We start from the raw sequence: 57,671 nt of genomic DNA, 5'->3' as shown, positions 1-57,671 counted from the left end.
AGATAACCAAGATAAAAAATTGCCTCTAGAGTATACGGATGTAACTATATCTCGAAGACTATACAGGTCAGGTGACAGTGAGTATTACATAAATAACACTCAATGCAGACTTAAAGATATTCATGAGCTTTTCATGGATACAGGTATAGGGAAAGAAGGCTATTCAATAATTGGTCAAGGAAAAATAGAAGCGGTTTTAAGCGGCAGACCAGAAGAAAGAAGAAGTCTTCTAGAAGAGGCAGCGGGCATAGTAAAGTTTAAATGGAGAAAAGAAGAGGCTCAGAAAAGGTTAGAAAATACAGAAGCTAATCTTGTTAGAATAGATGATATTTTAGGTACTTATGAAGAAAGACTTGAACCCTTACGTATTGAAAATGAAAAAGCAAAAAAGTTTGTAAAGCTTTCAGAAGAGCTTAAAGGAAAAGAGATAAATGTAGTAATTTATTCTATAAAGAATGTGCAAGAGAGCATAGATAAAATTGAAGGCTCTATTAACGCCTTAAATATAAATAATGAAGAATTAAATTGTGAGTGCAGTGAACTTAAAAATAGAATCCAACTGTTAAATAAAAATTTTGAAAATGAAAGTTTAAGAGCTGACAACTATAAAAAGCAATACTACGATAATAAATCTAGAAAGCAACAAATGCAATCAGAAACAAAGCTTTTAGGTGAGAGGTTAGAAAACTTAAATAAATTTATTTTGAAAAATTCTAAAGAGCTGGATGAAATTACTTATAAGTTAGACACAGCGTTATCAACTAAAAGCATTCAGGATAAAGAAATTAGTATTTTAAGAGAAAAGCAAAAGGAAATAAATAAACAAATAGTTACCTTTGAAGATGATATAAAAAATGCAACCTTAGATATTTCAGATAAGGATCATTTAATAAAGAATTTAAAGAATGATCAAATAGAATATCTAAGCATTATATCAAACTTAAAAAACAATATAGCTATTGTAAAAAATGATATACAGTTACTTAAGGAAAAAGCTGATAGTATAAAAAATTCCTGTGAAAGTTATGTACACTCAATTAAGATCAATTCTAGCACTAAAGATGCTTTCTTAGCACAGATTGAACATATCAAGGTTAAGATACAGGAACTTGAACATAGAATAAAGAATAACAAGCAACAGATCTGTGGTATGACAAATAATTTATCTGATAAAGAAAATCAACTGAGACAGTTAACAAATAATCAAAGTAAGTTAGAGGCAAGTCATAATATGCTTGTTAACCTAGATAAACAATATGAAGGCTACAATAGAGCCGTAAAAACTCTCATGAATGATGTGAGTAAAGGTAAAACTAATATAGATAAAGAAAGTTGTTTTGTATTAGGTGAAGTTATTCATGTGGAAAAAAATTTGGAAATAGCTATAGAAATAGCCTTAGGTGGTGCTATTTCAGATATCATAACCAGTGATGAAAATATTGCTAAAACACTTATAAAGTATTTAAAGGATAACAATATAGGTAGAGCCACTTTCCTTCCACTTACAATAGTTAAAGGTAAAAAAGCCTTAACAAGTAAAGGTATAGATAAACTAAATGGATATGTTGGTATTGCCAGTGAATTAATAGGTTATGATAAAATATTTACTAATGCAATTGAATACATACTGGGCAGAACTATAATATGCACAGATATGAACAGTGCTCTTAATATAGCTAAGTACAGTAACTATAGTCTTAAGATAGTTACATTATCAGGTGAAGTTGTGAATCCAGGAGGATCTTTAACTGGAGGAAGCTTATATAATAAAGGAACTAATATAATAGGAAGAAAAAGAGAGATTGAGGAGTTAAGTATAAAGATAAAAGACAATAGTGAAAATATAAATAACTTAAACTCCGAAATACAAAGTTATAGAAAAAATATTAAGCTTTTAGATGAAGAAAATCTGAATTTAAAAGATGAAATATATCATGAAAATATTGAAATTACAAAAATAAAAGGAAAAATAAACACTATTGATAGTGAAAGTGAGAAACTGAGAGAAACTTTAAAGATATCAAATAATGAAATAGATTTGATAAATGAAAAAGTTAATCATGGTTATAAAGATTTAAAAGAAAAAGAGGAACAGCTAGAAAAGCTTTCTAACAAACAAAAAGAGAACGATAACTTAATTGTGGAATTAGAAGATACATTAAAATATAAGAGTAATGAAATAGAAGCCATAAAAGAGAAGTTTACAGAAACAAAGATAAAGAGAGCTAAAATAGATGAAAATGTATTAAGTAAAAGCGAAGCCTTAAATAATATAAATAATACAATAGATGAGCTTAAGCAAAAACAAGCTGCTATGAGTGTAGAAAATAAAAGTTCTCAAGAAGATATATATAGATGTAAGCTTCAAATCCAGCATAATGAAGATCAGTTGATAAACATTGAAAAACTTATCTTAGATATGGAAGAAAAGATTAAAGAGCAGGATGTAGAAATAATTAAGATAAAGGAAAAAATTAAAATAGACACAGAAAGATTAGAAAGTATAAATCTAGTAATAAATAAAAAAGAAGAGCAGTTGCATAAGGAACAAGTTGCTTTAGCAAAAACTACTACAGAGAAGGAAGCATTATATACTAAGCTCAATGAAGAACTAGAAATTACTTATGCGGAAGCGCTAGAATATAAAGTAGATATACAAAATATAGATGACTATAAGAAAGATATTATAAGTTTAAAGAATAATATATCTTCTCTTGGAGTAGTAAACCTTGGAGCCATTGATGAATATAAGGATTTAATAGAAAAAGTTAACTTTATGAGTGCTCAAAGAGAAGATTTGGTAAAGGCAAAGCAAGAATTAACTGATGTGATAAACGAAATGACAGAAAAAATGAAGATAGTATTCAATGAAAACTTTAATAAGCTTAGGAAAAATTTTAATGAAACCTTCAATGAGCTTTTTAAAGGAGGAAGTGCAGATTTAATTCTGACAAATGGAGATGAGCTTACTGGCAACATAGATATAACCGTTCAACCACCAGGTAAAAAATTACAGAATATAAACTTAATGTCCGGTGGAGAAAAAGGATTATCAGCTATAGCACTGCTTTTTGCTATTTTAAAAATGAAGCCTACTCCATTTTGCATATTAGATGAAATAGAAGCAGCTTTAGATGACGCTAATGTTAGCAGATATGCAGAATTTTTAAAAAAGTTTTCTGAAAATATACAGTTTATTGTAATAACACATAGAAAAGGAACTATGGAAGCTAGTGATGCACTTTATGGCATTACCATGGAGGAAAAAGGAATATCCAAGGTAGTTTCTGTTGATTTTAGTAAAGAAGCTTCTTAGGGCATCTGAAAAAAAATAACTAGCCAATTTAACGGGTGATTTTGTGTAATACTGCGTTGGCAGAACCCGTTAATAGTCCAACTATTGACGGGACCTGCCGCCTTGTCTTACGCAAAATTCCCTCGTTAAAATTGACTTGTTATTTTTTTCAGATGCCTAAGATAAATAGATTTAAATACAGGAGGAAAACAAATGTTTGGAGGTTTTTTTAATAAACTAAAAGAAGGACTTACAAAAACAAAAGATAACTTTACAGAAAGAATAACAGATATGCTCAGTGGAGCTATGACTATAGATGAGGACTTATATGAAGAATTGGAAGAAATATTGATAACAGCAGATATAGGTGTTGATACTACCTTAGATATTATGGATAGATTAAAACAGAAGATAAGAGAGAAAAAAATAAAAGATCCTTCTTTAGTTGCTGGGTGTTTAAAAGAAGTTATTATTGATATATTAGGTGAAGATAAAGGCAGTATAAAGCCTGAAAAAACTCCTGAAGTTATTCTGATTATAGGTGTAAATGGAGTTGGAAAAACCACATCTATAGGAAAAGTCTCTTCACAACTGAAAAATCAAGGCTATAAAGTATTAATGGCTGCTGCTGACACCTTTAGAGCTGCAGCTATTGATCAGTTGGAAATTTGGAGCAATAGAGCAGGAGTAGATATTATAAAGCACCAAGAGGGATCAGACCCTGCAGCGGTAGTATTTGATGCAGTCCAGGCAGCAAAGGCTAGAAAAGTTGATGTGCTTATTTGTGATACTGCAGGAAGACTTCATAATAAAAAGAATCTTATGGATGAACTTGGTAAAATAAATAGAGTTATAGATAGGGAATATAGTGAGGCTAATAGACAAACTCTTTTAGTTCTTGATGCAACAACTGGTCAAAATGCAGTGCAACAAGCTAGACAATTCATGGAAGTATGCCCTATTGACGGTATAATATTAACAAAATTAGATGGAACAGCTAAAGGCGGAATAGTTATTTCTATTAAACATAGCTTAAATATTCCTGTTAAATTGATAGGCGTAGGAGAAGGCATAGATGATTTACAGGAATTTAATCCAAGGGAATTTGCAGAAGCTTTATTTTAAAATTAATTAGAAAGTGTTAAGTAGAAATACTTGACATCAATTCTGAAGTTTGATATTATATAACTCGTTGGGTTGAGAAATTAGATTTTCATTCAATAAGAGTTAAGGAAGTGAGATTGCAGCGTTGTGTTGCAGAATATCTTATGGAAGAAAGAGTGCAACTTTCTATATTGTTAGATTTATATGGTGAGCTTTTAACAGATAAGCAAAAAGATATTATGGATTTATATTATAATGATGATTTATCTTTAGCGGAAATATCTGAAATTACAAACACTAGTCGCCAAGCAGTACATGATATTATAAAAAGGTGTCATAAGCTGCTGATGCAATATGAAGATAGATTAGGCTTGATGGAACAAAGGTTAAAATTGGAAGAGGCTAAGGCCCATCTTTTAAAGTTAACCAATTTGATAAATGTAAGTGACAGTGAAAGCTCAAAAATACTACAACAAGTTAAGGAATATATAATAGATAATTTTTAGGAGGAATAGCATGGCTTTTGAAGGATTAGCTTCCAAGCTTCAAGAAACTTTAAAAAAGCTTAGAGGTAAAGGTAAGCTTTCAGAAAAAGATATAAAAGATGCTATGCGAGAAGTAAAACTTGCACTTCTAGAAGCAGACGTTAATTATAAGGTAGTAAAAGATTTTATAAAAAGCGTTAGTGAAAAGTGTACTGGAGAGGAAGTTCTCCAGAGTTTGACTCCTGCACAGCAGGTTATAAAAATAGTTAATGAAGAACTTAAAAATTTGATGGGAACTAGCGAAAATGGTATTCAGTATTCTTCCACAGGTATAACTATTTTAATGTTAGTTGGTCTGCAAGGTGCTGGTAAAACTACTATGGCTGGAAAGCTTGCACTGCAGCTTAGGAAGAAAAATAAGAAACCACTTTTAGCCGCTTGTGATATATATAGACCTGCAGCTATTAAGCAGTTACAGGTAGTAGGTAAGCAAATTGATGTGCCTGTTTTTACCATGGGAGATAAGGTAACAGCTGTAGATATATCAAAAGGTGCATTAGAATATGCAAAGAATAATGGATTAAATGTAGTTATAATAGATACAGCAGGTAGACTGCATATAGATGAAGAATTAATGGATGAGCTTAAAGACATCAAAGGAAGTCTTGACCCGAGTGAAATATTACTGGTGGTTGATTCTATGACTGGTCAAGATGCTGTTAATGTTGCCAACAGTTTCAATGATCAATTAGATATAACCGGTGTAATATTGACAAAGCTAGATGGTGATACAAGAGGCGGAGCAGCTCTGTCTATAAAAGCCATGACTGGTAAACCTATAAAGTTTATAGGTGTTGGGGAAAAAATGAACGATTTAGAGGTGTTTCACCCTGACAGAATGGCATCAAGAATACTAGGTATGGGTGATGTGCTTTCCCTTATTGAAAAGGCACAACAATCCATAGATGAAGAAGAAGCTAAAAAACTAGGAAGCAGAATGATGAGTCAAGAGTTTAATTTAGAAGACTTTCTTTCATCTATGCAGCAAATGAAAAAGCTTGGGCCTCTCAATAAACTCATAGAAATGATTCCTGGAGTAAATACCAAGGAATTGCAGGGAGTAGATTTAAGCGGAAGTGAGAAGGAATTAAAAAAGATAGAAGCTATTATCAGCTCTATGACTATTAAGGAAAGAAGAAATCCATCATTGGTAAGCGGATCTCCTTCTAGAAAAAAGAGAATAGCTCAAGGATCAGGAACTACTATACAGCAGATTAATAAGCTTTTAAAAGATTTTGAAAATATGAAGAAAATGATGAAACAAATGAAGGGTATGCAAAAAGGATTTAAAAAAGGAATGTTTGGAAAAATGCCTTTTTAATAATCTTTAATATATTTAATAGTTTTACAGATAAATTTATATACACAATTACTTGAAGGAGGTGATACTAATGGCAGTAAAAATCAGATTAAGAAGAATGGGTGCTAAAAAAGCTCCGTTTTATAGAATAGTTGTAGCAGATTCAAGATCTCCAAGAGATGGTAGATTCGTAGAAGAAATAGGTTACTACAATCCAACAACTGAACCAGCTACTATCAAAGTTGATGAAGAAAAAGCTGTTCAATGGATAAAGAATGGTGCTCAACCAACAGATGTTATTAAAAGACTTTTCACAAAAGCTGGATTAAACCAGAAGTAATAACTGGGGGTGTATTGAGTGAAGGAATTAGTTGAAATTATAGCTAAGTCATTAGTTGATAACCCAGATATGGTTCAGGTTAATGAAATTGCTGGAGAGCAATCTTTAATTCTCGAACTTAAAGTTGCACCAGATGATATGGGAAAAGTAATTGGAAAACAGGGAAGAATAGCTAAGGCTATAAGAACTGTTGTTAAGGCAGCAGCTACGAAAGAAAACAAAAGAGTTGTTGTGGAAATAATATAAGAGTTAGGGTTACCTAACTCTTATATTATTTATAAGGTATTAGAGGCATCTTCAAAAAATAATAAGCCAATTTAACGGGTAATTTTGTGTAATACTGCGTTGGCAGAACCCGTTAATAGTTCAACTATTGACGGGTTCTGCCGCCTTGTCTTACGCAAAATTCCCTCGTTAAAATTGACTTGTTATTTTTTTCAGATACCTTAAAATTACTAGTATCTAAAATAGTATTATTTGGCTATAATAAGACCTAAGGAAATCTATAACTAGGAGGCTATATAATATGAAGGAATTTTTAACTGTTGGACAAATAATAAATACACATGGTATTAAAGGTGAATTGAAAGTCTATCCTTTGACTGATGATATAAAAAGATTTAGAAAGCTGAAAAAAGTTTATATAGATGGCGTTGAAAAACAGGTAGTATGGTGCAAATTGCAAAATGATAAGGTTATATTAAAAATAGAAGGAATAGATTCTATAGAAGATGCTATGAAATGTAAAGAAAAGTACTTAGAGGTTTCTAGAGAAGATGCAGTAAAACTACCAGAAGGTAGATATTATGTTGCTGATATAATCGGCTGCAGAGTAGTAGATGAGGATGGACTAGATCTTGGGGAAATTTACGATGTAATTCATACACGTAATAATGATGTGTATTGGATTAAAGAAGGTAAGGAGCTTTTAATTCCTGTGCTTAAGGAGATTGTACTTGATATAGACGTAGAAAATAAGAAAATTCTAATTAAACCGGTGAAAACATGGCTTGCAGAATAGATATCTTAACCTTATTTCCTGAAATGTTTGATATATTTAATCATAGTATAATTGGAAAAGCCAAGCAAAAAGGAATTATAAATATAAATACACTTAATATAAGAGATTATACTTTAGATAGACATAAGAAAGTTGATGACTATCCCTATGGCGGTGGTGCGGGCATGGTTATGACTGCTCAGCCCATAGTAGATTCCATAAGAGCAGCAAAACAACTTAACAAAGGTAAAATTATCTTTTTAGGACCTAGAGGAAAAACCTTTAATCAAGAAATATCTAAAGAATTAGCTAAAGAAAATGAATTAATATTTCTTTGTGGACACTACGAAGGTATAGATGAAAGAGTATATAAGTACATAGATATGGAAATATCCTTAGGTGATTTTGTCCTCACTGGTGGTGAAATGGCCTGTATACCCGTTATAGATAGTATATGTAGGATTATACCAGGAGTACTTTCAAGTAGTGAAAGTTATACAGAAGAATCCTTTTATAATGGTTTATTAGAATATCCACAATATACAAGACCTGAATGCTTTGAAGGAGAAAATGTACCTAAGGTATTAGTTTCAGGACATCATGAAAATATAAGAAAGTGGAGAAGACTCCAGTCCTTAAAAATAACAAAAGAAAGAAGACCTGATTTATTTAAACAAATAAACCTTTCGAAAGAAGATAAAAAAATGTTATTTGAAGGAAGATAAAGTTTGGTAAAAGTCAAATTGTGTATTGATAAAAATATATGTATATGATACAATAAATTTTGTGCTACACAGGCGCTCCGCTGTCTGCAGAATGCTGGGCAAGAACGTCGAATAATAATTAGGAGGTAATGCACAATGTTAGAAGTAATAAGAGCAATAGAAGCTGAACAAATTAGAACTGATTTACCACAATTTAACGTGGGTGATACTGTAAAGGTTCATGTAAGAATCAAAGAAGGAAACAGAGAAAGAATTCAAGTTTTCGAAGGAACAGTATTAAAAAGACAAAATGGTGGTTTAAGAGAAACTTTCACAGTAAGAAGAGTAGCTTACAACGTTGGAGTTGAAAGAACATTCCCTGTAAACGCACCTATAATAGAAAAGATTGAAGTAGTAAGAAGAGGTAAAGTAAGAAGAGCTAAACTATTCTACCTAAGAACTAGAGTTGGTAAGGCTGCAAAAGTAAAAGAAATATTAAGATAAAAACGGGGCTTTTGTAAGTCCCTTTTTTGTATGTTAAGGCGGTGAATATATTGTTAAAAGAATTGATAGAACTTGGGAAATCTATAATTATAGCTATAATAGCTGCATTTTTAATTATAACTTTTGTGTTTGAAACTGTAAGTGTAGATGGACACTCCATGGACCCTACCCTTAATAATAAAGATAGACTTATTGTAGAGAAGGTAAGTTATTATTTTAGAGTACCTAAACCAGGTGATATAGTAGTAATTAAGTATCCTGCAGACCCAAAGGAAAAGTTTATTAAAAGAGTAGTAGCTGTAGGTGGAGATAAGGTAAAGATAATAGATAATAAGTTGTACATAAATGATAAACCTAAGGATGAACCATATATTCTTGAGCAAAATATGCGTGATTTTAGCGAGGTTACAGTACCTAAGAATACAGTTTTTGTATTAGGAGACAATAGAAATAACAGTAGAGATAGTAGATTTTTAGATGTAGGCTTTATAGACTATAAAATGGTGGTAGGAAGAGCAGCACTGAGAATATATCCATTTAGTAGGGTTGGAACCTTAAGATATATAGGTTCCTAGTTGGAAACTTAACTTACACGACCGAATATGTTGCCAAACTTCAGCACGTTAAAAACTTTTAATCAGTCTAAAGTTCGTGTTTAAGCAGAGAGCCAAAATCTGTGATTTTGTGCGAATCGGTTAAGCAGACATACAAAATCTGTGATTTTGATATGGTCGCTTACTCTGTGAGTACTCCTCTGACGGAAGGAAGAGGAGTTTCATTATAAATTTACAAGAACCTTATATAAACTCGCTGCGCTCTGTCGGACCGACTTATCAATTACCATTGATAAGTCGCTGGTGAAAAGCCATTTAGGCTTTTCACCATATATAAGGTTCTAAGGTTTTCTAAAACACTTCGCTAAGACTGATAAAAAAGTTTTTAAATGTGCTTCAGCTTTGTCAACATATTCCTACGTATAAGTTAAGTTTAGAGCTAGAAATCCTATAAATAGAAATAATTAAAATTAGTTAAAATAACCCTTTTGGCGTTAACACATAGAAAGGAAGAATTATATGGCTATTAATTGGTTTCCTGGACATATGGCGAAAACTAGAAGAGAAATTAAGGAAAACTTAAAACTGGTTGATGCTGTAATAGAAATAAGAGATGCAAGAATAGTTAGATCTAGTAAAAATCCAGATGTTGATGATATATGTGGTAATAAACCTAGAGTAATACTATTAAATAAAAGTGATTTATGTGAAGAAAAAATCACTAAAGAGTGGATAAAAAGCCTTTCAACAGAGAATATCCGAGTAATTGGAGTAAATTGCATCACTGGAGAGGGATTGAGAAATATCAAACCCTTACTAAATGATCTTCTAAAAGAAAAGCATGAAAGAATGAAAAACAAAGGGATTGTTAAAATAGTAGATAGAGTTATGGTTGTTGGCATACCTAACGTTGGGAAGTCTTCATTCATAAATAAAATGGCAAAAAGTAATATAGCAAAAACAGGTGATAAACCAGGAGTAACAAAAAGTAGACGATGGATAAAAACAAAGTTAGACATTGAACTTATGGATACACCTGGAATATTGTGGCCTAAACTGGAAAGCGAAGAAACTCAAATCAACTTAGCTTTTACAGGGGCAATTAAAGACGAAATACTAGATATAGAAGGTCTTGCACTTAGACTTATAGAAGAACTGCAAAAAAACTATGGTGACAGACTAATGACAAGATATAAGCTCCAGGAATTAAGTGAAGATCCACTGGAGAACATGAATAACATAGGAAGAAAAAGAGGGGCAGTAATCTCTGGAGGAGAAATAGATTATAATAGAGTAGCGGTTATGCTTTTAGATGAATTTAGGGGAGGAAAGTTGGGACCTATTTCATTAGAAAGACCGTAACAACATTTTATTCCATGACTAAGTTTCAGAGAGAGTAAGGCTTCCACTGAAGCAAGAATTCTATTAAGGCATCTTCAAAAAAATAACTAGCCAATTTAACGGGTAATTTTGTGTAATACTGCGTTGGCAGAACCCGTTAATAGTCCAACTATTGAGGTCACCTGCCGCCTTGTCTTACTCAAAATTCCCTGGTTAAAATTGAGTTGTTATTTTTTTCAGATGCCTAATATAACATTTAGTAAATTGGAGAACAAAATAAGTGAAAATAGATATATTAGATAAGAGCTTTTATGAAATAGAAAAACATTTGTTTGAGGATAGTAGTAAAGTTAACTTTACTACAGCGAAAACATACATATTACATCTTGAAAATAATTATTTTGAATTTGAAAATGAAAAGTTTTCTAATACTATAGAGTATTTGAAGAAAGATAGCAGAAAAAATATCCAAGGTTTAGGAGAGCATTTAGAGAAATTCCTAATAAAAAAGCAAGAGGAAATCCATAGAGTTAAATCTATGTATGATTTTGATAAAGGCTTTGGTAATCACATATATGTTGCTGGAGTAGATGAGGTTGGTAGAGGACCTTTAGCAGGTCCTATTGCTGCTGCCGCTGTTATATTAAAACTAAGATATGAAGAAGATAGAGAATTAATACTAGGAATCAAGGATTCAAAAAAGCTTTCTCAGAAAAATAGAGAAAGTTTATCTAGATTAATAAAAGAAAAAGCAGTGGATTATAATATTTCTGTTATAAATAGTTCAGAAATTGATGACAGAGGAATCGCTTGGTGTAATAATGAAGTGCTTAAAAGAGCAGTATTAGGATTAAAGATTACTCCAGACTTTGTAATATCTGATGGGTATTCTGTAAAAAACCTAAACATGGATAATGAATTTGTAATAAAAGGTGATGCTAAAAGTGCAAGTATAGCTTGTGCTTCTATAATTGCAAAGGTTTATAGAGATGATTTGATGAAAGAATATTCTAAGACTTATCCTAGTTATGGTTTTAACAACAATGCTGGATACGGTACTGAAGAGCATATTCAAGCCATAAAAAAATATGGTACTTGTAAACTACATAGATTAAGTTTTTTGAAAAACATAATATAATATGGTTTTACCAGAATGGCACTTTTTATATAAAAAGTGTCATTCTATATATATTAGTAAAGTTCAATAAATTTACAATTGAAAAGCATCTTTAATAAGCCTTATAGAGGGTATATTATTATAGTGATTTAGTATAATTTCTATGACGTCAAATCTAAAATTGAATTTAAAAAGTTTTTTACGCATAATATAGGCTTCAGCAGTCTTATAAATTTTACGGCGTTTAGAATAAGTAACAGATTCACAGGGGTTTCCATATATTGATCCATATCGTGTTTTTACTTCTATGAAGCATATATAGTCTTGGTCACGTCCTATAATATCTATTTCACCTATTTTACATCTAAAGTTTCTATCTAGAACAGTGTAACCTATTTGTCTTAAGTAAGTTTCAGCAATCTCTTCGCCCAGGGAACCTATATCCTTGTTAAAAGAATGCATAAATTCGCTCCTTTCAATATAATCTATATATTTATATGTATATTTTAACCAATTTAACTAAATATATAAAGAGTTTTACAAAATATAGTTAACTATATTTAAAACTTATATAAATTTAGTAAGGCTAGTAACAATAAATATATATATTTGCAATTATAAATAAAAGCCTTTTGGTTTCAGAATTTTTAGTTAATTATGCTTAAATAACAACTTTCTAGTTATGAATTTTAAATATACAAAATCAAATAATAAGTAGGAATGGTTTTGATGAAAATAAAGTATTGTCATGTTTTAATTTTAGCAATATTACTGGGTTTTGTAAATACGATTGATATTACTGAATATCCTTAAATTCTGCTTCATTGATATTTATAGCCTTGATTTTAAAAAACTGTATATAAGTAATTTTAATTGTCAAGAATCTAACAGAGGTGATATTATGGCAGTTAAAATTACTACAGCAGCTTTTAATGGTATAGATGGAGTAATTGTATCCGTAGAGGTAGACATAGAAAGAGGTTTGCCTTGTTTTAATATAGTAGGTCTTGCAGATACTTCAGTAAAAGAATCTAGAGATAGGGTAAGAGCAGCAATAGTGAATTCAGGCTTTGAATTTCCTATAAATAGAATAATTATTAATCTTGCTCCAGCGGATATAAGAAAGGTAGGGGCATTATTTGATTTACCTATAGCCATAGGTATTTTAATTGCTACAAATCAAATCAGCTTTGAAGATGCAGATAAGTTTTTAATTACCGGAGAGTTGTCTTTATCTGGAGAACTTAAAAAGGTTAGAGGTATGTTACCTATTTCAATAGAAGGAATAAGAAATAGCATAGATAACTTTATTGTTCCTTTAGATAATGCTGAAGAATGCTCAGCAATTAAACAAGGCAAGGTTTATCCTTTTGAAAACTTAAAAGAAGTAGTAGCATACATAAAATATAGAGATTTAATGCCTTATACATACAAAGGATGTAATAGTAATTATGAAAATACCATAGATTTTGAAGATGTAATAGGGCAAGAAAGTTGTAAAAGAGCTGTAGAAGTTGCTGCAGCAGGTAGCCATAATTTGGCCATGATTGGTCCACCAGGATCAGGTAAAACCATGATAGCACAAAGAATTCCAACCATATTACCAATGCTTCATTATGAAGAAGCTTTAGAGGTAACAAAAGTATACAGTGTATCTGGAAACTTAGATGAAAAACGAGGACTGATGTTTGAAAGGCCTTTTAGAAGTCCCCACCATACCACAACAGCAACAGCTTTAGTTGGTGGAGGAAGCAATTTAATGCCTGGAGAAGTATCTCTTGCTCATAATGGAGTTCTTTTTCTAGATGAAGTATTAGAGTTTAAAAAAAGTGTTCTAGAAGTTTTAAGACAGCCAATAGAAGATAAAATAGTTAAGGTTTGTAGAGTATCAGGTACGGTGACTTATCCTTGTAATTGTATGGTAATACTTTCAGCTAATCCGTGTTATTGTGGTTTTCTAGGGTCAAATAAGCAGTGTACCTGTAGTGATTATGAAAAAAAGCGATATATAAGTAAATTATCTGGTCCAATGTTAGATAGAATTGATCTGTTCACATTTGTAAATACTTTAGCTTATAAAGACATAAAAAATAAAACCAAAGGGGAAACCTCAAAGGATATTAGAGATAGAGTTGAAAAAGCAAGAGAAATTCAAAAGCATAGATTTTCAAAGGAAAGTATATATTGTAACTCTCAGATGGATGGAAGGCTTATAAGAAAGCACTGTAAGTTAACTGAAAAGACTAATAAAATTCTAGAGAGAATTTATGACAAGTATAATTTGAGTACCAGAGCTTATAGTAGAATACTAAAGGTTTCTAGAACTATAGCGGATTTAAATGAACATGATAGTATAGATGAAATTGATATAATTGAAGCTTTGCAATATAGAAGGTTTTTAAATGAAGAAATAATATAATTAATATAATATTTAAAAGCATGAAATTAAGCTTATTAAGCTTAGTTTAAAAAACAAGCATTATAGAAAAGCACAGCTAAGATATCTGTGCTTTTAAATATTTATACTTTTTCGTAAGTTGCTTTTAATAATAAAGCATCTTTCTCAAGAATAGGACTTTCACATATAATGCAGCCTTTTACATGAAAATCTTTCAAGGCTTTCATACAATCAATATACTTAAAATCACTTTCTCCTAGCGGTAGGTGATTTTTTTCACCTTTTTCACCGTAATTAATTCCTGATATATGCATATGTAAATTTTCTAAGGCTGCTTTTCCTAGTTCATCTGATATAAATTGTAAGGTTTCAGCAAAATCGTCATAGGATTTTAGTTTACCATTATATCTAGCGTGAACATGAGAAAAGTCAATACATAGCTTACAGGTTTTAACTTCTTTACAAAGTGAAACTAATTCTTCAATAGTTCCAAACTGAGTTCCCTTACCTGTGGTTTCTAATCTGTAATCTATTCCTAGTTGTGGTAATTTACTTAAATTTTCTTTGATTGTGTTGTAGGTTTCCTTTTTTGAATCTTTAAGATAAAAACCTGGATGAAAGACTAGACTTCTACCCTTAACTTTTAATAAACCTTCTGCTCCTTTCAAAATTCTTTCCATGGATTGTTCCTGTTTTTCATTCTCATCTGCATTTAGGTTTATATAGTAAGAACCATGGGCGGATAAGTAAAAATCATTTTCGATTTTTGCCTTTAATACCATATCTTTATTTTTATCTGTAATATTTACAGAACGTACAAAAGGAAGTTCCATTGCATCTAAACCAATAGACTTTAAATAGGGTATTGCAGAAGTATAATTAAATTTTTCATTACCATTGCCAATAGGAAGGCCAGATATACCAAATAACAATTTATCCATAAGAGTTATCTCCTTTACATGTAAATAATAAAGTTTTTACTTGTTGTGTAAATTTTTATCTTTAGTTAACAGGTAAAATAACATCTTTAATTTCTAATTTCGAAGGTTTTTTTAATTATTAATCAAGTAAATACTAATATAACATAGAAATTGAAAAAATTCAGCAAAAGTTATTAATATTCATATATAGAAATAAACAGAATTCTTGGATTTAGGGGAGAGTTAAAATATTTTTATGAATAAAAATAATGTATTGTGACAAAAATTAAAAAATAATCTATATAGAGGAGAAAAAACATGAATAAATATGATCTGTGGTTTAGTATGGTTAAGCTACCCAACAAAGTAAAACTTAAATTAGTAAAAGAATTTAAAAGCATTGAAGATATATGGTATTACTGTAATTGTAATAACAGAAAGATATTTAATGATGAAGAAGAGAGTAAAATTAAGCATGAACTAAAAAAAGCTTGGGATACTGTAAAATTAGAAGCTGCTTTAAAAAAGTCCTCTGAAGAGGGTATGAAAATTGTGAATTTTAATGACGAAAGATATCCTAAAAAGCTAAGAGCTTATGAAGATTCCCCTAGTGTATTATTTTACAAAGGGAATATAGATAAGTTAAATCATGCTGTTAGTGCGTCTATTGTAGGATCAAGAAACTGCAGTATTTATGGAAGAAATGTTGCAAGTTTGATTAGCAAAGAGCTTGCGGCTAATAGTGTAAATATAATTAGCGGTATGGCAAGAGGTATTGATGCTTATGCTCATAGTGCTTGTATTGAAAGAAAAGGATACACATGTGCAATTTTAGGTTCCGGTATTGATGTAATATATCCTAAAGAAAATAAAAAGCTATATTATAGTATTTTAGAAAATGGGTGTATAATTTCAGAGTTTTTTCCTGGTACTAGGCCTAATAATTATAATTTTCCTGTTAGAAACAGAATTATTAGTGCATTAAGTAATGTAGTTATTGTTATTGAGGCTAGTGAAAAAAGTGGCTCACTTATTACCGCAAATTTAGCAGCAGAGCAAGGAAAAGATGTAGTTGCTGTTCCTGGATCAATTTTTTCTGATCAAAGTAAAGGGACAAATAAGTTAATAAGGGATGGAGCCTATCCTTTTACTGGTTTTCAAGATTTATTTGAAATTTTGAATACTCCTTACAAAGAAAATTCTAATAAAAATATTAAAAAATTAATTGACATTGAAAAAACTTTGTGTACTATTATATCAGATACACCTATACATATAGATGACATATTTAGGAAGACTAATATTGACATAAAACGATTATATGAGGTATTATTTGAATTACAGCTTAGAAATGAAATAATTTGTCTGGCAGGTAATTATTATGCAAAAGTGGAAAGTAAACTATAATGCTAAACCAATTTAATCAAATTTAAATCAGGTATATTTATTTAAATATAGAATAGTATTTAGTAAATGTAAAAAGAATAGTAATATAGTTATATTAGTTAAATAATAAGGGGGTGCAGAAACTCTGGTTTAGGTAATGCTGGCCGGAGTACAAGATGGGACAAAAATTAGTTATAGTTGAATCACCAGCCAAAGCTAAAACTATAGGGAAGTATTTAGGTAAGAATTATGTAGTAGAAGCATCAATGGGACATGTAAGAGACCTCCCTAAGAGTCAATTGGGAGTTGATATAGATAATGAATATAATCCTAAATATATAACTATTAGAGGAAAAGGAGAATTATTAGATAAATTAAAGAAGGAAGCCAAAAAAAGTGAAAAAATTTACTTGGCAACTGACCCTGACCGAGAGGGAGAGGCAATATCCTGGCATCTAGCTCATATTCTTAAGCTAGAAGAACAAGAGAAATGTAGAATAGAATTTCATGAAATTACCAAGAATGCAATAAAGAATGCTATTAAAGAACCAAGAGAAATAAATGCAAACTTAGTTAATGCTCAGCAAGCTAGAAGAGTGTTAGACAGACTAGTTGGTTATAAAATAAGTCCTATACTTTGGAGAAAAGTAAAATGGGGTTTAAGTGCAGGAAGAGTTCAATCTGTAGCATTAAAAATGATTTGTGATAGAGAACATGAAGTTTTAGAGTTTGTTCCTAAGGAGTATTGGACTGTTGAGTGTAGTCTTTATAAGAAAAATACAAAAAAGTCTTTTGCGGTAAGACTAACAACTTATAATAAGAAAAAATTAGAAATTAATAATAAAGAAGAAGTAGATAAGATAATAGAAGATCTTAATAATGGAGAATTTAATGTAAAAAATATAAAAAAGACTGCTAAAAACAAGAATCCACTTCCACCCTTTACAACTAGTACTCTGCAGCAGGATGCATATAGAAAACTAAATTATTCTACAAAACGAACCATGTCTATAGCACAGCAACTATATGAAGGTGTAGATATTAAAGGACATGGTACCGTAGGACTTATTACATACATGAGAACAGATTCTGTGAGAATAGCAGTAGAAGCGCAGAAAGCGTGTAAAAGCTTCATTACTGATAAGTATGGGGATAACTATATTCCAAAAGAGCCAAGAAACTTTAAGGGGAAAAAGAATGCACAGGATGCTCATGAAGCTATAAGACCTACTGATGTAAGTATAACTCCTGAAATAGCTAAAGAGAATTTAAAGGATGAGCAATATAAGTTATATACTTTAATATGGAATAGATTTGTAGCTAGTCAAATGGCTTCTTGCATTATGGATGTCACATCTATAGACATAGAAAACGGAAAATATGGACTTAAAGCAAGTGGATCTATTATAAGATTTGATGGTTTTATGAAAGTATATGAATATGCTACTGAAGAGGAAAGTGATGATATAAACTTGCCTGAACTAGAGCAGGGAGAAAATCTTGTGAAAAAGTCTATAGATGGTAAGCAGCATTTTACTCAACCGCCTCCTAGATTTTCAGAAGCTACATTAGTAAAGACTCTTGAAGAAAATGGAATAGGAAGACCAAGTACCTATGCACCTATTGTATCTACGCTATTAGAAAGAAAGTATATTGAAAGAGAAAAGAAAACATTAAAGCCTACTGAGTTAGGGGATATAGTTAACAATATAGTAAGCGAATATTTTAAACAAATAGTGGATGTAGAATTTACTGCAGATATGGAAGGAAAACTAGATAATGTTGAAGACGGTAAAGAGAATTGGAATCAGGTAGTAGATGAGTTTTTTGAACCGTTGAAGGAAGCTATAGAAACTGCAGAGAAAGAAGTAGCAAAAGTAACTATTGAGGACAAAGTTACAGATATAAAGTGTGAGAATTGTGGAAAGTACATGGTTATAAAGCATGGACGATTTGGAGACTTCCTAGCATGCCCAGGTTATCCAGAATGTAAGAACACAAAAGCTATAGTAGAGGAAATTGATGTAAAATGCCCTAAATGTAGTGATGGAAAGGTATTAGTTAAAAGAAGCAAGAAGGGCAGAAAGTTTTTTGGTTGTAGTAATTATCCACAATGTGATTTTGTAAGTTGGTTTGAACCCGTTGAAGAAAAATGTACTGTTTGCAATAGCTATATGATGAAGAAGTATAGTAAAACAAAGGGAAACTATTTGCAATGTGCAAACACCGAATGTAAGCATATAGAGTATAAACCTTCCAGTAATACTGATAGCAAAAGTGAAGATAACAATGCACAATAGTAAAAAATAAATATTCACTAAATGTATTTGAAATTTTTTTAATATCTTACTTCAATTTTAATTTTAGATATCTAAAATTAAAATTGGAGTAAGATATTTTATAATTCAGCCCGTAAAATCTTGTACTCTAGTGGTGGAGGTTATAGGGGTTAAACTTGCCAAAATTTATGAAAAGATTGTTAATCTAGGAATAGATTTCTTAACCAAAGTGATTTTAAGACTTATAAATTAAAACCAAATTGTGGTTCTGAAAGTTAACTACAACAGAAACTACCGTAGTTAGGTCTGCGGAAATAGTAGCTTGTGGCATAAAAGAAGCAGGAAGCCTCATTCTTTGTTGGTATAGTGAGTTTAAATTTGCATGATTTAATTCTATATTTTAAAATAGATAAAAAAAATAATTAATATGTCGAATTTTATGAAAACGCAGTTGAAAAATAATTTTCGTTATGTTATTATATTTAATGGATAGATGATAATTCTAAATATTTCAAAAAGTCTAAATTGTTAGTAGGATGGATTAACCAATTCAACTAATGAGGTTTTAAAATTACATACAAGGCTTCAAGATGAAAAGCTGAGAGTAAGGGTTATTATTTATATAAATAAAATTGTAAGGAAAGCATAGGGAGGAATAATAATGACATCATTGTTAAATAAAACAAGAATGTTAAATAAGATATTACAAAAGTCAGGAACAGAACCAGTGGTTTTTGATGATATATGCAAATTACTAAGTGATGTTTTAACATGTAACGTATATATTATAAGTAGAAAAGGAAAAATATTAGGTCATAATTTTTCATCAGGATTTGAATGCGATATTATTAAAGATAAAGTTTTAAATGAGATGAGATTTCCAGAACAATATAACAACAAGCTTCTAGGTACTCATGAAACTCTTTCAAATTTAACTAATAAAGGCATTTGTGTTTATGATGAAGATAAAGACTGTGAATTACAAAATAAGTTAACTACTATTGTTCCTATAATAGGAAATAGAGAAAGACTAGGAACTTTATTACTTGCAAGATTTGATGAAATTTTTACAGATGAAGATTTAGTTTTAGCTGAATATAGTGCTACTATTATTGGATTGGAAATATTAAGATCAAAGCATGTTGAAATCGAAGAAGAAGCAAGAAAGAAAGCTGTTGTTCAGCTTGCTATAGGTACTTTATCTTATTCAGAACTAGAGGCAGTAGAACATATATTTAATGAACTAGATGGAACTGAAGGATTACTTGTAGCATCAAAGATAGCTGATAAAGTAGGCATAACTAGATCTGTTATAGTTAACGCACTTAGAAAATTTGAAAGTGCTGGTGTTATTGAATCAAGATCTTTAGGTATGAAAGGTACACATATAAGAATACTTAACGAAAAGTTATTGGATGAATTAAAGAAAATTAAGTAGTGTTTTTTGCGTAATATCATAAAAAATATGATGTTGATAGAAGTTTTATATAATACGTATTAAAGGTTTGGATTTATTTTTAATCTAAACCTTATTTTTATGTGTTAGTAAAATTAATAGAGATTGTTATATAGATGTATAAGCATTTATTAATGAATATAGTGTTTACTAATTGTAGTGTTTGTTAATTATAGTATCTAATTCAGTATAAAATTTATGAAACATGATAATAATATGTCTATGAAGTATTATTCTATGCCATTTTACTACTATTAATAAAAAGATAAAATTTTAGTATATAAATTTGAAAATGTTGTTGAATAGCATTAATGCTTGTGATATACTACAAAAGGTAAGAAAATACACACATTATCCAATCTATAAAATGGTGCTTGAAAAAGTATTTTATAGATATGACGATAGTGGAGGAAAAACCTAGGAGGGAAAATATTATGTCAGTTATTTCAATGAAACAATTATTAGAAGCAGGTGTTCATTTCGGACATCAAACAAGAAGATGGAACCCTAAAATGGCTCCATATATCTTTACAGAAAGAAATGGAATCTACATAATCGACTTACAAAAAACTGTTAAAAAAGTTGAAGAAGCTTATGATTTCATAAGATCAGTATCAGAAGAAGGAAAAGATGTTCTTTTTGTTGGAACTAAGAAGCAAGCACAAGAAGCTATTGAAGAAGAAGCTGTAAGATGTGGAATGCATTTTGTTAACAATAGATGGCTAGGTGGTATGATGACTAACTTTACAACTATAAAGGCAAGAATAAGCAAGTTAGCTGAATTAGACACTATGGAAGAAGATGGAACATTTGAAGTTCTTCCTAAGAAAGAAGTAATAAAGCTTAAGAATGACAAAGAAAAGTTACACAAGAACTTAGGCGGAATTAGAAACATGAATTCAGGAAACGTTGGTGCATTATTTGTAGTTGATCCAAGAAAAGAAAAGAATGCTATATCAGAAGCTAAGATTCTTGGTATTCCAGTTGTAGCCATAGTTGATACAAACTGTGATCCAGATGAAGTTGATTACGTTATACCAGGAAATGATGATGCAATAAGAGCTGTAAAATTAATAACAGCTAAAATTGCAGATGCTATTATAGAAGGAAGACAGGGAGAACAATTAGCTGAATAATTTATTGGGGTAGATGAAGAAAAAATATTTCTTCATTTACCTTTTAAATTGAGTTTTAGAGGAGGCGTTAACGATGATATCCGCACAGATGGTAAAAGAACTAAGAGAAAGAACTGGAGCAGGAATGATGGACTGCAAAAAAGCTTTAAATGAAGCTAACGGAGATCCAGAAAAAGCTGTAGAAATATTAAGAGAAAAGGGCTTAGCAGCTGCAGCTAAAAAAGCTGGAAGAGTAGCAGCAGAAGGTATAGTTAAAACTTACGTTTCAGAAGACGGAAAGAATGGTTCAATAATAGAAGTTAACTGTGAAACTGATTTCGTAGCAGTTAACGAAACATTTGTAGAATTTGCTGAGAACCTTGCTAAACAAGCAGCAACTACAGAAGCAAAAACAGTTGAAGAATTCCTTAATGAAAAGTACATAGTTGATGAAAGCAAAACAATCCAAGAAGCTGTAACAGATTTAATAGCAAAACTTGGAGAAAATATGGCTGTAAGAAGATTTGAAAGACTTGTTGTTGAGAATGGAGCAATTCAAAGCTATATTCATGGTGGCGGAAGAATTGGTGTTCTTGTAAAAGTTGAATCTCAAAATGCAAGCCCTATATTAGGAGAAGTAGCAAAAGATGTAGCTATGCAGGTTGCTGCAACTAATCCTCCATTCTTAAATAGAGACTCAGTAAATAATGAAACTTTAGAAAAAGAAAAAGAAATTTATAGAGTTCAAGCCTTAAACGAAGGAAAACCTGAAAAAATCGTTGAAAAAATGGTTGTAGGTAGAGTACAAAAATATTATAAAGAAAACTGCTTAGTTGAACAGGTTTGGGTAAAAGACCCTGATTTAACTATTGAAAAATACCTTCAGGCGAAAGCAAAAGAAACTGGTGCTCCAATAATAGTATCAGCTTTTGTAAGATTTGAAAAAGGCGAAGGAATAGAAAAGAAAGAAGAAAATTTTGCTGAAGAAGTACAAAGGCAGATACAGGGTAAATAGTAACTGAAAAGAGAACACTGCGTGTTCTCTTTTTTTAAAGTATAAATTTTGTAATATATAATTTTTTATAATTTGGAGGTATAATATATGTGCAGTGCTAAATACAAGAGGGTTATGCTGAAACTTTCAGGAGAAGCTTTAGCAGGAGAAAAGGGATACGGTATAGATTTTGAAATTACTAACACTATAGCTGCAGAAATTAAAGCTTTAGTAGATATGGGTGTAGAGGTAGGTGCTGTTGTAGGTGGCGGAAACATCTGGAGAGGTAGAAGCGGAGAAGGTATGGATAGAACTACTGCAGACTATATGGGAATGCTTGCTACCTGTATAAATGCCTTAGCACTTCAAGATTCTTTAGAAAATATAGGCATGAAAACTAGGGTTCAAACAGCTATTGAAATGAAGGAAGTTGCAGAACCATTTATAAGAAGAAGAGCAATGAGACACTTAGAAAAGAATAGAGTTGTTATATTTGCAGCTGGTACAGGTAATCCATATTTTTCTACTGATACCACAGCAGCTTTAAGAGCAGCGGAAATAGAAGCGGAAGTTATACTTTTAGCTAAAAAAGTTGACGGAGTTTATGATAAAGATCCTCACAAATACAACGATGCTAAGAAATTTGACAAATTAAACTATATAGAAGTTCTAGAGAAAGGACTTCAAGTTATGGATTCTACTGCAACATCTTTATGTATGGATAACGATATACCTATATTAGTATTTGGATTAGACAATCCAGGAAACATAAGAAAGGCAGTTTTAGGAGAAGAAATTGGGACATTAGTATCTAAAGAAAAATAATAATAGAGTTAAAAAACAAGTAATAAGGAGGTATTTTTATGATTAAAGACATTTTAAACAAAGCAGATGAAAAAATGACTAAAACTATAGCAGTATTAAAAAAGGAATTAGCTTCAATGAAAGCTGGAAGAGCTAATCCTGCTATGTTAGATAGAATAGAAGCTGAGTACTATGGTGCTACGACTCCACTTAATCAATTAGGAAATATAAGTGTGCCAGAACCAAGAATACTTATGATTCAACCTTGGGATAAGAGCTCTATTAAGGCTATTGAAAAAGCAATATTAAAGTCAGACTTGGGTTTAAATCCATCTAATGACGGAGAAGTAATAAGGCTTATTATACCAGAGTTAACTGAAGAAACAAGAAAAAATATAGTAAAGAATGTAAAAAAAGCAGGAGAAGATTCTAAAGTTGCAATTAGAGGAATAAGAAGAGATTGTAATGATAAAATAAAGGCATTAAAGAAAGATAGCGAAGTATCAGAAGATGAAATTAAAAAAGCTGAAGATGATATACAAAAAAAGACAGATAACTATATTAAAGAGATAGAAAAGATAATTGAAACAAAAGAAAAAGAAATCATGTCTATTTAATATGCTAATGTAAAATTTATGTCAGGTGGGGGATTTGTCTTATCTGATTGTTAGTTGAACCAATCCACCAGCATCAGTCCGTACACCCTCTAATATAGAAGCGGGAATATTGTGGCTAGAGCCAGTGGATAAACAAAAACCTGCGGATACGCAGGTTTTTGTTAATAAGGAACACTGCAATTGAATTATGAATGGAGAAATAAAATATGTTGAAATTTTTTAATTCTAAGCAAAATAATAAAGAAGATAATAAAATATCTATTGACTTAGATAACATTCCAAAACATATTGCTATAATAATGGATGGTAATGGCAGATGGGCAAAAGAAAAAAGATTGCCTCGTACTATGGGTCATAAGGCTGGTGTAGAGGTTATAAGGGAAATAGTTAAAGAGTGCAGTAATTTAGGAGTTAAATATTTAACCTTATACGCCTTTTCTACAGAAAATTGGGTAAGACCTAAGGAAGAAGTTAGTGCACTTATGAATTTACTAACTCAATATTTGAGAAATGAATTTAAAGAACTTAATGATAATAATGTAGTTATAAATCATATTGGAAATGTGAAAAAATTACCACAGATTTGTCAAGATGAGTTAACTGCTGCCTATGAGAAGAGTAAAAACAATACTGGGTTAGTACTAAACTTGGCATTAAATTATGGTGGAAGAGATGAATTGATTCGTGCATTTAAAGATATGTATATAGATATAAGAGAAGGTAAAGTTAACTTTGAGGATTTAGATGAAAAGTTGTTTTCAAATTATTTAGATACAAAGGGAATGCCGGATCCAGACCTAATAATAAGACCAAGTGGAGAACAAAGATTAAGTAATTTTTTATTATGGCAGTGTGCTTACTCGGAGTTTTGGTATTCAAATATAAAATGGCCAGATTTTAATAAGAAGCATCTACATGAAGCTATATATGATTTTCAAAATAGAAATAGAAGATATGGGGGACTTAGGTAGCTATATATAACTGCTTTTTAATACTATAGTTTTGGAGATGATAAAATGAATAATAGATATATAGGAGCCTTAATACTATCACCTCTTATTATACTTCTGTTTTTAGGTGGAATATATTTAAAATATGGAATTATGATTTTATCTTTATTGGGAATGCATGAATTTTATAAGGTTACGAGAGAAAAAAACATACATTCAATAGATGTAATAGCATACCTTTTATGCATAATTTATTATATAACTTTAGGATGGGATGTTAACTTTAAGCTTATATTTATTCTATTGATAATATCAATTTTTATTTTTATGTGTATACCAGTGCTTGATATGGAATATAATTTTATCGATATATCCATAACTGTGTTAGGGTTTTTATACGTTTCAGTATTTTTTAGTTTTATAGTTTTAGTTAACAACAAAGTTTATGGTAATTATCTTATTTGGATAATATTTATTTCATCTTGGTTATGTGATACGGCAGCTTATTATAGTGGAAGAGCTTTTGGAAAAACAAAATTATGTCCCAAAATAAGTCCAAAGAAAACTGTAGAAGGTTCTATCGGAGGAATGTTTGGAAGTGCCATAGGATGTGGCATTTTTGGATATATAATTCAAAATAAGGGAGTATCCATATCTATTTATCATTTTGTTATATTAGGAATAATCTGTGGTGTTTTCTCACAGTTTGGAGATCTTTCAGCTTCATCTATAAAAAGATATGTGGGTGTAAAAGATTATGCTAACTTAATTCCAGGTCACGGCGGAATATTAGATAGGTTCGATAGTATCCTTTTTGCCTCAGTAATTGTATATTATTATATAACGTTTATTGTAGGAATTTAATATATGTGAAGGTTTTTGAAAGTAGAGAGTTAGAGCATTTTATAATTGCTTTAAAAACTCTCTATTTTTAGTTATCAAAACGTTTACATGTACATATAATAATAGCAAACAAGTTATCTTGGCTATGTTATTTATAAATATGGAGGTGTAAATCAATGTCAAATTTAGCCTCTCCTACAGAAACAGATAAAGATGAGAATATAGATAAGTCAACTGATGTATCCAATAAAGAAAATGATGAACCTTTGGTGGAAAGTAATTTAGGGGTTATATATTTAGTTATGTTTGCAACTGTTACTATGGGTATACTAATGTTTTTATTTAGATAGAGCCTGATATTGAAGGCTCTATTTATTTTAAAATTTATTTTAACTATATAGATTAATTATCTTAAAAATGCATAACCTCTAATTAAGATATATACATTAATTTTATGATAAACACGAAGAGGAAGATGATTATATGGAGAATAGTTATAATAGAATATTAATGACAGAAGGAAAAATGAAATTAGATAAACCTAAAGTAGAGTCTGCAAGAGATGTTGGGGTAATATTAAAGGTTGGTAATAATGGAGATATTACTTCTAGAGGAAATGGTTCTCTGGAAGACAAAGTTAGTAACTTAATAATATAGTTTATTGAATTAAAGTTATTATAATCATTGTATAAAATTGAATGAATTTTAATGAAAGACTTGAAGGAATAAAATGGAAAATGTATAATAGTTATTATAACAAATAAATAAGAAGGACAAAAAGGGGGATATTAATGAAGGTTATAATAGACAGATTTGAGGGACCTTATGCGGTGTGTAAGAAAGAGGATAGCAGTATGGTGGATATAAAGAGGATAAAAATTCCCATGGAAGCAAAAGAGGGAGATATTTTACAAATTGAAGACAGCAAAATTACAATTGAACAATAGATATAGATCAATAATATTTGTAACTGCTAGAAGTGTATTTGCTAGCAGTTTTTTAATTTAGTTTATTAAGATAAAAAAACTTCCTTCAAAACAATTAGGCGTACTAGAAGTATGGTTGACCGTGTAATCAAAGGTTTGATATTATAATACTTGTAGATATTTTTATAGGAGTAAGTTTATATATTGCTTTTCATAATATACAGTTTAGTTCGTGAATATATTATTGTATAGCACTTAATATGGAGATGAATAAGCTTGAAATTTGAAAATTTAATATATAATAAAATTTTATATTGTATTATTACACTTATTGTATTTGTAGTAGTAACCTTTATAGTAAAATGTTATTTGAAATTGTTTTTTGTTATAATTATTACAGTGATTATTTGTTCACCTGTTCAAAATGTACTTAATAAAAGTAAAATTTTCAATGCTAAAGTTAACGCTTTGATTTGTATAATATTAATGAATTGTATATTATTAATGCTGCTATTCTTAGCAGGAAATTTTATTTACAAAGAATTGCACACCTTTATTGGTAATTTGATTATAGTTTTTAATAATATGCAGGATTCACTTTTATCTATAGATAAGTCAGCAGGTTTTAATTTGTCAAAGTTATGCAATAACCTATTGTACAATTCTAGAGGTGTTATGAATAGTGGAATAATAACAAAAGGTGCATTATATACTACAGATGGAATATTTGATTATTTTGTTGGAACTATGATAGCCTACTTTATTCTAGCAGATAATTATGATATAGTTAACTGTGGTAACTACATTATTCCAAAAGACAAAATGAGCATAGTATATGCTAAACTAAAAGATATAAGTAGAGTAATTAAATTAGAAGGTATGTTAGTTTTTATAACTACCATTGAAACAATAATAGGATTTAGGATATTAAGTATTGATTATTTTATATTACTAGGAATTTTATGTGGTATTCTCGATATGCTTCCTTATGTTGGAACAATAATGGTATTTTTACCTCTTGTCATTTATAAGGTGTTAATAGGTCAATATATCATAGCATTTGGAGTTATATGTTTGTACTTGTTTCTAATAATAAGTAGGCAAATAGTAGAAGCTAAGTTTATTAGTAGCAGCTTGCAACTTCATCCTTTACTTATTATAATATCTTTGTACATAGGTATTAAGATTTTTGGAATTGTAGGTTTATTTATGGCACCAATATACGTGATTACTGCAAAGGAAATAATTCAGTACTGAAGATTAAGGGGAATTAGGAGATGTTAACATGAAAAGACTTACTATTCTAGGGGCTACAGGATCCATTGGAACTCAAACAATTGAAGTAATAAGAAACAATAGAGAAAAGTTTAGTTTAATTGCTGTTTCTGCAAATAGTAGTTTAGACAAAATAATAAATATAATAAATGAATTTAATCCACCTTATGCCGCAGTAACAGAAGAGAATTCTTATGAAAAACTAAAGGAATATTGTTTTGATAACAACTTGACTACAGAAGTATTATATGGAGTTGAAGGTCTTAAAACTATAGCATCCTTACCAGAAGTTGATATAGTAGTAACTTCTGTGGTTGGTATGGTAGGATTAGTACCAACATTGGCTGCCATTAAGGCAGAAAAAACTATAGCTTTAGCCAATAAAGAAACCTTAGTAGTTGGAGGAGAACTAGTTATATCAGAAGCTGAGAAGTATAATGCAAGAATACTTCCTGTAGACTCAGAACACTGTGCTATATTTCAGTGTTTACAAGGAAACGAGAAATCTCATGTAAGTAGGGTACTTCTTACTGCATCAGGTGGCCCATTTAGAGGAAAAAAAGTACATGAACTTATAAATGTAACAGTAGATGAAGCTTTAAAACATCCTAAATGGAATATGGGAAAGAAGATATCTATTGATTCTTCAACCTTGATGAATAAGGGTTTAGAAGTTATAGAAGCTCACTTTTTATTTGGCATAAATTATGATGATATTCAGGTAGTAGTTCACCCTCAAAGTATAATACATTCTATGGTAGAATATAAAGATGGTAGTGTTATGGCTCAGTTAGGTAGTACTGATATGAAACTTCCTATACAGTATGCATTAAGCTACCCTGAAAGACATGAAACAAGGGTGGAAAAATTAGATTTTTATAGTATGCAAAATTTAACCTTTGAGAAACCTGACATAGACACTTTTAAGGCATTAAAGCTTGCATATGATGCAGGAAAAGCTGGTGGTACCATGCCAGCTATACTAAATGCAGCAAACGAGGCAGCAGTTGAATTATTTTTAAATAACAGAATTAAATTTTTACAAATAGGAAATATATTAGAAGAATGTATGAATAAGTTTACTGTAAAATATGATTATCTTTTAGAGGATGTACTAGAGGTGGATAGTAAAGTTAAAGAATATGTTATAAGTAAATTCATAATATAGTTATAAAAAGTCTTGGAGATTATTTATATTATTTTCATAGTTACATAATATTATAGGTATAAATTTATATGTGATTGGGAGGAATAGCTTTTGTATATTGTAATGGCAATTATAGCCTTTGGTATTCTGATTATTATTCATGAACTTGGACATTTTACTTTAGCAAAGTTAAATGGAGTAAAAGTTGAAGAGTTTGCCATAGGTATGGGTCCTAAGTTATTTAGTATTAAAGGAAAAGAAACAGCTTACTCTATTAAGCTTTTGCCAATAGGTGGTTATGTAAAAATGCTTGGAGATGAAGGGGAGAGTACAGATCCAAGAGCATTCAACAATAAGAGTCCTTTGCGTAAGCTTAGTATAGTTATAGCTGGACCAATAATGAATTTATTGCTAGGTGTAATATTATTTTCAATTTTAGCAGCTGCTAGAGGATATACATCGCCAGTAGTCAGTGAGGTGATAAAGGATAAGCCAGCAGATGTTATGGGAATTAAGAGTGGAGATAAATTAACAAAGGTTAATGATTCAAAGATATCAACTTGGGAAGATTTTGTAACAAGTGTATATATGGCAAATGGTAGCCCTTTAGATATAACATTTATTAGAAATGGTGAAACTAAGTCCGTTAAAGTAGTACCTGTAAAAGATCCTAATGAGAATAGGTATATAGTTGGGATTTCCCCAACTGTTGTTGAAAAACCTACATTAGGGCAGTCAATATCTTATGGTTTTATAGAAACTAAGTCTCTTATAAAACAAACCTTTAGCTTTTTTAAAACCTTATTCAAAGGTAAAGCATCTGCAAGTGATGTAGGAGGACCTTTAACCATAATAAAAATTTCTGGAGCCGCTGCTAAAGCAGGAGTTTTAAGTCTTATGGCCTTTGCAGCATATATTACTATACAACTAGGTCTATTCAATATTATACCTTTTCCTGCTTTAGATGGGGGGTATATAATATTATTCTTATTTGAAATAATTACAGGTAAGAAAGTGGATGATAACAAGGTTGGAGTAATAAATTATGTAGGATTTGCTATTCTGATGACTCTTATGGTACTAGTGACAATTAAGGATATATTGTATCCTATAAAGTTTTAAATTTAAATAAGAAATTTAGGCATCTTCAAAAAATAACTAGCCAATTTAACGGGTAATTTTGTGTAATACTGCCTTGGCAAAACCCGTTAATAGCTCAACTATTGACGGGTTCCGCAGCCTTATCTTACGCAAAATTTCATGGTTAAAATTGACTTGCTATTTTTTTCAGATGCCTTATTAAAATATAAGTTTAAATTATAAATTGGGAATGAGGATTACTCTAGTATATCATCGTTTCCAATTTATTATTTTAATAAAATCAGGAGATGAAATTATGAATAGAGCTAACACTAAAAAAATAAAGGTTGGTAATGTATATATAGGAGGAGACTCTAAAATAACAGTACAATCTATGACTAATACAGATACAAGAAATGTTAAAGAAACTGTTGCGCAAATACGTGAGCTTGAAAATGCGGGGTGTGATATAGTCAGATGTGCAGTTCCAGATATGGAGGCTAGTGAAGCTATAAAGCAAATAGTAAGTGATATAACAATTCCATTGGTAGCTGATATTCATTTTGATTATAGATTAGCTTTAAAATCTATAGAAAATGGAGTTTCAGCATTAAGAATTAACCCAGGAAATATTGGAAGTATAGATAGAGTAAGAGAAGTAGCAAAGGCAGCTAAGGAAAAGAATATACCTATAAGAATAGGCGTTAATTCAGGGTCCTTAAAAAAAGAAACTTTGGCTAAGTATGGAAAAGTATGTCCAGAAGCTTTAGTGGAAAGTGCACTAGAACATGTTAAAATTCTAGAAAATGTTAACTTTGATGATATAGTTATATCTATAAAATCTTCTAATGTGATACAAATGATAGAGAGTTATCGAATGATTTCTAAAAAGGTTAATTATCCACTTCACTTAGGAGTAACAGAGGCAGGAACTATTTGGAGAGGTACTATAAAATCTAGTGTAGGACTAGGCACATTATTATGCGAAGGAATTGGTGATACTATAAGGGTGTCGTTAACGGGAAATCCTGTAGAAGAAATTAAAGTTGGAAGAGAAATCTTAAAATCTATAGGATATATAGATGAAGGTATAGAATTTATTTCATGTCCAACTTGTGGCAGAACACAGATAGATTTAATTAAAATTGCTGAGGAAGTAGAAAAAGAGTTAGAAGGTTATAATAAAAAACTTAAAGTAGCTGTTATGGGATGCGTAGTTAACGGTCCGGGAGAAGCTAGGGAAGCAGATATAGGCATAGCAGGTGGTAATGGAGAGGGACTTATATTCAAAAAAGGCGAAATAATTAAGAAGGTAAAAGAAGAAAACTTAATTCATGAGCTTATTGAACAAATAAAAAGTATGTAAATAGTTAACAATAGTTTTTGGAACTTTTTAATAGTAAAATAATACTGGACTTTTTAAGTCTAGTATTTTCTCCGGGAGGAAAGATGGATGGGTATTGATCTCATAAGGATACTGCAAGAAGATATTGATTAAAGCAGCAGTATTATTGAGGAAGATATAAAACTTTTAAAGGTACAGTATTTAAAGAAGAGTAATAAGCTAAAAGTAATAGTAAAATCAGTTAGTAGTTTAAGTGATTCTATACAAATGAAAATAAAAGAAATAATTAGTAAAAATTTAGGTGGTTTTACTGGGATTGATTTAATAAGTGGTAGACTACTAAAGCTAGATATACTAGGTCATGACGATCCTACAGTACTTAGAATGTTTCAGGATTTAACGGGGATAGATCCTAAGTTCATTCCACTAGGTGATCCAAAGGTTATAAGTTTATTTACTTCTCCAGAAGCTTTAGGGTTAACTAGAGAGGAGCTTGGCTGTTAAGTAGGTAGCTATGGTCTTCCTGAATTTGGAACGAAGTTTGTACGCCAGATGTGGTGAAGAAGCAATAAAAAGAAAAATGGATGAATTGTATGTAATGGGGAATAATATTACTCAAAAGGATAAAGGTCTTCTAACAATATTAGAACTTTCCTATGAGATGTATAAAAGGAAAATGAAATTTTTAAAGGTAGATTTATACAAATCAGATGCTGTAAAGTTTCTAATTGAAGATGAAGGAATACGAGTGCCCATAAATGCACTGCAGGGAGTAGGTGAAAATGCAGCAAAAAATATAGCAGAGGCAAGGAAAAATGGAGAATTTATATCTAAAGAAGATTTAAGATTGAGAACTAAAGTTTGAAAAACTGTTATAGAGACTTTAGATAACCATGGATGCTTACAAGGACTGCCTGAAACTAACCAATTATCATTGTTCAATCTTTAGCCTAAGAGGTAATTGTTAACTTTTTCTTGAAATAACTAATGCAGTGTGTTACAATGGAAGCAGTAAATCTACAGAAGTAAGTTTAGCAATAAGGAGTGGGTTGCAGCCCGCTCTTTCTATTTGTAAAAAACGCAGCGTAAGTTGCGTTTTTAAATTAGTGTAATATTTTATGCAATTTATTTTGGAGAAAGTTATTTTTTATTCAAAATTGCAAAATATATATATAAGGAGGGATTAACATGAGTAAAAGTTCGTTAATAGATAAACTTGTAACTTTGATAAAACCTATAGTAATCCAACTAGGTTATGAATTATATCATTTAGAATTTGTAAGAGAAGGAAGAGACAATTATTTAAGAATATATATAGAAAAAGAAGAGGGCGGTATATCTCTAGAAGATTGTGAAAAAGTTAGCAGAGCTGTAAGTGATATTCTTGATGCAGAAGACCCAATAGAAGAGGGTTACTATTTGGAAGTTTCATCACCAGGAATAGATAGGATTCTGCATAGTGATGAACATCTAGAAAGATACACAGGACAAAATGTTTTAGTTAAAGTTTCAGGACTACTAAATGGCAAGAAAAAGTTTGAGGGGGAATTGTTGGGCTTTAACTCAGAAGAATTGAGAGTTAACAATGAAGGAACAGAAGTTTCTATTCCTAGAGATAAAGTCTTGACTGTTAGTTTAAAAGGGCAACTTTAAGGGAGGGTATAATAGGAAATGAATCAGGAATTTATAGAAGCCTTAAAAGAAATAGTTAAAGAAAAAGGAATAAGTGAAGACTTATTATTTACTACTATAGAAGATGCACTAGTTGCTGCTTATAAGAAGAACTATGCTAATCATGGTGGAAACAATCAAAATGTAAAAGTTACGATGAATAGGGAAAATGGAGAAATTCATGTTTACTCTCAAAAGAAGGTCGTAGAGGAAGTTTTCGATGATATAAATGAAATAAGTACAGAAGACGCAAAAGACATAGATCCAAACTATGATATTGATGATGTAGTAAGTATAGAAGTAACGCCTAAAAAATTTGGAAGAGTTGCTGCACAGGCCGCGAAGCAAGTAGTAATTCAAAGAATAAAGGAAGAAGAAAGAAGAATTATATATAGTGATTTTGCGGAAAAAGAAGATGACATAATAACAGGTACTGTAATCAGAAGAGATAAAAGTAATGTTTTAGTAGATTTAGGTAAAACAGAAGCAGTACTTGGACCAAATGAGCAAATGCCCGGAGAAAAATATAATTTTAATGATAAGCTAAAGCTTTACATAGTTGAAGTTAAGAATACAACAAAAGGTGCACAAATTGTTATTTCTAGAACACATCCAGGATTAATAAAAAGGTTATTTGAATTGGAAGTTCCTGAAATATTTGATGGCACCGTTGAGATAAAATCCATTGCAAGAGAAGCGGGGTCAAGAACTAAAATTGCAGTGAATTCAAATGATGAAAATGTTGATCCAATGGGTGCCTGCGTTGGTCCTAAGGGTGTTAGGGTTCAAAATATTGTTGGTGAATTAAGAAATGAAAAGATAGATATAATCAAGTGGAGTAAGCTTCCAGAAGAATATATTGCTAATGCTTTGAGTCCTGCAAAAGTTTTGGATGTAACACTAGAGGAAGACAATAAGTTTGCTCAAATAGTTGTAGATGATAGTCAGCTGTCACTAGCTATAGGAAAAGAAGGGCAAAATGTTAGATTAGCTGCGAAGTTAACTGGATGGAAAATAGATATAAAAAGTAAATCACAATGTGAAAATGCTATTTTGGAAGAAGAAAATTCTTAATTTTAGGTAAAGGTGGTGTTTAAAAATGAAGCAGAAGAAATTACCACAAAGAATGTGCACTGGATGCATGGAAATGAAACCTAAAAAAGAACTTATTAGAATAGTTAAAAATGCAGAAGGTGATATTTTTGTAGATCTAACTGGTAAGAAAAACGGCAGAGGAGCTTATATTTGCAGAAATATTGAGTGTCTTGATAAAGCATTTAAGAATAAAAGGCTTCAAAAAGGTCTTGAAACCCAAATAAGTGAAGAAATATACAGTCAATTGAGGGATGAAATTGATAAATAATGATAGATTTATCCAGTTTTTAGGATTAGTTAAACGTGCAGGAAAACTTATTGAAGGATATAATAAATGTGAGGATGCAATAAAGAGAAATAAAGTACACTTAATAGTTTTATCTTTAGATGCGTCTAAGAACACTATAGAAAAATTTTCAAAGTATAGTGAAAAATATAAAGTTCCTGTATTGCAAGGGTATAGCAAAGAAGCATTAGGCAATGCTTTGGGGCTGGAAGAAATAAAAATAGTTGGTATCTCAGATATAAAAATGGTTGAGAAACTAATAAGTCTTTGGGAACAAATCGAAAAAATTTAATGTCGGGGGTGAAGACTTTGTCAAAGATAAGAGTTTATGAATTATCTAAAGAATTAGAAATATCAAGCAAAGAGCTTATAACAGCTCTTCAAGAAGAGTTTGGTGTAGAAGTAAAAAATCATATGAGTGTAATAGAAGAAGAGGATGCAGAACTAATAAAAGAGTTTTATGCAGAAAGAAAAAAAGATGAAGATCAGTCAGGAGAGAATATTATAGATAAATATGAAGAGCTAGTTGGAAACAACGATGCTAAGACTCGTAAGAAAAATAAGAACAAATTGGTAAAAGACAAAAATGCTGTTGGTGAAAACGGTACTGATGACAAAGATAACATTGATGAAAAAGTAATTGAGATGGATGAAACTATTACGGTTAAAGAGTTAGCTGAAAAATTAGAAAAGTCATCAACGGAAGTAATTAAACAATTGATTTTTATGGGAGTAATGGCAGCTATAAATCAAGAAATAGATTTCAATACTGCTGAAAAACTAGGAGAAAAGTTTGATGCTATAGTTGTTAAAAGAGAAGTAGATATTGAAAAAGAGGCTGTTGAACAAATAGAAGAGGAAGAAGAAGAAGATACTAATTTAGAAAAAAGACCACCAGTTATAACTGTTATGGGTCATGTTGACCATGGTAAAACATCCTTACTTGATGCTATAAGAAAAGCTAAGGTTACAGAGACAGAAGCAGGGGGAATAACACAACATATTGGTGCTTATACTGTAAATATAAGTGGAGAAAAGATTACTTTCCTTGATACTCCAGGACACGAAGCCTTTACAGCAATGAGAGCAAGAGGTGCTCAAATTACAGATATAGTTATTTTAGTTGTAGCAGCGGATGATGGAATAATGCCTCAAACTGTGGAAGCTATAAACCATTGTAAAGCAGCAAACGTTCCAATGGTTGTAGCTATAAATAAGATCGATAGACCAGGTGCTAATATTGATAGAGTAAAACAAGAGTTAACTGAACACGGCTTACTTGCTGAAGACTGGGGTGGAGACACCATTACAGTTCCGGTATCTGCACATACAAGAGAAGGTATAGACACATTACTTGAAATGGTTCTTCTAACTGCAGAAATACAGGAATTAAAAGCAAATGCTAATAGAAATGCTAGAGGAACAGTAGTAGAGGCTAAACTTGATAAGGGTAGAGGTCCAGTTGCTACGCTTCTTGTTCAAAACGGTACTCTTAATGTAGGGGATTCTATAATTGTTGGTACTACTTATGGAAGAATTAGAGCTATGTTTGATGACAAGGGTAAGAAAATTAAATCAGCAGGACCTTCAATACCAATAGAAATATTAGGATTATCTGAAGTTCCAGCAGCAGGGGATAGATTCTATGAAGTAAAAGATGAAAAGACAGCTAGAGATATGGCTGAAAAGAGAAAAGAAAAAGAAAGAGTAACATATCTTCAGTCAACACATAAGGTTTCTCTAGAGGATCTATATAATCAAATAAAAGAAGGAAAAGTAAAAGAATTAAACATAATTGTTAAGGCAGATGTACAAGGATCAATAGAAGCACTAAAGCAATCTCTACAAAAGTTATCTAATGAAGAAGTAAAAGTTAGAGTAATACATGGAGCTGTTGGTGCAATAACAGAGACAGATGTTACGTTAGCTTCTGCATCAAACGCTATAATCATAGGATTTAACGTAAGGCCAAATGATAATGCAGTTGCTATAGCAGAAAAAGAAGCCGTAGATATTAAGACTTATAGAGTTATATATAATGCAATTGATGATATAAAGGCTGCTATGGTGGGAATGTTGGAACCAGATTATAAAGAAGTTGTGTTAGGAAAAGCTGAAATAAGGCAAACTTACAAGCTATCTAGCGTAGGAACTATTGCGGGATGCTATGTAACTGACGGTAAGATCACTAGAAATAGCAGCGTAAGAGTTATACGTGATGGTATAGTAATATTTGAGTCAGCTCTTGCTTCCTTAAAGAGATTCAAGGATGACGTAAAAGAAGTAGCTAAAGGGTATGAATGTGGGTTATCCGTAGAAAAATTTAATGACATAAAAGAAGGCGATATAGTTGAAGCCTATGTTATAGAAGAGGTTAAGAAACAACAACTGTAATTGGCAAAACCAATAACGAAAAGGGTTGCCATTAAGATTTAATTGAGAATTTAACTATAGCTAGATTTTGTGGCTATATAAAAATGAGGTGAAACATATGGCTAATTTTAGAGGCAGTAGAATTAATGAGGAAGTAAAAAAAGAAGTAAGTAATATTATTCGCAACGACATAAAAGATCCAAGAATTAATGCTATGATAAGTGTTACCAAGGTAGATGTAACAAGAGATTTAAGATATGCTAAAGTATATGTAAGTATATTTGGGGAGGATGAAGCAAAAAAAAGTACCCTAAACGCTCTTAAAAGTTCTTCTGGTTTTATAAGAAGAGAAGTAGGTCACAGAATTAACTTGAGATATACACCAGAAATAATCATAGAACTAGATAACACTATAGAACAAGGTATGCACATAGATGCACTTCTTGAGAAGATAAAGGAGAAAGAGCATCATGATAATGAATGATATTATAAAAATAATAAAGGAAAGTGATAGAATTGCTATTACTTTCCATACTTCACCAGATGGAGATTCTTTAGGAACATCATTAGCTTTAATGCAAGGACTTCGTAAAATAGGGAAAAATGTGCAAATACTATGTAAAGAAGAGATACCTGAAGGATTTAAGTTTTTAAGTTGTTCTGAAGAAATTAATGGAGAGAGTATTCAAATAACTTCAGGTACTGACTGTGTAATTGTTTTAGATTGCGGAGATATAAAAAGAATAAATGCTGATTTAGACCTTAAAAACAGAGAATATACTCTAATAAATATAGATCACCATATATCAAATGAACTTTATGGAGATTTAAATTATGTAGATACTAATGCCTCTGCAATGGCAGAGATTATATATCAGATGCTTCGAATAATGGGAATAGAAATAGATAAGTCTATGGCTGCATGTCTTTATACATCTTTAATTACTGATACAGGTTCATTTAAATATTCTAATACCACATCGGTTACTCATACTATAGCTGGAGATTTGATTAATACAGGAATTAACTTTAGTGAAATACATAGAATTGTATTTGATAACAAAAAAATTCAAAGAATAAAGCTCTACGGTAAAGCTATTGAAGCAATGGAAATCTTTCAACATAAGATTTGTGTAATTACTGTTACTAAGGATATGCTTTTAAAGCTAGGTTTTGATAGTGGAAGTGATACTTCTGATATAATAAGTCTTGGCATACAGGTGGATACTGTAGAAGCTGCTGCTCTCATAAAAGAGTCCGATGGAGGAGTAAAAATAAGTTTAAGATCTAAAGCTAACATTGATGTAAGGAAGGTTGCTGAAAAGTATGGCGGTGGTGGACATATAAGGGCTGCTGGACTGTTTATGGAACACAAAACTGTAGAAGAAGCGAAAGAATTAATAATTAAGGAATTAGAAAAAGAGTTGATATAAATGGATGGAATATTAAACATTAATAAACCAACTGGTATAACTTCCTTTGATGTAGTGAGAAATATAAAATTTATAGCTAAAACTAAAAAAGTAGGTCATACTGGAACACTTGACCCAGAAGCATCAGGGGTATTACCTATATGTATAGGCAGAGCTACTAAGCTTGTTGATTATATAATGAGTGATGCTAAGGTATATAGAGCAGAATTAAAACTTGGAGTAGTAACAGATACCTATGATCGAGAAGGGAAAATAATTAGTACCTCAGATGTTAATTTATCTAAAGAGGACATAGAAGCAGTAATTAAAGGCTTTCAAGGAGAACTAGATCAAATTCCACCTATGTACTCTGCTTTAAAAGTAAATGGCGAAAGATTATACTCTCTAGCAAGAAAAGGAATAGAAATTGAGAGAAAACCAAGAAAAATTAATATATATCATATAGAAGTATTAAGTATAGACCTTCCTTATGTAGTATTTCAGGTTAAATGCTCAAAGGGTACCTATATAAGAAGTCTTTGCTATGATATTGGCAATAAATTAGGATGTGGAGGTGCCATGTGGAATCTTCAAAGGGTTGAAACTGGTGCTTTTAATATATCAAATGCTGTAGATTTAGAAACACTAAATAGTAACAATATAGGCGAATATTTAATTCCAATGGATAAAGCTTTAATAGAATACCCAGAAATTCATATTGACAAAAAATATGAGAAACTTATCTTAAATGGGGTTTCTATAAAGAATAGCTCTATTATAAATAATTTAGAAAAAAATAAACTGTATAGAGTGTATTTAGGTGATAATGAATTTATCGGAATCGGTGAAAGAAAAGATTTAGGTTTTAAAATGTTAAAATTATTAAATCAGAGGTAATAAACTATGATTGTTATGGAAGATAACTTTGTAAAGTTTTTACAATATGATACTTATATAGCATTAGGCAGCTTTGATGGATTACATTTAGGGCATATAAATCTAATTAATAAAACAATAGAATTGGCTAAAGAATATAACGCTAAAAGTATGGTACTTACATTTAAAACACACCCTCTTATGACCATAAATCCGGAATTGGCTCCAAAACTGTTAATGGATAATAATACGAAAATTAGTGTGTTAGAAAATACCGCATTGGATATAATAAATATGGTAGACTTTGATAAGAACCTTATGAAACTACATCCTGAGGATTTTGTTGTTAACTTACTAAATCATTATAAGGCTAAAGGTTTGGTAGTTGGATTTAATTATAGATTTGGATATAAAAACTTGGGAGATGTTGAGCTGCTTAATAAGATTAGTGAAAAATATGGATTTTCATTATATGTAGAAGATCCTGTTAAGTTTAATGATCAGATAGTAAGTAGTTCTATGATTAGAGGAATCATAGCAGATGATGGAGATATAGATAAAGCTAACAAACTTCTTACAAGACCATTTGCTATGCAAGGTGAAGTTATAAAAGGTAAACAGTTAGGTAGAACTATAGGTTTTCCTACAGCTAATCTTAACTATAATAAGCGATCTGTAATTCCCAGGGGAGGAGTTTATTACACTGCGGTTGAGTATAAAAGGAAAGTTTATAAAGGTATAACTAATATAGGATATAATCCTACAGTTAACGATGATAAATTAAGTATAGAAACCTACATATTGGATTTTGATGAGAATATATATAACAAACAAATTAAAGTTTATTTCATTGAGAGAATTAGAGATGAGAAAAAGTTTGATTCACTACAAGAACTCACTAAACAATTAGAAAAGGATAAAGAGTACGCAGTGAAGCAAAAACTAGAAATTAATTTTAAAAATTAATTTACAATATAATTTTTATTTGTTATAATAACATTCGTGATCCTTATCCTAAGAATTCTGCATTGCCGACGGATTTCTTGGAATAAAGGGGATTAACAACGGAGGTGTAGATTAATGGAAAAGGCAATAAAAGATGAATTAATAAAAAAACATGGAAGACACGAAGGAGATACAGGTTCTCCAGAAGTGCAAATAGCACTACTTACTGAAAGAATCAGTCATTTAACTGGTCACTTAAAGATTCATAAGAAAGATCACCACTCAAGAAGAGGTCTTTTAATGATGGTTGGTAAGAGAAGAGGTCTTCTTAACTATTTAATGAAACAAGATATTGAAAGATATCGTGCTATTATTGCAGAGTTAAAGTTAAGAAAATAATTTTAGGGCGGCTTAAAACCGCTCTATTATTTTAAATAAAAATTTTGGAATATTTAGGAATAGTTATGTTTAAATCATTAAAAAAATATTAAAATTACTAACTAAAATTGTATAATAATATTGATAAATATTGATAATAATATTGAAACCTGTGAAGGGAGGTTAATTTATGAGTCAAGTATTTGAAACTAATGTTGCTGGAAGAACTTTGAAAGTTGAATTAGGCAAGGTAGGAATGCTTTCAAATTGTGCTATACTTGTAGGTTATGGTGAAACAGTAATTCTTGTTAACGCCAATGCTTCTGATAAGCCAAGAGAAGGTATTGATTTTTTTCCTTTAAGTATAGAATACGAAGAGAGATTATATGCTGTAGGTAAAATTCCGGGAGGTTTTATAAAAAGGGAAGGTAAACCTTCTGAAAAAGCTGTTTTACATGCAAGAGCTATTGACAGACCTTTAAGACCATTGTTTCCTAAAGGATATAGAAATGATGTGCAGGTTGTATGTACTGTTGTATCAGTAGAACAAGATAACACTCCTGATATATTAGCTATTAATGGTGCGTCAATTGCGTTATGTCTTTCAAGCATACCTTTTAATAACCCTGTAGGAGCCGTTTCAGTTGGATTAGTAGATGGTAATTTTGTAGTAAATCCAACTTTAAATGAAAGAGAAAAAAGCAGTTTAAACTTAACTGTATGTGCAACTAAAGATAGAGTTATGATGGTTGAGGCTGGTGGAAAAGAGATACCAGAAGATGTAATGTATGATGCTATTATGTTTGGCTTTGATGAATGTAAGAAAATAGTAGCTTTTCAAGAAGAAGCAATGAAAAAATTCGGTAAAGAAAAAGCTGAACCTGTGTTGTATAAAGCTGATGAAAACCTAGAGAAAGAACTTAGAGATTTCGCTTTTGATACCATAAAAGATGCTATGTACATAACAGACAAAGATCAGCGAAATGCTGCAATGGATATAATAAAAGAAAAAGTAGCTGAAGAATTTAGTGAAAAATATCCTGAAAACACTTCAGATATAGGGGATATAATATATAGATTTCAAAAAGAAATTGTTAGGTATATGTTATTAAATGACCATAGAAGACCTGATGGAAGAGCATTTGATGAGGTAAGACCTATAAGCTGTGATGTTGGATTACTTCCAAGAACTCATGGTACAGGATTATTTACTAGAGGACTAACTCAAGTAATGACTGTGGCAACTTTAGGTGCTTTAGGTGATGTTCAAATTTTAGATGGTCTTGGTGCTGAAGAGTTTAAGAGATATATGCATCATTATAATTTCCCATCTTATAGTACTGGGGAAGTAAAACCTTTAAGAGGTCCAGGAAGAAGGGAAATAGGGCATGGAGCTTTAGCAGAAAAAGCTTTAGAACCACTTATACCAAGTGAAGATGAATTTCCTTATACAATAAGACTTGTATCAGAAGTATTAAGTTCAAATGGATCTACTTCACAAGCTAGTGTATGCGGAAGTACCTTAGCCTTACTTGACGCTGGTGTTCCAATTAAGAGGCCTGCTGCGGGTATAGCTATGGGATTAATAACTAGTGAAGATTTATCCCAAGAGGGAATATTAACTGATATACAGGGAATAGAAGACTTTTTTGGAGATATGGACTTTAAAGTAGCTGGAACTGAAGTTGGAATCACTGCCATACAATTCGATACTAAAATAGCTGGTTTATCAAATCAGTGTATAAAAGATACCTTAGAGCAAGCTAGAAAAGGTAGACTATTTATACTTAGTAAGATGAATGAGTGTATATCTGAACCAAGAGAAGAGCTATCAAAATATGCACCTAAGACTTATACAATGTCTATTGATCCTGATAAAATTAGAGATGTAATAGGAGCCGGTGGTAAGGTTATAAATAAGATAATTGCTGAAACTGGTGTAAAAATTGATATAAAAGAAGATGGAAAAATATTTGTAATGTCTGATGATAGTGTATGTGCTAAAAGAGCATTAAAGATTATAGACGACCTAACAAGAGAAGTAAAAGTAGGAGAAATATACTTAGGAAAAGTAACTAAGATAACTACTTTTGGCGCATTTGTTGAAATACTTCCTGGTAAAGAAGGATTAGTTCATATTTCTAAATTAGATTTTGCTAGAGTAAATAAAGTAGAAGATATAGTTTCCGTAGGCGATGAAATACTAGTAAAAGTAACGGAAATTGATAACCAAGGAAGGGTTAACCTTTCAAGGAAAGATGCTATAAAGGACTCAGAAGAAAAGGATTCAAATGAAGAACAAAAATAAAGGGCATTATAGGTGCCTTTTTATTTTTATATAATAAATTAAAAGAGAAAAATGCTGGTAAAATAAAATTACCATTCCTAAGGAGGATACATGTATAATATATTTAGGTTGAATAACGGGTTAAGAGTAGTTGTAGAAAATATTGACTATGTTAATTCTGTTAGTGTAGGTTTATGGGTAGGAAATGGTTCAAGAAATGAAAATAGAATAAACAATGGAATATCTCACTTTATTGAACATATGTTTTTCAAGGGTACAGAGAATAGAACTGCACTTGAAATAGCCGAATGTATTGAAGATGTTGGTGGTCAGCTAAATGCTTTTACGGGAAAAGAAGCTACATGCTTTTATATAAAAGCATTAGATTCCCATTTAGAACTTTCTTTAGATGTATTAGCTGACATGCTGTTTAATAGCAAATTTTCTCTAGAAGACATAGAAAAGGAAAAAGGGGTAATAATAGAAGAAATAAATATGAGTGAGGATTCACCAGAGGATGTGCTATCAGATTTGCACAGTGAAGCTATATGGGGAGAGGATTCTATATCCTTACCTATACTAGGTACTATAGATACTGTAAAATCTTTCAATAGAGATCAAATTGTAGAATATATTTCTTCTCACTATATACCTGAAAATTGTGTAGTATCCATTTCAGGAAAGTTTGATATGAAAAGTATAGAAAACTTAGTGGAAAAGTATTTTGGTAACTGGAATACTACAAATAAAAAAATACATGGTTATGTAGAGCCACAAATATTAAATAATCACTTATTTAAGAAGAAGAGCATAGAGCAACTTCATTTAAGCTTAGGTATTCCAGGAATAGAAACAGGTAAAGATGATTTATATGCATTACTTCTTTTAAATAATGTACTTGGCGGTGGAGCGTCATCTATACTATTTCAAAAAATACGGGAAGAAAAAGGATTATGCTATTCTATATACTCATATATATCGTCCTTTAATAAAACTGGCGTTGTAAGCATATATACTAGTCTTAATCCTAAATATGCTGCAGATGCTTTAAGTATGATAAAAGATGAGGTTAACAAGTTTATTAAAACTGGCATTAGCAAGGAAAAGCTAACTAAAGCTAAAGAACAATTAAAAGGTAGCTATATATTAGGACTTGAAAGTACTAGCAGCAGAATGTTTAACAATGGAAAATCTATATTACTTTTAAATAGGATAAATACACCAAAAGATATTATAGAAAAAATAGATAAAATAAATAGTGACAAATTAGATGAGGTTATGAAAAATACCTTTGCAAATGGTATAATAAATTCAGCTTATGTAGGGGAAAACGTAGACTTATCAATATTAACAAATATTATAGAAAAAGAAACTATATCTTTCAAGAATAAAAAAAGTAATCTTATATAGACAAAAAGTAATATCTCTTAAATATAAATCATATTATGTAGAGTGACTATGGCACCCAACAATAGTTGTGCCTTAGTTTTTCACAAGTTATTTTCAGATAGATAACCACAACTTAAATTTAACTTATACGTAGGAATATGATGCCAAAACTGATGGCACTTTTAAAAACTTTTTTATCAGTCTTAGTGAAGTGTTTTTTGAAAATCTTAGGAGCTTCGATATGGTTGAAAGCCTGAATGGCTTTCAACCAGCGACTTATCAATGGTAATTGATAAGTTGGTCCGGACTGAGGTACGAGTTTATCAAAGATTCTTAATGAAACTACTCTTCCTTTCGTCAGATGAGTAAGTGATTCGCACAAAATCACAGATTTTGGCTCTCTGCTTAAAACACGAACTTTAGACTGATTAAAAGTTTTTAACGTGCCGAAGTTTGGCAGCATATTCGATCGTATAAGTTAAATTTCGGGCATGGTTATCTAGAATAAAAACCATACCTAAAATTATATTTATGGAGGTATTACTATGAGCGATAATATAAAATTATATAGTGAAATGGAAAGATATGAAATAATAAATGTTAATGATGGGGATAAATTTAACTGTTTAGGGAATAATGATATAGTAATTGACGAACAAGGGCGACTAAGGTTATTAATTCTCAGCGATAACAAATCTAAATTTGGATTATTCTCTAAAAGCGAATTTATAGAAGTACCTTGGGAGCATGTAAAAAAAATTGGTTCTAAGACTATAATAATTGATGCAGAAGAAGAAATCCTGAAGAAATCTCGTTAACACATTATAATTCCCTTAATATACTATATATTAGATAAGGTATTGGAGGGTAAAAATGAAAATATTAGTACAAAAATTTGGAGGAACTTCTGTTTCAAGTGCTGAGAGACGTAAACTTGTTATTGAAAAGGTGTTAAAAGCAAAAGAAAAAGGTTTTTCACCAGTGGTGGTAGTGTCAGCTATGGGAAGAAAAGGACAGCCTTATGCAACAGATAGCCTTCTGTCCTTAGTAAGTGATGATTTTAAGAAAAACAATACTTTAGGACTAGACCTACTTATGAGTTGCGGAGAAATAATAAGCACCGTAGTGATTAGTGATGAAATGATAAAATATAATCTTCAAGGAATTCCTTTAACAGGGGGACAAGCTGGAATTATAACAGATGATAATTATAACAATGCTTCTATTATAAAGGTAGATTCAGGTAAATTAATAAACATAATAAAAGAAGGAAAAATTCCTGTTGTTGCAGGTTTTCAAGGAATAAGTGAAAAGGGGTTTATAACTACTCTAGGAAGAGGTGGAAGTGATGTAACAGCATCTCTTTTAGGAGCTGCTTTAAATGCTGATGAGGTTGAAATTTACACAGATGTAGATGGAATTATGACTGCTGACCCAAGAATAGTATCGGATGCCTCTCTAATAGAAGAAATAAGTTACAATGAGGTTTTCCAACTGGCAGATCAAGGGGCTAAAGTAATACATCCACGAGCAGTAGAAATAGCAATGAAAGCAAATGTTCCTCTTGCAATTAAAAACACATTTAATAATTGTAAAGGAACTATAGTAAGCAATAGTATACATTCTTCTGACAACATTGTCACAGGAATAACTTTCATGGATGAAAGAATACAAATTACAGTTGAACTAAAAAATAATAAGGATAACGAGAATTATAAAGTATTATTAAATAAATTAGCTGATAACTTCATAAGCATTGATTTAATAAATGTATTTCCTAACCAAAAAATATTTACTATAGGAATAAATGATATAAAAAAGCTTAATGTAGTGATGGAAAATCTAAATTTAGTTTATTCAAGTATAGAGAATTGTACAAAGATTTCTATCATAGGAAATCGTATGAGAGGAATACCAGGAGTAATGGCTAGAATACTAAATGCTTTAGCAAAAGAAAATATTCAAATACTACAAACTGCAGATTCTCATACTACAATTTGGTGTCTTGTAGAGAGTAAAAATCAAGAAGCAGCTATCAATGCCCTGCATGAAGAGTTTAAATTAGGTGGGGAAAGTAATTAAAAGTAATTAAATGTATACGCAGCCTCTTTAATGCATAGAATAACCCTATGCAAGGAGGGATTACTATGCTAGAAGATAAAGACAATGCAGAAAATAAAGATAACAAAGAGTTGGAAAATATAAAAGAGTTGGGAACTCAAAATATTCCTAAAGGCAAAGATAGAATTCAAATACTTCCTATAATTGGTCAGGTAGAAGGTCATGTGGTTGCACCACCCCAAACTAAAACAACTAGATATGAACATGTTATACCTTTATTAGTATCCATTGAAAATGATTCTAATGTTGAAGGTGTATTGGCTATACTGAATACCGTTGGAGGTGACGTAGAGGCAGGTCTTGCTATATCGGAAATGATAAATAGTTTAAGCAAACCTACAGTTTCATTAGTAATTGGGGGAGGTCATTCCATTGGAGTACCACTTGCCACATCTGCAGATTATTCTTTTATATCACCTTCTGCTACTATGATTGTTCACCCTATAAGGATGAATGGACTTGTAATTGGAGTTCCTCAAACCTTTGAATATTTTAATAAAATGCAAGAAAGAATAATTGAATTTATAGTTAGAACTTCAAAAACCCATAGAGATAGCTTAAGGGAAATGATGGCTCAAACTAATGAGCTCCTAAATGATATGGGAACAATTTTAATCGGGAAGCAGGCAGTAGATGCTGGGCTAATCGATGAAGTTGGTGGCATAAGTCAAGCCTTAGCAAAGTTAGAGGAGCTTATAGGGGAAAAGAATAAAGCAAAGCAAAAACAGCCATAGGAAGTTTCCTATGGTAATTTATATTTATTAACTATTAAGAGGAAATATATTTAGGAGGAAATATATTTAGTTTGTAGAATAACTTATAGGTATATATTTAATAACTATGTAAAACAAGATAATGTTATTATAGTAAAATGGAGGTGATGTAGGCATGGGTAGAAAAGTTAAAAAGGACGAGTTTAACAGAGACATAAAAGGAATCCTATTAGTTACATTAGGAATATTAATGATTATTAGTGTTTTTTCAACCTCATCTTCTGGTATTATTGGTAGATTTATTAGAAAAATATTAATAGCTGTCATGGGTATAGGAGCATATATATTTCCCGCATTAATAATTTTTACAGGTTTTTGTTTTATAGCTAAGAGAAATAAAATAAGCTTTAGTAAAAAATTTTACGGAATTCTTATTATTATTATAAATACACTTTTAACAATGCAAATGGTAATAATGCCACAATATCTAATACGAGAAAGTGTAAGCGATGGTGTTGCAGCTATATATGAATCAAATAAAGTTCTACATGGAGGGATAATAAGTTTTTTAATTGATTTACCCCTATATAAATTATTTGGTACAGCAGGATGTTATGTCATTTTTATGTCAGTATACATAATAGCTTTTATACTAATGAGCAGAATAACTTTATACGATGTAATAAGCAAATTTAAATATATACTAGAAGATACAGGTGCTGAAGAAGAAGATATTATTGATGAAGGAGCTAAGAATATACAACATATGCCTGCAGATAAGAGTGAAAAGGAAAGCTTCATAAAAAATATTAACAATAGGATAAAAATCTTAGATTTTATGAAATCTTCAGACAAGGAGAATAAGGAAGAAGTATCTAAGGAAGATAATAAATTAATAGAAATTAAGGAAGCTAAAGAAAATAAAAGTATTAAACGTGATATAGAAATTGAGTGTGCTTCTGATAAGGTAGAAGATGAAACTATAAATGAAGAGTTAGAAAAACAGATGAATTCAAGTAATATTAATACTAGTATACAATATAGCTTTCCAGCATCAGACTTATTAAAAGCTAATGTTCAATCTAAGCTAAATAGAGAAGATAAAAAAGAATTAATAAATAATGCTAATAAATTAGAAGATACTTTAAGTAGTTTCGGAGTTGAAGCAAAGGTTATTCAAGTTAGCAAAGGACCTTCTGTTACCAGGTTTGAACTACAGCCAAGCCCTGGTGTTAAAGTAAGTAAAATTGTAAATTTATCAGATGATATAGCGCTAGGTCTAGCTGCCTCTGGGGTGAGAATAGAAGCTCCTATACCAGGTAAAGCAGCAGTTGGGATAGAAGTTCCTAATAGGGAGCTAACTGCAGTATATTTAAGAGAAGTTATAGAGTCTCCTGAATTCACGGCATCAAACAAGAATTTGGCTTATTGCCTGGGAAAAGATATAGGTGGTAACTGTGTTGTTTCAGATCTTACAAAGATGCCTCATGTGCTTATAGCGGGAGCTACGGGTTCAGGAAAAAGTGTATGCATAAATACTCTTATAATAAGCTTGCTCTATAAGTATTCTCCAGAAAACGTAAAGCTGCTAATGATTGACCCTAAAGTTGTAGAATTGAGTGTATATAACGGTATACCACATTTGTTAATTCCGGTAGTTACAGATCCTAAGAAAGCTGCAGGAGCTTTAAATTGGGCAGTACAGGAGATGACAAGAAGATATAAGCTTTTTGCAGATAACGGAGCAAGGAACATAGAAGGATATAATGAACTATTGGAAAAAGGTAAGACAGAAAGCAAGCTTCCTTTTGTGGTTATAATTATTGATGAGTTAGCAGATTTAATGATGGTTTGTCCTAATGATATAGAGGATTATATAGGGCGTTTAGCTCAAATGGCTAGAGCTGCTGGTATGCACTTAGTTATTGCAACGCAAAGACCTTCTGTGGATGTTATTACAGGAGTAATTAAGGCCAATATTCCTTCGAGAATATCTTTTGCAGTATCAAGCCAAATTGATTCTAGAACTATACTTGACAGTACAGGAGCAGAAAAACTTCTTGGAAAAGGTGATATGTTGTTTTATCCTGTAGGAGAAGCAAAGCCTATAAGAATTCAAGGAGCTTTTATATCTGAAAGCGAAGTTGAAAATGTGGTTAACTTTATTAAACAAGGTGAAGGTGAAGCAACATATGAAAATGATATTATAGATCATATTGATACTAGTAGTAATGTTGAAAATACTGAAAGTGATGAGTTACTAGAAGAAGCGGTTAGAATAGCAATTGAAACAGGACAGGCATCTACGTCGCTGCTGCAGAGAAGACTTCGAATTGGATATAATAGAGCAGCTAGAATAATTGATCAAATGGAAGAGAGAGGAATAATATCAGCTAGAGATGGAAGTAAGCCTAGACAAGTACTTATAAATAGAGATTCTTACACTAAAAATTAAGGTTATAAAAAAATGTATATAAATTTATCTTGTAAAATACCAAAAGTAGATTTAAAATAATGTATGAGTTTTTATTATAACAATATACATTCAGGAGGAACAGTAGTGAATAAATTAAAAGTTGGACTAATAAGCTTAGGCTGTGACAAAAATAGAATAGATTCTGAAATCATTCTTAGTAATATAAACGTTAAAAATTCTATAGTAAATGATCCTAAGGAAGCAGATGTAATAATTGTTAACACCTGTGGATTTATTGAATCTTCCAAACAGGAGTCTATAGATACTATATTAGAAATGGCAAAATTTAAAAACAAATATAACTGTAAGGTCTTAGCAGTAACGGGTTGCTTAACGCAGAGATATGGAAAAGAACTTATGGAACTAATGCCAGAGATAGACATAATGCTTGGAGTTAATGATTACGGTAAGCTTAACGAAGCTATTGAAAAATGTATTGGTAATGAAGAGGATAAATTTTATAGTTGTAATTATAGTGACTCAGTTATAAATGAAGGAAAAAGAATCCTAACTACACAATCATCAACAGCGTATATAAGAATATCTGAAGGCTGTGATAACTTTTGTACATATTGCATAATCCCTAAGATAAGGGGAAAGTATAGAAGTAGAAATTTAGATAGTATATTAGATGAAGCTAAAAGTCTTGCAGAACAAGGTGTAAAGGAAGTTATACTAGTTGCACAGGATACCACAAGATATGGAATTGATATATACGGTAAAAAAATGCTGCCTGAATTAATTAGAAACATATCAGGGATTAAAGAAATTCAATGGATTAGAATACTATACTGTTATCCTGAAGAAATTACTGATGAACTAATAGCAGAGATATCAAACAATAAGAAAGTATGTAGTTATCTAGATATACCGATACAACATATAAGTAATAATATTTTAAAGCTTATGGGAAGAAGAGGACGAAAAGAAGAAATAATAGAAAACTTAAAAAAACTAAGATCCGGGGTAAAAGATATAGCTATAAGAACGTCTATAATAGTGGGATTCCCAGGTGAAAGTGAAGAAGATTTTAATGAGTTAAAGGACTTTATTAGAGAAGTAAGGTTTGATAAACTAGGTGTATTTAAATATTCTCAGGAAGAAGGTACACCTGCCGCTGAAATGGAAAACCAGATAGATGAAGAAACAAAAGAAAAAAGAGAAGAAGAATTGATGCTTCTTCAGCAAGATATATCTAAGCAAGTTAACTCTAGGAAATTAGGTAGAGTATATGAGGTGCTTGTAGAAGGTAAACAGGAAGATAGGTGGTTTGGAAGAAGCTATGAAATGTCACCTGATATAGATGGTCTAATATATTTTAAATGTAATAAAGATATACAAACTGGAACTATGGTATGTGTAAAAATAACCAGTAGCTCTGAATATGATTTAATAGGAGTTGTATGTGATGAACCTTGCCAATAAACTTACAATACTACGAATTTTATTAATTCCATTTTTTATACTCTTTATAACCATAAGGGATATCCCTTATGGCAAGCTTATAGCAATTGTTATATTTATTATTGCATCTATTACTGATACATTAGATGGGTATATAGCTAGAAGCAGAAACCAAATTACTAGATTCGGAAAATTTATGGATCCTCTTGCTGATAAATTGTTAGTTACGGCTGCTTTAATATCTTTAGTAGAGTTTCATATTATCCCAACTTGGGCAGCTATGATAATAATTGCAAGAGAATTCGCGGTAACTGGACTCAGAGCTGTAGCTGCTGCTGAAGGAATAGTTATAGCCGCCAGCGCTTGGGGAAAGGCAAAAACAATAACGCAAATAGTAGCAATTATATTAGCATTAATAAACTTAAATTATAACCGTGTATCATTAGGTGCTTTGAGAAGAAGTATTACATATCCACATAGCTATCTTAATATAGCTACTGAGATAGCTATGGCTATTGCTATAGCTGTTACTATAATTTCAGGCTTAGATTATTTTATAAAAAATAAAGAAGTTATGAGATCTGATAAGTAAGAAATATAGATAACATTGGTATTAAATTAATTAAACTTGTCTATAATTTAAATAATAGGTTCCTGGTATCAGGAACTTTTATTTTATATTCTGTTGACCGTTAAGACAATATGTTATATAATTATATTAGAACAAATGTTCGAGTAGAAAGGAAGTGATCCCTTTGGGGAATATAAATAGTGAAAAGTTAAAGGCCTTAGAAGCGGCATTAGGACAAATAGAAAAACAATTTGGAAAAGGTTCTATAATGAAACTTGGAGAAGACAGCATACTAAACGTTGATGCAATATCAACTGGATGTCTTGATTTAGATATAGCATTAGGTATAGGTGGAGTGCCAAGAGGAAGAGTTATAGAAATATTTGGTCCTGAATCTTCAGGTAAAACTACTGTTGCACTACATATTGTTGCTGAAGCGCAAAAAGCAGGCGGAACAGCAGCATTTATAGATGCAGAACATGCGTTGGATCCAGCGTATGCAAAGGCTTTAGGTGTAGATATAGAAAATTTAATAGTATCTCAACCGGATACAGGAGAACAAGCGTTAGAAATAGCTGAAGCCTTAGTTAGATCAGGAGCTGTAGATGCAATAGTTGTAGATTCAGTTGCAGCATTGGTTCCTAAGGCAGAAATTGAAGGCGAAATGGGCGATTCTCATGTAGGGCTTCAAGCAAGACTTATGTCACAGGCATTAAGAAAGTTAACTGGTTCCATTAATAAATCAAAATGTGTAGCTATATTTATAAATCAGTTAAGAGAAAAAGTTGGAATTATGTTTGGAAATCCAGAAACTACTCCTGGAGGAAGGGCACTTAAATTCTATGCATCTGTAAGAATGGATGTAAGAAGAATTGATTCTATAAAACAAGGTGACGAGGTTGTTGGTAATAGAACCAAAGTTAAAGTTACTAAGAATAAAGTGGCACCACCTTTTAAACAAGCAGAATTCGATATAATGTATAACCAAGGAATATCAAGAGAAGGAAATGTTCTTGATGTAGGGGTAAGAGAAGAGTTAGTACAGAAAAGTGGTGCATGGTTTTCGTATAACGATACTAGACTTGGACAAGGAAGAGAAAATGCTAAACAGTTCTTAAAAGAAAATTTAGAAGTTTTATATGAAATAGAGAGTAAAATTAGAGAAAAACATCAACTTCCATTAGTAAAATCTGCTGTAAATAATAAAGATTCTGAAGGTAAAAAAGAAGCTAGCATAGAAAGTTAGATGTATGATTTATCGCAAGTTTTTTAAAACTTGCGATTTTATATTATATTGTCATAAAAAATATATAGAACTCATATAAACTTGACAATACTTAAAATATAATATAAAATTAATACAAAATCTGGTTTATCATTTATTTAATAATTACCAATTGAATAAGTATGACACCTTTTCTATGCTTGCATATTTGATTCAATGATAGATGCATAATAACAGCAAAGGAGGTGCTCATGTGACTATCATAATTGAAATTATTATTGGTATAGTTATAGCAATTGGTTTGTTCGCTGAGTTTTATATTACAAGAAATAAATCAAATGCTATTAAATCGCAGGCTCTAGAAGAGTCTCATAGATTGAAGGAGGAGGCTGAAAGAGAGGCCGAATCTAAGAAGAAAGAAGCTATACTTGAGGCAAAAGAAGAAGTCCATAGGTTAAGAAGTGATGTTGAAAGAGAATCTAGAGACAGAAGAAATGAAATTCAAAGACTAGAAAGAAGATTGATTCAGAGAGAAGAAGTGCTAGACAAGAAAAATGACGCACTAGAAAAAAGAGAAGAAAATTTAAATAAAAGACAGCAAGAAATCGAACAATTGCAAGCAAGTGTAGAAGAATTATATGAAAAACAAAGAGAAGAACTTCAAAGATTATCAGGTTTGACATCTGAAGAAGCTAAGGAAATTTTATTGGAAGAAACTAGTAAAGAAATAAGACACGAAACCGCAATCATGATTAAAGAAGTAGAATCTAAGGCTAAAGAAGAAGCAGATAAGAGAGCACGTGAAATTATAACTTGTGCTATTCAAAGATGTGCAGCAGATCATGTAGCAGAGACTACAGTTCATGTTGTTTCCCTTCCTAACGATGAAATGAAAGGTAGAATAATTGGTAGAGAAGGTAGAAACATTAGAACACTAGAAACATTGACAGGTGTTGATTTAATCATAGACGATACACCGGAAGCAGTAATTCTTTCAGGGTTTGACCCAATAAGAAGAGAAGTTGCAAGAATAGCTTTGGAAAAACTGATCATTGATGGAAGAATTCATCCAGCAAGAATTGAAGAAATGGTTGAAAAGGCTAAAAAAGAAGTTGAAAATGATATAAAAGAAGAAGGAGAACAAGCAACTTTTGAAACTGGTGTTCATGGTCTACATTCAGAGTTAATCAAATTACTTGGTAGACTAAGATATAGAACTAGTTATGGTCAAAATGTACTTAAGCATTCTATTGAAGTCGCTTATTTAGCTGGTCTTATGGCTGCTGAACTGGGGATGGATCCTACCATAGCAACTAGAGCTGGATTACTTCATGACATAGGCAAAGCAGTTGATCATGAGGTTGAAGGTCCTCATGCAATAATAGGAGCAGAAGCTGCAAAAAAATATAGGGAATCTGCAATAGTGGTGAATGCAATAGGAGCTCATCATGGAGATGTTGAATTTCAATCTTTAGAAGCCGTACTTGTTCAGGCTGCAGATGCAATTTCTGCTGCAAGACCAGGAGCAAGAAGAGAGACCTTAGAGGCATACATTAAAAGATTAGAAAAGTTAGAAGAAATAGCAAACACATGTGAAGGTGTAGAGAAGTCTTATGCTATTCAAGCGGGAAGAGAACTTAGAATTATGATTAAACCAGAAGAACTTGATGATGCCGGTGCTGTTGAAATGGCAAGAAATATTGCAAAAAGAATAGAGAGTGAATTAGAGTATCCGGGTCAAATAAAAGTAAATGTCATTAGAGAAACTCGTGCAATTGAATATGCAAAATAATCAATTGCATATAAAAGAATAAATATTCCTTTTAAGTTTTGTAAAGGTTTCATATTTTACAGAATTTAAAAGGAATTTTTAATTTTTTGTAGAATACTATATTATAGTAATAATAACAAACAGAGTTAATATAATATATGGGAGGTTTATTATGGAAGTATTAAAAGTTTCAGCAAAATCTAGTCCAAATTCGGTGGCAGGAGCATTAGCAGGAGTTTTAAGAGAGAGAGGAGCAGCAGAAATACAAGCTATAGGTGCTGGTGCACTTAATCAAGCTATAAAAGCTGTTGCGATAGCTAGAGGGTTTGTTGCACCTAGCGGGATAGACCTAATATGTATTCCAGCATTTACTGATATTGAAATAGATGGCGAAGAAAGAACGGCAATTAAATTAATCGTACAGCCAAGATAACATAAAGGTGTAAATTTTTTTAAAAAAGGGCCTGAATTTAAATCAAGTCCTTTTTTTTATGTTGGAAATATGATAAATTAGATGATGTTAACTATATTAAAGTGATATTTTTTATAAATAAAGGAGATAAACAATGGACATAAGAGCAATAGTTGAATTAATGAGGCCTAAACAATGGATTAAAAATTTCTTTGTTTTCGCAGCAATAATTTTTTCTGGTAATTTTTTAAACGTAGAGATTTTTAAATTAAACATTATTACTTTCATTCTATTTTGTATAACATCATCATGTGTATATATAGTAAATGATATAGTGGATATAGAAAAAGATAAATGTCATCCTAGTAAGAAAAAAAGACCGTTACCTAGTGGACGTGTGTCAAAAGGTACAGCTATAGTTCTTGGTGTTATCATGTCTTTATTTGCACTATATTTCTCATACGCTATTCTAGATTTGAAGATATTATATATATTTGTATTATATGTAATAATAAATATATTTTACTCCTTTAAATTAAAGAATGTAGTTATAATTGATGTAATGATAATTACATTGGGATTTGTATTAAGAGTAGAAAGTGGCAGTCTTGCAACAGGTGTTCAAGTTTCTCCTTGGTTGTTTTTGTGTACCATACTTCTTTCGTTGTTTTTAGCGCTTAATAAAAGGAAAAGTGAAATAATAACTTTAGAAGATAGCAGTGGATCTCACAGAAAGATATTAGAAGAATATTCAGTACATATGTTAGATAAGATGCTTACTATAGTAACGCCATCTATACTCATGGCATACTGCCTTTATACTTTTAGCTCAGTACAAAGCAAGACCATGATCTTTACTATACCCTTTGTATTGTATGGAATCTTTAGATATGAATATCTAGTGGATAAGAAAAATGTGGGAGGGAAACCAGAAGATGTTTTTAGTAAAGATGTACCTTTTTTAATAAATATAATGCTGTGGGTGTTATCAGTTTTAGTAATAATATATCTAAAATTATAGAAAGGATAAAAATTATATGAAAAACAGAATTTTCAACATAGATAAGTATTATAAAGTCGTCATAACCTTAGGTATGATTGTATCTATACTCTGGATACTACTTGTAAATACACAACCCTTTTCGGATTTTAAATATTATTATGATCTAGCTGTAGATATTGCTAATGGATTACCTTGGGGAGACACATATACCTCTGTTGGGTATTCTATAGTACTAGGTGGTATTTTTAAGGTCTTTGGAGCTAGTCTTTTAAAAGCTAAGGCATTCAATGTTATACTTATATTTGTAGCGAATATATGTTTTTTATCTGTGCTTAATAATTTAAACATTAAAGATAAAGAAAAAAAGATTATTTTTACTCTATTTGTGTTCATGCCTAATAATATATTTTATAATAGTATTGTAGGAACAGAAATTTTATTTACAACAATAATGCTCTTTATAACTGCAATTTATTTTGGAGAAGTAAAATATAAGTATGTAATTATTGGATTTTTAGTAGGGTTAAATACAATGATAAAACCTTTTTTTATTGTATTTTCTTTTGCAATATTCTTACTAGAATTAATTAAAGAAAAACAATTAATAATACCACTTAAGAATGCGCTTATTATTTTATTTATGTGTATAATTGTCATTTCACCATGGATTTATAGAAACTCAAAGCTAATGGGACAAATTACATATGTGTCAAATAACGGAGGAATAGTTCTATACATAAATAATAATTCGCAAAATCATAAGGGAAGATGGATGGCAGCAGAGGATGTAGAAAATTCTTTGGTAAAAACTGAAGAATATAAACAGGCTAATATGACAGAAAAAAACAAGATGCTTAGTAAAGCTGCTAAAGAGTGGATTAAAAAACACCCTAGAGAATTTTTTGCTCTAGGAGGTAAGCGATTATTTAATACATATTTTGTTGGTGATGATGTACTTTATAGTACCCAGGGCTCAAGTTTAGATGAAAGTACAAAGGCATTGATTTTATATATTACAAGTAGTATAAGGAATATAATATTTGTACCTGCAATTATATATATACTTTTTTACAGTATTCTAATTTTAATAAGAATTTTTAAAAGAAGTACAGATAGGTTGGATAAATTTTCTCTGTATTCAGTGATACTATTTTTTATGTTTACATCTGTATATTTTATAACAGAAGGTCAAGGTAGATATGCTTTTCCTGAAATATTTATAATTACATATTTCTTTATTTGTTTTATAAAACTTATGGTATACATATATAAGGAGTTAAAATTATGATATATTTGATTTTAGTTTCAGTGTTTTTGGGGGCTATTGGACAAGTTTTAGTTAAATATGGGGCAGTAAACCTTCAATTGAATTTTGCGGTTGAGTACTTAATACCAAGTATATTGAGTATTTTGAAGAATGGTCCAGTAATGTGTGGAACTATATCTTATGGACTAAGTTTTCTTATATGGATAAAGGTTTTAAGTAAAGTAGAGTTAAGCTATGCATATCCTATGGTTAGTATAGGTTATGTGCTTACCATGTTTTTTTCTTATTTTTTATTCAAAGAAAATATTTCTCTCATAAGAATTACAGGGGTTGGATTTATAATAATTGGTGTAATTTTAGTAGCTAGAAGTTAACTAAAGTGATAACATATACATAATGAATAAAAAATTATTAATAAATTTGCAAAGATTTAATTTATAATATAATATTTTATATAGAGTTTTACATATAAAATATCTAGTAAAAACTTCATTTTAAGAGATGAAAAATAAAGTGAAACTTGAATCAGATGGGGTTTGTCTTACGACTCCGGGGCAGTTTCTTATAGCTGATTACCATGAGCAAACTGCCCGTTAAATGCCATTTAGGCATTTAACCCCCACCTGATTCTTAGTTGAACGAATCCAGGGACGTAGC

The 57,671-nt window shown here is 30.8% G+C and carries 55 protein-coding genes and 1 pseudogene (1 of these 56 running past the window's edge); 54 read left to right on the top strand and 2 right to left on the bottom strand.

Translation table 11 applies throughout. From position 1 onward, the window contains the following. From smc to HGI79_RS01170, 12 genes are all read left to right on the top strand, one after another. Positions 1-3,316 carry the 3' portion of a chromosome segregation protein SMC gene (smc, locus tag HGI79_RS01225; protein WP_185648903.1) on the top strand. Its footprint begins 251 nt before the window's first position, so 3,316 of the gene's 3,567 nt are visible here — the last part of the coding sequence; its start codon lies beyond the left edge, outside the window; its stop codon occupies positions 3,314-3,316. 192 nt (positions 3,317-3,508) lie between these two features. Further along, positions 3,509-4,420, top strand: a complete 912-nt coding sequence (ftsY, locus tag HGI79_RS01220; RefSeq protein WP_185648902.1) for a signal recognition particle-docking protein FtsY — start codon at positions 3,509-3,511, stop codon at positions 4,418-4,420. 143 nt (positions 4,421-4,563) lie between these two features. Continuing rightward, complete coding sequence (locus HGI79_RS01215; RefSeq protein ID WP_185648901.1) at positions 4,564-4,905, top strand: putative DNA-binding protein; 342 nt, start codon at positions 4,564-4,566, stop codon at positions 4,903-4,905. 10 nt (positions 4,906-4,915) lie between these two features. Then, positions 4,916-6,265 carry a signal recognition particle protein gene (gene ffh / locus HGI79_RS01210; protein WP_185648900.1) on the top strand — a complete coding sequence of 450 codons (1,350 nt, stop codon included), beginning with the start codon at positions 4,916-4,918 and terminating at the stop codon, positions 6,263-6,265. Between the two features lie 70 nt (positions 6,266-6,335). After that, complete coding sequence (gene rpsP / locus HGI79_RS01205; RefSeq protein ID WP_185648899.1) at positions 6,336-6,584, top strand: 30S ribosomal protein S16; 249 nt, start codon at positions 6,336-6,338, stop codon at positions 6,582-6,584. An 18-nt stretch (positions 6,585-6,602) separates the two neighbouring features. Next, on the top strand, positions 6,603-6,830 hold the full coding sequence (locus HGI79_RS01200) for a KH domain-containing protein (RefSeq protein ID WP_185648898.1): 228 nt from the start codon (positions 6,603-6,605) through the stop codon (positions 6,828-6,830). Between the two features lie 280 nt (positions 6,831-7,110). Continuing rightward, the gene (gene rimM, locus HGI79_RS01195) at positions 7,111-7,605 is read left to right on the top strand and encodes a ribosome maturation factor RimM (RefSeq protein ID WP_185648897.1); all 495 of its coding nucleotides are present in this window, start codon (positions 7,111-7,113) and stop codon (positions 7,603-7,605) included. Next, positions 7,590-8,309, top strand: a complete 720-nt coding sequence (gene trmD / locus HGI79_RS01190; protein WP_185648896.1) for a tRNA (guanosine(37)-N1)-methyltransferase TrmD — start codon at positions 7,590-7,592, stop codon at positions 8,307-8,309. The genes rimM and trmD overlap by 16 nt, the downstream gene beginning before the upstream one ends. A gap of 135 nt (positions 8,310-8,444) precedes the next feature. Beyond that, positions 8,445-8,792, top strand: a complete 348-nt coding sequence (gene rplS, locus HGI79_RS01185; protein ID WP_185648895.1) for a 50S ribosomal protein L19 — start codon at positions 8,445-8,447, stop codon at positions 8,790-8,792. 50 nt (positions 8,793-8,842) lie between these two features. Next, positions 8,843-9,367, top strand: a complete 525-nt coding sequence (lepB, locus tag HGI79_RS01180; RefSeq protein ID WP_185648894.1) for a signal peptidase I — start codon at positions 8,843-8,845, stop codon at positions 9,365-9,367. Between the two features lie 498 nt (positions 9,368-9,865). After that, entirely contained in the window at positions 9,866-10,708 is an 843-nt protein-coding gene (gene ylqF, locus HGI79_RS01175) for a ribosome biogenesis GTPase YlqF (RefSeq protein ID WP_185648893.1), read from the top strand. A 355-nt stretch (positions 10,709-11,063) separates the two neighbouring features. Further along, positions 11,064-11,825, top strand: coding sequence for a ribonuclease HII (locus tag HGI79_RS01170; protein WP_313885168.1), 762 nt, complete (start codon positions 11,064-11,066; stop codon positions 11,823-11,825). A gap of 72 nt (positions 11,826-11,897) precedes the next feature. Here HGI79_RS01170 and HGI79_RS01165 read toward each other — a convergent pair whose 3' ends face one another. After that, entirely contained in the window at positions 11,898-12,266 is a 369-nt protein-coding gene (locus tag HGI79_RS01165) for a YraN family protein (RefSeq protein ID WP_185648892.1), read from the bottom strand. 439 nt (positions 12,267-12,705) lie between these two features. Between HGI79_RS01165 and HGI79_RS01160 the strand changes: the two genes are divergently transcribed. Continuing rightward, complete coding sequence (locus tag HGI79_RS01160; RefSeq protein ID WP_185648891.1) at positions 12,706-14,223, top strand: YifB family Mg chelatase-like AAA ATPase; 1,518 nt, start codon at positions 12,706-12,708, stop codon at positions 14,221-14,223. Positions 14,224-14,324: 101 nt separating this feature from the next. Here HGI79_RS01160 and HGI79_RS01155 read toward each other — a convergent pair whose 3' ends face one another. Further along, on the bottom strand, positions 14,325-15,143 hold the full coding sequence (locus tag HGI79_RS01155; protein WP_185648890.1) for a TIM barrel protein: 819 nt from the start codon (positions 15,141-15,143) through the stop codon (positions 14,325-14,327). Positions 15,144-15,440: 297 nt separating this feature from the next. Here HGI79_RS01155 and dprA point away from each other — a divergent pair, with 297 nt between their 5' ends. The 41 genes and pseudogenes from dprA (at position 15,441) to HGI79_RS00950 (ending at position 57,388) form a co-directional block, all read left to right on the top strand. Beyond that, a complete protein-coding gene (dprA, locus tag HGI79_RS01150; RefSeq protein WP_185648889.1) occupies positions 15,441-16,529 on the top strand; it encodes a DNA-processing protein DprA in 1,089 nt (362 codons plus the stop codon). A gap of 155 nt (positions 16,530-16,684) precedes the next feature. Next, positions 16,685-18,808, top strand: coding sequence for a type I DNA topoisomerase (gene topA / locus HGI79_RS01145; protein ID WP_185648888.1), 2,124 nt, complete (start codon positions 16,685-16,687; stop codon positions 18,806-18,808). Between the two features lie 640 nt (positions 18,809-19,448). Further along, complete coding sequence (gene codY, locus HGI79_RS01140) at positions 19,449-20,225, top strand: GTP-sensing pleiotropic transcriptional regulator CodY (RefSeq protein WP_185648887.1); 777 nt, start codon at positions 19,449-19,451, stop codon at positions 20,223-20,225. Between the two features lie 452 nt (positions 20,226-20,677). Next, the gene (rpsB, locus tag HGI79_RS01135; protein ID WP_185648886.1) at positions 20,678-21,379 is read left to right on the top strand and encodes a 30S ribosomal protein S2; all 702 of its coding nucleotides are present in this window, start codon (positions 20,678-20,680) and stop codon (positions 21,377-21,379) included. Between the two features lie 73 nt (positions 21,380-21,452). Then, positions 21,453-22,373: a translation elongation factor Ts gene (gene tsf / locus HGI79_RS01130; protein WP_185648885.1), complete on the top strand. Its 921-nt coding sequence runs from the start codon at positions 21,453-21,455 to the stop codon at positions 22,371-22,373. An 87-nt stretch (positions 22,374-22,460) separates the two neighbouring features. After that, positions 22,461-23,177 carry a UMP kinase gene (gene pyrH, locus HGI79_RS01125; protein WP_185648884.1) on the top strand — a complete coding sequence of 239 codons (717 nt, stop codon included), beginning with the start codon at positions 22,461-22,463 and terminating at the stop codon, positions 23,175-23,177. Positions 23,178-23,215: 38 nt separating this feature from the next. Then, positions 23,216-23,773: a ribosome recycling factor gene (gene frr, locus HGI79_RS01120; protein WP_185648883.1), complete on the top strand. Its 558-nt coding sequence runs from the start codon at positions 23,216-23,218 to the stop codon at positions 23,771-23,773. A 206-nt stretch (positions 23,774-23,979) separates the two neighbouring features. After that, a complete protein-coding gene (locus tag HGI79_RS01115) occupies positions 23,980-24,744 on the top strand; it encodes an isoprenyl transferase (RefSeq protein WP_185648882.1) in 765 nt (254 codons plus the stop codon). 45 nt (positions 24,745-24,789) lie between these two features. Continuing rightward, complete coding sequence (locus tag HGI79_RS01110) at positions 24,790-25,587, top strand: phosphatidate cytidylyltransferase (RefSeq protein WP_185648881.1); 798 nt, start codon at positions 24,790-24,792, stop codon at positions 25,585-25,587. A gap of 155 nt (positions 25,588-25,742) precedes the next feature. Further along, a complete protein-coding gene (locus HGI79_RS01105) occupies positions 25,743-25,916 on the top strand; it encodes a hypothetical protein (protein WP_185648880.1) in 174 nt (57 codons plus the stop codon). A 133-nt stretch (positions 25,917-26,049) separates the two neighbouring features. After that, complete coding sequence (locus HGI79_RS01100; RefSeq protein WP_185648879.1) at positions 26,050-26,223, top strand: small, acid-soluble spore protein, alpha/beta type; 174 nt, start codon at positions 26,050-26,052, stop codon at positions 26,221-26,223. Positions 26,224-26,357: 134 nt separating this feature from the next. Then, on the top strand, positions 26,358-26,513 hold the full coding sequence (locus HGI79_RS01095; RefSeq protein ID WP_185648878.1) for a DUF3006 domain-containing protein: 156 nt from the start codon (positions 26,358-26,360) through the stop codon (positions 26,511-26,513). A 255-nt stretch (positions 26,514-26,768) separates the two neighbouring features. Continuing rightward, entirely contained in the window at positions 26,769-27,749 is a 981-nt protein-coding gene (locus HGI79_RS01090; RefSeq protein ID WP_185648877.1) for an AI-2E family transporter, read from the top strand. A 28-nt stretch (positions 27,750-27,777) separates the two neighbouring features. Further along, entirely contained in the window at positions 27,778-28,935 is a 1,158-nt protein-coding gene (gene dxr / locus HGI79_RS01085; RefSeq protein WP_185648876.1) for a 1-deoxy-D-xylulose-5-phosphate reductoisomerase, read from the top strand. A gap of 90 nt (positions 28,936-29,025) precedes the next feature. After that, positions 29,026-30,036, top strand: coding sequence for an RIP metalloprotease RseP (rseP, locus tag HGI79_RS01080; protein ID WP_185648875.1), 1,011 nt, complete (start codon positions 29,026-29,028; stop codon positions 30,034-30,036). A gap of 274 nt (positions 30,037-30,310) precedes the next feature. Then, positions 30,311-31,360 (top strand): flavodoxin-dependent (E)-4-hydroxy-3-methylbut-2-enyl-diphosphate synthase, encoded by a 1,050-nt coding sequence (ispG, locus tag HGI79_RS01075; protein WP_185648874.1) that lies wholly within the window; start codon positions 30,311-30,313, stop codon positions 31,358-31,360. 303 nt (positions 31,361-31,663) lie between these two features. Further along, positions 31,664-32,288: pseudogene (locus HGI79_RS01070) on the top strand (hypothetical protein); the annotation flags it as partial. 239 nt (positions 32,289-32,527) lie between these two features. Then, the gene (gene rimP, locus HGI79_RS01065; protein WP_185648873.1) at positions 32,528-32,992 is read left to right on the top strand and encodes a ribosome maturation factor RimP; all 465 of its coding nucleotides are present in this window, start codon (positions 32,528-32,530) and stop codon (positions 32,990-32,992) included. 18 nt (positions 32,993-33,010) lie between these two features. Next, entirely contained in the window at positions 33,011-34,084 is a 1,074-nt protein-coding gene (gene nusA, locus HGI79_RS01060) for a transcription termination factor NusA (protein WP_185648872.1), read from the top strand. Positions 34,085-34,109: 25 nt separating this feature from the next. Then, entirely contained in the window at positions 34,110-34,373 is a 264-nt protein-coding gene (rnpM, locus tag HGI79_RS01055) for an RNase P modulator RnpM (protein ID WP_185648871.1), read from the top strand. Continuing rightward, positions 34,363-34,683, top strand: coding sequence for a ribosomal L7Ae/L30e/S12e/Gadd45 family protein (locus tag HGI79_RS01050; RefSeq protein WP_241428109.1), 321 nt, complete (start codon positions 34,363-34,365; stop codon positions 34,681-34,683). The genes rnpM and HGI79_RS01050 overlap by 11 nt, the downstream gene beginning before the upstream one ends. Positions 34,684-34,700: 17 nt before the next feature. Further along, positions 34,701-36,785, top strand: a complete 2,085-nt coding sequence (gene infB / locus HGI79_RS01045) for a translation initiation factor IF-2 (RefSeq protein ID WP_185648869.1) — start codon at positions 34,701-34,703, stop codon at positions 36,783-36,785. 97 nt (positions 36,786-36,882) lie between these two features. After that, a complete protein-coding gene (gene rbfA / locus HGI79_RS01040; RefSeq protein WP_185648868.1) occupies positions 36,883-37,248 on the top strand; it encodes a 30S ribosome-binding factor RbfA in 366 nt (121 codons plus the stop codon). Further along, positions 37,235-38,197 (top strand): bifunctional oligoribonuclease/PAP phosphatase NrnA, encoded by a 963-nt coding sequence (locus tag HGI79_RS01035; protein WP_185648867.1) that lies wholly within the window; start codon positions 37,235-37,237, stop codon positions 38,195-38,197. Before rbfA ends, HGI79_RS01035 begins: the two co-directional genes overlap by 14 nt. Next, the gene (gene truB, locus HGI79_RS01030; protein ID WP_185648866.1) at positions 38,198-39,073 is read left to right on the top strand and encodes a tRNA pseudouridine(55) synthase TruB; all 876 of its coding nucleotides are present in this window, start codon (positions 38,198-38,200) and stop codon (positions 39,071-39,073) included. Positions 39,074-39,079: 6 nt separating this feature from the next. Then, entirely contained in the window at positions 39,080-40,018 is a 939-nt protein-coding gene (locus tag HGI79_RS01025; RefSeq protein WP_185648865.1) for a bifunctional riboflavin kinase/FAD synthetase, read from the top strand. Positions 40,019-40,132: 114 nt separating this feature from the next. Then, positions 40,133-40,396, top strand: a complete 264-nt coding sequence (rpsO, locus tag HGI79_RS01020; RefSeq protein WP_185648864.1) for a 30S ribosomal protein S15 — start codon at positions 40,133-40,135, stop codon at positions 40,394-40,396. 169 nt (positions 40,397-40,565) lie between these two features. Continuing rightward, positions 40,566-42,683: a polyribonucleotide nucleotidyltransferase gene (locus HGI79_RS01015; protein WP_185648863.1), complete on the top strand. Its 2,118-nt coding sequence runs from the start codon at positions 40,566-40,568 to the stop codon at positions 42,681-42,683. Between the two features lie 90 nt (positions 42,684-42,773). Beyond that, positions 42,774-44,072, top strand: coding sequence for a pitrilysin family protein (locus HGI79_RS01010; protein ID WP_185648862.1), 1,299 nt, complete (start codon positions 42,774-42,776; stop codon positions 44,070-44,072). 524 nt (positions 44,073-44,596) lie between these two features. Continuing rightward, positions 44,597-44,869 carry a YlmC/YmxH family sporulation protein gene (locus HGI79_RS01005; protein WP_185648861.1) on the top strand — a complete coding sequence of 91 codons (273 nt, stop codon included), beginning with the start codon at positions 44,597-44,599 and terminating at the stop codon, positions 44,867-44,869. Between the two features lie 55 nt (positions 44,870-44,924). Further along, complete coding sequence (dapG, locus tag HGI79_RS01000) at positions 44,925-46,133, top strand: aspartate kinase (RefSeq protein ID WP_185648860.1); 1,209 nt, start codon at positions 44,925-44,927, stop codon at positions 46,131-46,133. A 65-nt stretch (positions 46,134-46,198) separates the two neighbouring features. Further along, complete coding sequence (locus HGI79_RS00995; RefSeq protein WP_185648859.1) at positions 46,199-46,906, top strand: ClpP family protease; 708 nt, start codon at positions 46,199-46,201, stop codon at positions 46,904-46,906. Positions 46,907-47,060: 154 nt separating this feature from the next. Continuing rightward, positions 47,061-49,340, top strand: coding sequence for a DNA translocase FtsK (locus HGI79_RS00990; protein ID WP_185648858.1), 2,280 nt, complete (start codon positions 47,061-47,063; stop codon positions 49,338-49,340). 105 nt (positions 49,341-49,445) lie between these two features. Beyond that, on the top strand, positions 49,446-50,786 hold the full coding sequence (gene rimO, locus HGI79_RS00985) for a 30S ribosomal protein S12 methylthiotransferase RimO (protein ID WP_185648857.1): 1,341 nt from the start codon (positions 49,446-49,448) through the stop codon (positions 50,784-50,786). Continuing rightward, entirely contained in the window at positions 50,770-51,357 is a 588-nt protein-coding gene (gene pgsA / locus HGI79_RS00980) for a CDP-diacylglycerol--glycerol-3-phosphate 3-phosphatidyltransferase (protein WP_185648856.1), read from the top strand. The genes rimO and pgsA overlap by 17 nt, the downstream gene beginning before the upstream one ends. Before the next feature lie 172 nt (positions 51,358-51,529). After that, positions 51,530-52,582 carry a recombinase RecA gene (recA, locus tag HGI79_RS00975; protein ID WP_395939491.1) on the top strand — a complete coding sequence of 351 codons (1,053 nt, stop codon included), beginning with the start codon at positions 51,530-51,532 and terminating at the stop codon, positions 52,580-52,582. 202 nt (positions 52,583-52,784) lie between these two features. Further along, positions 52,785-54,353, top strand: coding sequence for a ribonuclease Y (gene rny, locus HGI79_RS00970; RefSeq protein WP_185648854.1), 1,569 nt, complete (start codon positions 52,785-52,787; stop codon positions 54,351-54,353). A gap of 151 nt (positions 54,354-54,504) precedes the next feature. Continuing rightward, complete coding sequence (spoVS, locus tag HGI79_RS00965; RefSeq protein ID WP_012101836.1) at positions 54,505-54,765, top strand: stage V sporulation protein SpoVS; 261 nt, start codon at positions 54,505-54,507, stop codon at positions 54,763-54,765. Positions 54,766-54,898: 133 nt separating this feature from the next. After that, a complete protein-coding gene (locus HGI79_RS00960; RefSeq protein ID WP_185648853.1) occupies positions 54,899-55,765 on the top strand; it encodes a decaprenyl-phosphate phosphoribosyltransferase in 867 nt (288 codons plus the stop codon). Positions 55,766-55,781: 16 nt separating this feature from the next. Next, positions 55,782-57,035 carry a hypothetical protein gene (locus HGI79_RS00955; protein ID WP_185648852.1) on the top strand — a complete coding sequence of 418 codons (1,254 nt, stop codon included), beginning with the start codon at positions 55,782-55,784 and terminating at the stop codon, positions 57,033-57,035. Continuing rightward, a complete protein-coding gene (locus tag HGI79_RS00950) occupies positions 57,032-57,388 on the top strand; it encodes an EamA family transporter (RefSeq protein WP_185648851.1) in 357 nt (118 codons plus the stop codon). Before HGI79_RS00955 ends, HGI79_RS00950 begins: the two co-directional genes overlap by 4 nt. Positions 57,389-57,671 lie beyond the last annotated feature (283 nt).

The organism is Clostridium sp. DJ247 (genome assembly GCF_014231265.1).
The sequence above is the reverse complement of the archived record's forward strand: the minus strand, read 5'-3'. Positions and strand labels throughout refer to the sequence as shown.

What these genes read in the sequence shown, in the direction of transcription:
- ftsY (WP_185648902.1), top strand. Translation starts at nt 3,509, where the DNA reads ATGTTTGGAGGTTTTTTTAATAAACTAAAAGAAGGACTTACAAAAACA.
- HGI79_RS01215 (WP_185648901.1), top strand. Translation starts at nt 4,564, where the DNA reads ATGGAAGAAAGAGTGCAACTTTCTATATTGTTAGATTTATATGGTGAG.
- ffh (WP_185648900.1), top strand. Translation starts at nt 4,916, where the DNA reads ATGGCTTTTGAAGGATTAGCTTCCAAGCTTCAAGAAACTTTAAAAAAG.
- rpsP (WP_185648899.1), top strand. Translation starts at nt 6,336, where the DNA reads ATGGCAGTAAAAATCAGATTAAGAAGAATGGGTGCTAAAAAAGCTCCG.
- rimM (WP_185648897.1), top strand. Translation starts at nt 7,111, where the DNA reads ATGAAGGAATTTTTAACTGTTGGACAAATAATAAATACACATGGTATT.
- trmD (WP_185648896.1), top strand. Translation starts at nt 7,590, where the DNA reads ATGGCTTGCAGAATAGATATCTTAACCTTATTTCCTGAAATGTTTGAT.
- rplS (WP_185648895.1), top strand. Translation starts at nt 8,445, where the DNA reads ATGTTAGAAGTAATAAGAGCAATAGAAGCTGAACAAATTAGAACTGAT.
- ylqF (WP_185648893.1), top strand. Translation starts at nt 9,866, where the DNA reads ATGGCTATTAATTGGTTTCCTGGACATATGGCGAAAACTAGAAGAGAA.
- HGI79_RS01165 (WP_185648892.1), bottom strand. Translation starts at nt 12,266, where the DNA reads ATGCATTCTTTTAACAAGGATATAGGTTCCCTGGGCGAAGAGATTGCT.
- HGI79_RS01160 (WP_185648891.1), top strand. Translation starts at nt 12,706, where the DNA reads ATGGCAGTTAAAATTACTACAGCAGCTTTTAATGGTATAGATGGAGTA.
- HGI79_RS01155 (WP_185648890.1), bottom strand. Translation starts at nt 15,143, where the DNA reads ATGGATAAATTGTTATTTGGTATATCTGGCCTTCCTATTGGCAATGGT.
- dprA (WP_185648889.1), top strand. Translation starts at nt 15,441, where the DNA reads ATGAATAAATATGATCTGTGGTTTAGTATGGTTAAGCTACCCAACAAA.
- topA (WP_185648888.1), top strand. Translation starts at nt 16,685, where the DNA reads ATGGGACAAAAATTAGTTATAGTTGAATCACCAGCCAAAGCTAAAACT.
- codY (WP_185648887.1), top strand. Translation starts at nt 19,449, where the DNA reads ATGACATCATTGTTAAATAAAACAAGAATGTTAAATAAGATATTACAA.
- rpsB (WP_185648886.1), top strand. Translation starts at nt 20,678, where the DNA reads ATGTCAGTTATTTCAATGAAACAATTATTAGAAGCAGGTGTTCATTTC.
- tsf (WP_185648885.1), top strand. Translation starts at nt 21,453, where the DNA reads ATGATATCCGCACAGATGGTAAAAGAACTAAGAGAAAGAACTGGAGCA.
- pyrH (WP_185648884.1), top strand. Translation starts at nt 22,461, where the DNA reads ATGTGCAGTGCTAAATACAAGAGGGTTATGCTGAAACTTTCAGGAGAA.
- frr (WP_185648883.1), top strand. Translation starts at nt 23,216, where the DNA reads ATGATTAAAGACATTTTAAACAAAGCAGATGAAAAAATGACTAAAACT.
- HGI79_RS01115 (WP_185648882.1), top strand. Translation starts at nt 23,980, where the DNA reads ATGTTGAAATTTTTTAATTCTAAGCAAAATAATAAAGAAGATAATAAA.
- HGI79_RS01110 (WP_185648881.1), top strand. Translation starts at nt 24,790, where the DNA reads ATGAATAATAGATATATAGGAGCCTTAATACTATCACCTCTTATTATA.
- HGI79_RS01105 (WP_185648880.1), top strand. Translation starts at nt 25,743, where the DNA reads ATGTCAAATTTAGCCTCTCCTACAGAAACAGATAAAGATGAGAATATA.
- HGI79_RS01100 (WP_185648879.1), top strand. Translation starts at nt 26,050, where the DNA reads ATGGAGAATAGTTATAATAGAATATTAATGACAGAAGGAAAAATGAAA.
- HGI79_RS01095 (WP_185648878.1), top strand. Translation starts at nt 26,358, where the DNA reads ATGAAGGTTATAATAGACAGATTTGAGGGACCTTATGCGGTGTGTAAG.
- dxr (WP_185648876.1), top strand. Translation starts at nt 27,778, where the DNA reads ATGAAAAGACTTACTATTCTAGGGGCTACAGGATCCATTGGAACTCAA.
- ispG (WP_185648874.1), top strand. Translation starts at nt 30,311, where the DNA reads ATGAATAGAGCTAACACTAAAAAAATAAAGGTTGGTAATGTATATATA.
- rimP (WP_185648873.1), top strand. Translation starts at nt 32,528, where the DNA reads ATGAGTAAAAGTTCGTTAATAGATAAACTTGTAACTTTGATAAAACCT.
- nusA (WP_185648872.1), top strand. Translation starts at nt 33,011, where the DNA reads ATGAATCAGGAATTTATAGAAGCCTTAAAAGAAATAGTTAAAGAAAAA.
- rnpM (WP_185648871.1), top strand. Translation starts at nt 34,110, where the DNA reads ATGAAGCAGAAGAAATTACCACAAAGAATGTGCACTGGATGCATGGAA.
- rbfA (WP_185648868.1), top strand. Translation starts at nt 36,883, where the DNA reads ATGGCTAATTTTAGAGGCAGTAGAATTAATGAGGAAGTAAAAAAAGAA.
- HGI79_RS01035 (WP_185648867.1), top strand. Translation starts at nt 37,235, where the DNA reads ATGATAATGAATGATATTATAAAAATAATAAAGGAAAGTGATAGAATT.
- truB (WP_185648866.1), top strand. Translation starts at nt 38,198, where the DNA reads ATGGATGGAATATTAAACATTAATAAACCAACTGGTATAACTTCCTTT.
- HGI79_RS01025 (WP_185648865.1), top strand. Translation starts at nt 39,080, where the DNA reads ATGATTGTTATGGAAGATAACTTTGTAAAGTTTTTACAATATGATACT.
- rpsO (WP_185648864.1), top strand. Translation starts at nt 40,133, where the DNA reads ATGGAAAAGGCAATAAAAGATGAATTAATAAAAAAACATGGAAGACAC.
- HGI79_RS01015 (WP_185648863.1), top strand. Translation starts at nt 40,566, where the DNA reads ATGAGTCAAGTATTTGAAACTAATGTTGCTGGAAGAACTTTGAAAGTT.
- HGI79_RS01010 (WP_185648862.1), top strand. Translation starts at nt 42,774, where the DNA reads ATGTATAATATATTTAGGTTGAATAACGGGTTAAGAGTAGTTGTAGAA.
- HGI79_RS01005 (WP_185648861.1), top strand. Translation starts at nt 44,597, where the DNA reads ATGAGCGATAATATAAAATTATATAGTGAAATGGAAAGATATGAAATA.
- dapG (WP_185648860.1), top strand. Translation starts at nt 44,925, where the DNA reads ATGAAAATATTAGTACAAAAATTTGGAGGAACTTCTGTTTCAAGTGCT.
- HGI79_RS00995 (WP_185648859.1), top strand. Translation starts at nt 46,199, where the DNA reads ATGCTAGAAGATAAAGACAATGCAGAAAATAAAGATAACAAAGAGTTG.
- HGI79_RS00990 (WP_185648858.1), top strand. Translation starts at nt 47,061, where the DNA reads ATGGGTAGAAAAGTTAAAAAGGACGAGTTTAACAGAGACATAAAAGGA.
- pgsA (WP_185648856.1), top strand. Translation starts at nt 50,770, where the DNA reads ATGAACCTTGCCAATAAACTTACAATACTACGAATTTTATTAATTCCA.
- rny (WP_185648854.1), top strand. Translation starts at nt 52,785, where the DNA reads ATGCATAATAACAGCAAAGGAGGTGCTCATGTGACTATCATAATTGAA.
- spoVS (WP_012101836.1), top strand. Translation starts at nt 54,505, where the DNA reads ATGGAAGTATTAAAAGTTTCAGCAAAATCTAGTCCAAATTCGGTGGCA.
- HGI79_RS00960 (WP_185648853.1), top strand. Translation starts at nt 54,899, where the DNA reads ATGGACATAAGAGCAATAGTTGAATTAATGAGGCCTAAACAATGGATT.
- HGI79_RS00955 (WP_185648852.1), top strand. Translation starts at nt 55,782, where the DNA reads ATGAAAAACAGAATTTTCAACATAGATAAGTATTATAAAGTCGTCATA.
- HGI79_RS00950 (WP_185648851.1), top strand. Translation starts at nt 57,032, where the DNA reads ATGATATATTTGATTTTAGTTTCAGTGTTTTTGGGGGCTATTGGACAA.